This window comes from Janthinobacterium pasteuri (genome assembly GCF_051380775.1).
Classification (GTDB): domain Bacteria; phylum Pseudomonadota; class Gammaproteobacteria; order Burkholderiales; family Burkholderiaceae_D; genus Janthinobacterium.
The window spans coordinates 385,204-442,874 of record NZ_JBNYXS010000001.1 but is presented as its reverse complement, the minus strand read 5'-3'; the positions used below and the strand labels follow the sequence as shown (position 1 = coordinate 442,874).

Below are 57,671 nucleotides of genomic sequence, written 5' to 3'. Positions count from 1 at the left end.
GCAGCGGCGCAGAATTCGATGGCGAAATCACGGTCCGACACGGCGTCGAGCGAGTTGTGGCACACGTCGTCGAAGCCCAGCGTCCTGGCCACGCGCAGGCGGTCGATGGGGAAGGTGGTGCCGGCCAGGGCTGCGGCGCCCAGCGGCAGGCGGTTGACGCGCTTGCGGCAGTCGGCCATGCGCTCGGCATCGCGGCCGAACATTTCCACATAGGCCAGCATGTGATGGCCGAAGGTGATCGGCTGTGCCACCTGCATGTGGGTAAAGCCCGGCATGATGGTGTCGGCATGCTGCTCGGCCAGATCCGTCAGCGCGCTGCGGAACGTCGCCAGCAGGGCGGTGATGTCGTCGATGGCGGAACGCACGTACAGGCGGATGTCGGTGGCCACCTGGTCGTTGCGCGAACGGCCGGTGTGCAGGCGCTTGCCCGCATCGCCTACCAGTTCGGTCAGGCGCTTTTCAATATTCAGGTGGACATCTTCCAGGTCCAGCAGCCATTCGAACTGGCCGGCGGCGATTTCCTGCGAGATTTGCGCCATGCCGCGCTGGATTTCCGCGTAGTCGGCCGGGCTGATGATGGCTTGCGCATGCAGCATTTCCGCATGGGCCAGCGAACCTTCGATGTCGAACAGCGCCAGGCGCTTGTCAAAAAATACAGAAGCTGTGTAGCGCTTGACGAGGTCCGAGACCGGTTCGGAAAACCGGGCCGACCAGGCTTCGCCCTTTTTGGAGAATTGATCAGTCATGAAAGAAGTCCTTTAGTGTAGGGCGATTATAAACAAGGTTGGCAGGCGGTAGGGCTTTTAGGGCCTTGCAGGGCGCTGAAATGGCCAGGAATGGGGCTGGCAAGCGTCAAATGCCACGGCGCGGGCAGGTTGTGCGTTCCATCCGCGCTTTTTGTATTCTGTCCCGCGAATCGTGCGTTTGGTCGCAATCCGCTGGCGGTTCAGGGGCGGTCCGCCTACAGTTCAATCATCGCAGCACACAACCAGCCACTCAAAGGACATCATCATGAACATCGCTAAAAACATGGAAGCCATCTTCGTCGCCATCATCGCCATCGCCGCCGCCACCAGCCTGGCCACTGCCGCTGTGCCGAAGTTCCGCGCCGCGCCAGCACCCATCGTTGCCAGCACCGAGCAAGCCACCATGCACACCGTGTATGTCAGCGCCAAGCGTTTGAGCGCCGAAGAAAAAGCCGCACTGTAAGCGCGGCCATGCAATGCCAGCAGAACCCGTGGTACCAGTAGCATCCAGCAATACACCATCACAGGCAGTCGGGAGGGGCGGTACCCCCTATCCTCGCCAGCCCTGATGACAGCAGTGCGCAAATCGCCGATGATCGTATTTTTCAACGACAGGCGGGCAGCGAGATGTCACACTTGAATATCAGCAGCAACAAGGCGGAACTCGACGTTCCTGCCATCCACCATTTTCTCAGCACGCAATCGACATGGGCCATCGGCATCCCGCTGGCCACCGTGCAGCGCGCCATCGACCATTCTCTGTGCTTTGGCGGTACGCTTGACGGCCGCCAGGTGGCGTTCGCCCGCGTGGTCAGCGACTACGCCACGTTTGCCTATCTGGTCGACGTGTATGTGCTGGAAGAGTACCGCAGCCGCGGCTACAGCAGGCGCCTGATGGAGGCCGTGGTGGCCCACCCTGACCTGCAGGGCTTGCGCCGTTTCATGCTGGCCACGAGCACGGCGCATGGCCTGTATACGGACTACGGTTTTACGCCGCCCCTCAGGCCGGAGGCGCTGATGGAGCGGTATGTGCCGGACATCTACCAGCGCTGACTGGCTTACTGCCAGTGCATCAGGCAGGGGGGAATCAATAGCAGCAGCGCGAGCACCAGATAGATCAGCTGCAGCGGGATCATCCACTTGGCCCAGGTAATCCACGGCACGCGCGCCAGCGCCAGCACGCCGACGGTGATGCCGGAGGTGGGGATCATCGGCGTGGTGAATTCGCCGAACTGGAAAGCCAGAATGGCTGTCTGGCGCGTCACGCCCACGAGGTCGGCCAGCGGCGCCATGATGGGCATGGTGAGAGCCGCCTGGCCGCTGCCGGAATGGATGAAGAAGTTGATCACCGACTGCATGAAGAACATCTTTTGCGCGGCAAAGACGGGGCTTGACGACGCCACCAGGGGCGTGAGCGCATGCAGCATGGTGTCGATGATCTGCGCATCGCGCGCCAGGATCATGGTGCCGCGCGCCAGCGCGATGACGAGTGCCACGCTCACCATGTCGCGCGCTCCCTGCACGAAGGACGCCACCAGGCTGTCCATGTCGAGTCGGCCGACCAGGCCGACGACGATGGCCATGACCAGGAACAGGGCGGCGATTTCATCGATGAACCAGTCATACTTGACGACGCCGACGACCATCGTCAGCAAGGTCGCCATGAAAATCCACAGCACCGCGCGGTGCGTGCGCGTCATGCCGGCAAAGCTGTCCAGGTCCATCGAGTGTTCGCTGCGCTTTTCGATGTCGAGCAGATAGGTCGGGCTTTTTTCCGGATGGCGCTTGATGCGCGCCGCGTACCACATCAGGAAGACGATGCTGACTGCCGTGGCGATGGTCCACACGATCAGGCGGTAGCCGATGCCGGAAAAGATCGGCACGCCGGCGATGCCCTGCGCGATACCGACGTTGAACGGGTTCAGGAAGGCGGCGGAAAAACCTACCTGCGAGCCGATGAAGGGAATCGACACGCCCGTGATGGTGTCATAGCCCAGGGCCAGCGCCAGTGGCACGAAGATCAGGATGAAGGGAATCGCTTCCTCGTTCATGCCGAAAGTGGCGCCACCCAGGGAAAACATGGTGAAAAAGACGGGGATGATGGCGGCGCGCACGAAGCGCGAACTGGTGTGTGCCTTGGCGATGGCCTTGATCAGCGAATCGAAGGCTTCCGTCTTTTGCAGCACGGCGAAGGCGCCGCCGACGATCAGCACGAAGCCGATGATCAGGCTGGCGTCGACGAAGCCCTTGATGGGCGCCATCATCAGCGCTGCCAGTCCCTGCGGCTTGTTGTCCACGTAGTGAAACGTGCCCGGGATGATCAGCTGCTTGCCGTTCACCAGCTGCGTGTCGAATTTCCCGCCCGGCACCAGCCATGTCGCCAGGGCGATCATGGCCAGGATGGCGCACAGCAGGACGAAGGTGTTGGGGAGCTTGAATTTTCTCATGGCGCTTTGTAGTGTCACTTATTGGCTCAACAGGCTGCCGCCGCGGAAGGCGACGGTGCCGGCGACCTTGCCGACGTTCATGCCGCGCAAGACGTGGCGGTGGGCGCTGCGCGCAAAGAAGACACCGGCGACGGTGCAGCACAAGGTCGTCGTCTCGCCGCTGACGGGATCGATCAGGTCGGCTATCGCGTCACCGGCGGCCAGTACCTCGCCCATTTCACGCAGGTAGACCAGTACGCCGTGATGCGGCGCGAGGATGGGTTCCACGCCGGCCAGCGGCGTGGGAACGCATTGCGGGGCGGGCAGCTTGTCGCCGGCGCCGGCTATCTCCAGTACGCCCTCGATGGCGAGAAAACGCAGCAGGGCGGTGGCATCGCGTTCTGCCAGGGCGTAGCTCACTTCCACTTCGCCGCGCAATTCGACGGTGGTCGACAGGCAGGCGGCGGGGATTGGATAGCGTCCCTGGAAGTGCGCGTCCAGATCCCACCACAGGCGGCTGCAGGCTTCGTCGAACGGCTCTTCCCCGGCTGCCAGTTCCAGCAGCACGGCGCGCGCGCCCAGCAGTGCGGACAGGGGCGCGATCTGCGCCGCCAGCGGCGTGCCTGTATAGATGTGCAGGGCTGCTTCGTTATCGCAATGCAGGTCGAGCACGATGTCGGCATCGATGGCCATGCCCAGCAGGGTTTTTTTCAGCACTTCCGCATCCGTGCCAGGCCGCCAGGCGGCGACGGCATCGCGCGCATGCTGGCGTATCAGCGCCACGTTGGCCTTCGCATCCTGTCCCAGCTGGCCATCGAGCGTGGTTTTCAATTCATCTGCCACGTGGCGGTAGGCGCGGTTGAAGTTGATGCCGGTGGTCAGGTCGAAGCGACCGAACGGCGCGCCATGGATGGCTTGCGCCAGGCCGATGGGATTGGCTGCCGGCACCAGGATCACTTCGCCGTGGATCTTGCCGGCCGCCTCCAGCGCCAGTAGTTCGCGGCGCAAAAATTGCGATACCAGCATGCCCGGCACTTCGTCCGCATGCAACGCCGCCTGGATATACACCTTCTTGCCGCTGCGGCTGTCGGCAGCCGCCGTGCCAAAGTGAAAGCTGCTCAACTGGCAGGATACGCTGGCGTGCGCGGTGGAGATGGGATGCTGTTGTACTTGCATGGCGAATTCGCCCCAAAACGGGGCGCGGTTGATGGATTTCGGTCGATTATGTAGCATTATTTTCACGAAGTAAATCAATGAAAATCCTTTTACAAATATTTGTTGAGTTTTCTTTTTGATATGAGTAGAGTAAGTTCCAGCGACCCGTTTTCGCCTTTTTATCCGTCATCCGCCATACACAAGAACACAGGCCGCCAGTGATATGAAATCATCCGCCAGTCCTGCCCGTAACAGCTCCCGCACGCCAGTGGCCGCTGCCCTGTCGTCGCCCGATGCTGCCTTTGCGCAAGCGCCGCTGGGACAGGCGCTGATGCACGTGCTGGCCAGCGGCTCGGCCTCGCAGCGGCAGATCGCCGATTACCTGCTGCGTAACCAGATGCGCGTGACGGCGCTGGGCATCGAGGAGCTGGCCGACAGCTGCCAGGTATCGACGGCAACCATCAGCCGCTTCGCGCGCGACATCGGCCAGAAGAATTATTCGGCCATGCGCAGTGCCATGGCCGAAACCCTGCAATCGCTGTTGCAGCCAGTCGATAAATTGCGTCGCACGATAGAACGGCGTGCGCGCGCCACATCACCCGTCACGGAAAGCCTGGAATATGCGGCCGCGAACATCGCCGCCACATCCGATGCCCTCTCGCCGCCTGCCATGCAGGCCGTGGTGCGGCGCCTGACGCGCGCCAAGGTAGTGTATGTGATGGGATTCGGCCTGTCGGCCAACCTGGCAGGCATGCTGGTGCAGCATCTGCAGCCGTTTTGCCCGCATGTGGTGGAAGTGGTGGGCATCGGTGGTTCGGAAGTGGCGGCTGGGCATCTGGTTAACCTGACGGCGCAAGATGTGCTGGTGGTGCTCTCGTTCCCCCGTTACACGCTCGACTGCATCGGACTTGCCAGCTTCGCGCGCGATCGCGGCGCCTGCGTCGTGGCGCTCACCGACTCGCCCGCATCCCCCCTGGCCGAACTGGCCGATCATGCGTTGTATGCGCAAAGCACGCATCCTGTCCTGCCCAGCAGCGCCAGCACGGCACTGGCCATGATCGAGGCGCTGGCCGTGGCGCTGATGGTGTCGAACAAGAAGAACGTTGAAAAAGCGGCCCGTCTGAGCGAAGTCATTTCCGCCTATCTGTACGGCGGCGAGCATGGCGTGCCAGGGCCCAGGAAAGCAGTATCCAGGCAGCGCAAGGCAGTGAAAAAATCATTATAAAAATCAGATATATACCATCGGGGAGAGTTGCAATGTACATGAAAAGACAAGATGGCGGTTCCATATTGCCGCGCGAGTCGGTGCTGGCGCAAGGCGTGCGCCTGGCGCTGGGCGCACTGAGCGTGTCGGCGGCGCTGGGCATGCTGGCCAGCGGCGCGCAGGCGCAGGATCAGGGGCAGGACGGGGAGCCGGCACCGAAAAAAATGCAGCGCGTGGAGATCACGGGGTCGGCCATCAAGCGGCTGGAATCGGAGACGGCGCTGCCGGTGCAGGTCATCACGCGCGCCGATATCGAGAAAGCGGGCGTGACGACGGCGGCCGAACTGATGGCGCGTGTATCCGCCAACGTCGGGGGCCTGACCGATGGCGCCAGCATCAACGTGGGCGGTGACCAGCGCGGTTTCAACAGCGCCAACCTGCGCGGCGTGGGCACCTCATCGACCCTGGTGCTGCTGAATGGCCGGCGTATGGCGAACTTTGCCTCGCCGGGCGACGATGCTGGCGTGGACCTGAATAACATTCCCGCCGCCGCCCTGCAGCGCGTGGAAGTACTGCTCGATGGTGCTTCGGCCCTGTACGGCACGGACGCCATCGGCGGCGTCATCAATTTTATTACGCGCAAGGATTACCAGGGCGTGGAGCTGAACGTGTATGGCAGCCGCACCGATGAAGGGGGCGCGGGCAAGCGCACCGCCAGCATCACGGCCGGCACCGGTGACCTGGCCACGGATGGCTACAATATCTTTGCCGTGGTCGACCTGCAAAAGACCGACCGCCTCAGCTCCTCGCAGCGCAAGTTCATCCCGAACCTGCAGATTCCGCATCGGTTGGGGCATCTGCTGTCGAACTTTACCAGCCCGGCGAATATCCGCCTGTCCAGCGCCCAGCGCGCGCACTTGCAGGACAATGGCTTCCAGCTCAATGGCCAGCCGATCACCAACCGGCAGATCAATCTCTCGATCCCGAACTGCGCGCCGCCGGCGAATCTGTATCTGCCGGCGGGCACGGGCGGCGTCGACGCCTGTACCTACGATTATATGGGCGACACGGAGCTCTATCCGAAGACGGACAAGCAGAACCTGCTTACGCGCGGCGTGCTGAAGCTGAACAACGACCACCAGCTGTATGCGGAGGTGGCGCTGAGCCGCTCGCGCAGCTATTACGTGGGTTCGTCGGCGCGCGTGATCGGCTATCTCGATTACAGCAAGGTGCCGCAGCTGGCCAATGCCGGCTTCGATACGGCGCTCGACGAGGATGGCGAACCGGTGGGACGCGAGCTGGAACTGCGCATGCGCCTGAACGAGGCGGGCATGCGCACCAGCCAGCTGACCAGCGAAAGCCAGCGCTTCGTGGTCGGCGCCACCGGCACGCTCGCCGGCTGGGATTACGACGTGGGCCTGAACCACAGCGTCAATGTGGTCAAGGACAAGGATACCCATGGCTATGTCCTGTACGACAAGCTGTTGGAAGGTATCGCCGATGGCCGCATTAATCCCTTCGGGCCATCGGGTGCGGAAGGCAAGGCGCTGCTCGACAGCATCCAGGTGAACGACGAGGTGCGCCATGCGCGCGGCACCATGGATGGGCTGGACTTCAAGGCTTCGCGCGCACTGATGGCCCTGGGCGGCGGCGACATGGCGCTGGCCGTGGGCGGCGAAGTGCGGCGCGAACGCACCGAGTTCCGTCCATCGGCATTGCTGATGAGTGACAACATCAACAACGATGCGGCACCGGAGGGCGGCAAGGGCACCAGCGACAGCCGCAATGTGCAAGCCATCTACGGCGAACTGCTGCTGCCGTTTACCAAGCAATGGCAGGCGCAGTTGTCTGGCCGTTATGACCATTACGAGCAGGTGGGCGGCGCCCTCAGCCCCAAGGTGGGCCTGACTTACATGCCCAGCAAGCAGGTGCTGATGCGCGCCTCGGCGGGCAAGGGTTTCCGCGCACCGTCGATGTCGGACCTGCACCGTCCTACCGTCTACAGCAGCACGGCGACCTTGCCCGATCCCGTGCTGTGCGCCACCGTGGAGAACAATTATGCCGATTGCGCGCAAAACTGGGATACGCGCCGCTACAGCAACGACAAGCTGAAACCGGAGCGCAGCCGCCAGTTCTCGGCCGGCCTGGTGCTGGAACCGAGCCAGCACTGGACCTTCAGCTTTGATTACTGGAATATCAAGCGCACGGATCTGATCAGCGAAATCGGCGACGACATCATCCTGGGCAACCTGGCCAAATACGGTGACCTCGTGCATCGCAACGATGACAATGAAATCGACTACATTGAGCTGCGCAAGGAAAACCGTGGCGCGCAAAAAGCCTCGGGCATCGATATCACGGCCGACCTGCATGGCGTGAAAACGGCGTGGGGGCGTTTCGGTGGACACCTGAGCGGCACGTATGTGCTCGACTCGAAAATCCAGACCAGTCCTGGAGACGATTTCATCAGCAACCTGAATACCTTCGTCACGGACGGCGTGGTGCAGCGCTGGCGCCATACGATCACGCTGGACTGGGATAATGGACCGTATTCGGCCAGCCTGTCGAACACGTATTCGAGCGGCTACCGGGACCAGAACTCGGCCATCAACACGGACGATGGCAGCGTGGTCAAACCGAATCGGGTGAAGGCGTACACGCTGTGGGACATGTCGGGCGCGTATGCGGTCAGCAAGCAGTTCAAGCTGCGCGCGGGCATACAGAATCTGTTCAATACCAGCCCGCCGTACTCGAACCAGGCGTACTTTTTCCTGTCCGGCTATGACCCTACTTATTCGGATCCGCGTGGCCGGCGCTTCTATGCCAGCGCTAATTACAGCTTCAAGTAAGCAGTTTTACATAGAAGCGTGGAGATACCGCAACAACGCTGTCATAAGCAGCAAGTAGTATCGTAGTTCGATGGAGCTGGCTTGCAAGCAGCAGTTTGGCAGCAAGGGCGCGCGCCAGGCGCGTGCCCCTTTCCGTGTATTCGAGAGGTACCATGAAATCATCTTCAAGCCTGTATCACACTTTCCGCGCCGCGCTGCTGTTTGCGCTGGCATTGTGCAGCTTCCATGCCGCAGCGGCGCCCGGCGGCAGTGCCATCGGCAGCGCCCCGCAGGGCACCCTCGTCATCATCGGCGGCGGCTTGCGCGCCGACAATGCCGAAGTCTGGCAGCGCATCGTCAAGTTGTCGGGCGGGCAGGGCGCGCGTATCGCCGTGCTGGCCTCGGCCGCGATGAATCCGGAAAAATCCGGTGAAAGCATCATCAAGAAACTCAATCAATATGGCGCCGATGCTTTTTTCGTGCCACTGGCCGTCAAGTTGGCCAATCGTGACTACCGCAAGGCAGCCGAAGATCCGGCCATCGTCACGCAGATCAAATCGGCCACCGGCATCTATTTTGCCGGCGGCGACCAGGGGCGCATCACGCAAGCCTTGCTGCGCCCGGACGGCAGCCGCACGGCCGCGCTGGAAGCCATCTGGTCGGTCTACCGCAACGGCGGCGTGATCGCCGGTTCCAGCGCCGGTGCGGCCATCATGAGCACCACCATGTTTTATGACGCCAAACCCGTGCTCGACATGCTCAAGATGGGCGTGACGGATGGCCGCGAGATCGCGCCTGGACTGGGCTTCATCGGCAGCGATGTTTTTGTGGACCAGCATCTGCTGGTACGCGGGCGCTTTGCGCGCATGATTCCCGTGATGCTGAAAAAAGGCTATCACCTGGGACTGGGCATCGATGAAAACAGCGCCATGGTGGTCGACGCCATGCGCGACGTGGAAGTCATCGGCTACAGTGGCGCCTTGCTGATCGACCTGTCGGGCGCCATCAGCGACCGTGGCGTGAAAAATTTTAATATCAGCAACGCGGCCATCAGCTATCTGGACCGGGGCGACAAATTCAACCTCGTTACGCGCGTGTTTACGCCCTCGCCGGACAAGGCCGACAACAAGCTCGATCCGAACCAGCCCGACATGCGCGAGCCCGTGTTTACCAACGATATTCTCGGCAATAACGCCGTGCTGGACCTGATGGGCAACCTGATCGACAATGCGCAGCAGGAAGCCATCGGTATCGCTTTCGGCAACCCGCGCGATCCTTATCCGGACCTGGGCTTCGAGTTCCGCTTCAGTAAAACGGTCAACAGCGTCGGCTACAGCTCGACCGAGGCGGAAGCGTATTCGGTGCTGAAACTGCGCCTCGACATCCGCCCCATCCAGCTGCGCCAGCCGCTGTACCGCTACAAGTAAGCGCCGCGCCGCCAGCGCGGCCACGCCGCAATCGTCAATGCCCGGAGCAGCCATTCGACGGGGCCATACGCGTGGTTGCGCAGCCACCAGCGGCTCAGTGGCAGCTGCAGGCTGAAGATGATGGCAGCCAGCGCCAGGGCGCCCAGCGGCGAGACGCTGCCCATCAGCCGCGCGCCATACGCGAGGAATAGCCAGGCGCAGATGGCTGACTGCAGCAGGTAGTTCGACAGTGCCATGCGACCCGTATCAGCCAGCAGGGAAAACAGCGTGTCGTCGCGCAGGCGCTCGAACAGGGCCAGGGCCAGCGCAAGATAGGCGCCCGCCAGCAGCGGCGCACTCGCCAGTCCCACGGCCAGCCCCGCCACCTGCCATGCCTGGTTGTCACCATACACGGAGGTCCACGCATAGAAGGCGGCGCCGGGCAGGCCCACCAGCGCGCCGGCCCGCAGCAGGCGGCGGCGCAGCGGCAGGTATGCGCTGGCGTGCAGCAGCATCTCGCGCTTGCCGGCGGCCAGGCCGCACAGGAACATGGCCAGTGCGCACGGCGCTTGCACCAGCAGCAGGACGATCCAGATGTCACTCAGTTCGCGCAAATGCTGACTGACGACGGTGGCCGGGGTGGCGCGGTAGGCGGCCAGCGCGGTCGCCGCCTTCTGCGCCATGGCCACCGCCTGCTGGGCGGCGTCGCCCGCCGGCTGCAGGCTTTGCAGCCAGGCCATCGATCCCCAGAACCCCACGCAGACGGTGACGAGAATCAAGGCCAGGGACAGTGCCTGCCGTTCGCCGCAGCGATGCAGCGCCAGCAGCACGATGCCCAGCACGGCATAAGTGGTGAGTATGTCGCCATGAAACAGGAACACGGCATGCAGGGCGCCGATCAGCCACAGGCCCGCTTGCCGGCGCAGCATGCGCGGCACGAACGGCGCACCGGCGCGCGCGGCCGCCTGCATCTGCAAGGTGAAGCTGTAGCCGAACAGGAAGGAAAACAGCAGATAGAATTTGGTCTCGAACAGCAGGGCGACGAGGAAATGCGTGGCGCGGTCCACGTTGGCGTGAAAGGCCGGATCGGTCAAGCCAAGGCCAAACCAGGGTGTGGCGAAGGCGCCGATATTGACCACCAGGATGCCGAACAGGGCGCAGCCGCGCAGGGCGTCGACATCGGCGATGCGCGCCGGTGTTGCCGTCATGGCGCCGCTCATGACCGGGCAGGGCGCAGGAAACGCGCCAGCAGCAGGTGCAAGCTGGCGCGCTGTGCCAGCGGCGCGTAATGGGGATCGACGGCGACCCGGTTGAAGATGCCGTCGATCAGCGCAGCGAGCCAGCTGGCCGTTTGCGCGGCGTCGAGCGCGGCGTCGACCTGGCCCCGTGCGGCCGCCTCTTCCAGCAGGGCTTGTATGGCGCCGCGCAGGCTGGCGTCATTGTGCGCCACCCTGGCCGCGATATCCGTGTCGCGCATCGCCTCGGCCGCTATTTCCAGCGCCAATCCCGCAAAATCACCGTCTGCCGCCAGTGCCAGTACCAGGTCCATGAAATCGAGCAGGGCGCCGTACGCATCGGCGCTGCCTTGCACGCCGGTGAAATAGGCGGCCGTCTCCTTGCCTTCCTGGTCGACGATGGCGGCGATGATGGCTTGCTTGGTGGGGAAGTAATGAAACAGGTTGCCGGGGCTCATGCCCGCCTGCGCGCAGATGGCAGCGGTGCTGGTCTGGTGGAAGCCTTTTCGGGCGAAGCAGTGGCGCGCCGCCGCGAGAATGGCGTCACGGCGGGCTGCGTGTTTGTCGGGATCGATGGTGCGCATACTTTCCTTATTGCTTGATCGACTAGTCAGTCTAATATATGGAAAAATGCTTTCAAGGTCAAGCGTGCAGGCTGAAAACGCGTGCTTTGCATGCCCGCTTCCTGTCGCTACAATGTGCCGCAGCGGTTTTTCCCGCGCCTGCCGGCGAACCCGCTGATTGTTTGGAAAACCGTTCCCTTCACCTGTTTTTCTACCGTTTTAGGAATGACATGCAGCAAACTCCGATTCGCTCCTTCCTCTGCGCTCTGGCGCTGGCCTCCTGCTCGCTCCCTCTCGCGGCGGCGACCAGTGCCGCCCAGCCGGCCACCATGCGCCTCGATTACCAGCACAGCGGCAATGCGCTGGGCGAACATTATGCGGTGGAACGCGTGCTGGTCGAGCCCTTGCCATGGCCGGGCAATCCGGCACGCCCCATCGACGACAGCAACCGCGGCAACAACCTGCTGGAAGTGGTCGATATCAAGTCGGGCAAGGTGCTGTATTCGCGCGGCTTTTCCACCATTTTTGGCGAGTGGGCCAGCACCGATGAAGCGAAAACCACCACGCGCGCCTTCCAGGAATCCGTGCGTTTCCCTCAGCCCGAGCAGCCCGTGCGCGTGCGCATCCTGAAGCGCGACGAGCGTGGCCTGTTTTCCATTGTATGGAGCACCGATGTCGACCCGGCCGCGCAGGATGTGATCCGCAAGCAGCCACCGGCGCCCGTCAAGCCGATCCCGATCCGCGTCAGCGGTCCCTCGTCCGACAAGGTCGACCTGCTGATCATGGGCGATGGCTACACGGTCGCCGAAATGGGCAAGTTCGAAGCGACGGCGCGCAAATTGGCCGAGCACCTGTTTACGGTCTCGCCATTTCGCGAACGGGCCAATGATTTCAATGTGTGGGCCATGGCCGCGCCGACGCAGGAGTCGGGCGTGTCGCGTCCGTCGACGGGAGTGCATCATGCTTCGCCGTTGGGTACGCGCTACGATATCTTCGGCAGCGAGCGCTATGTGCTGACGACGGATAACCGCGCCCTGCGCGACCTGGCCCAATATGCGCCGTATGAATTCATTGAAATCCTCGTCAACAACGACACCTATGGCGGCGGTGGCATCTTTGGCCAGTTCAGCACGGCCGCAGCAAACAACGACTGGGCAAATTATCTGTTCGTGCATGAATTCGGCCACCATTTCGCCGGCCTGGCCGACGAATACTACACCTCGCCCGTGGCCTATCAGTCGAATGGCGAGCGGCAGGAACCGTGGGAGCCGAATGCCACGGCGCTGCGCGATCCGGCCAGGCTGAAATGGAAGAACCATGTCAAGGCCGGTACGCCGCTGCCCACGCCGTGGCCGAAGGAAGCGTACGACAGCCATGCGCGCGAGTACCAGAAGCAGCGCGCCGCCCTGCGCGCGGCCAACCGCCCGGAAAGCGAGATGAGCGACTTGTTCAAGGCCGACCTGGCGTACACGCAGCAATTGTTCTCGAAGGCGCCGCAGCGCCATGCCGTTGGCGCCTTCGAAGGCGCGAACTATGAGTCCTCCGGCTACTACCGTCCCGAGATGCAGTGCATCATGTTCGACCGCAGCGAGACGTTCTGCTCCGTATGCCAGGATGGCATCAGCACCATCATCGACCTGTATTCGCGTCCTGCCTCGGTGCCGCGCAAATAAGGCCATTCAGCTTAACCCCGCAAAGCATGGTGGGCCATGTTGCAACGCAATAGCATGGCCCCCATTCTGTCTACTCTCCACCACCCACCGTCCGCCACCTCCCAGCGTTGATTGTTTTTCAGATAACTCCAATCTTCGCTGGAAAGTCCATTTTCTTCCTGTCAGCCCGACAGTATTATTAAATACACATCCCCGCACGGTTGCTTGAAAAATATTTCATTTAGATAATATTGAGGTAAAATTTGATTTACATCAATGTTGCATTGCCGCAATCGCACTTATAGTTGACCTAGCTCAAAGCGTCATGAAATGCGGATCGGAATCATCACGAATCACGCTTCTAAATGCTGTAGAGTAATTTCGCCCCGTACCAGTTCCCCGAGAATGCACTGGTGCTGGCCTCGAATTTCAGTGACGGAAGCCCGATTCATGAAGATGCAGATCCCCGCGCCAGACGCGTGCAGTACCCTACACCCCCACACTCCCATTGCCTTGCCGTATGCGCGTGCCGGCGGCATTACCCTGGCCTCTTGCGCCGCCGCCGTGTGCGCCGGTGCCGTGCAATGCGTGAGCGCGGCCACGCCCTGGCCCGCCTTGCGTCCGAATAAGCCATGACGGCGTCCATGCCGCAGTTCCTGCCATTGCAGGGAAAACGCGGGCTGGTGGTCGGTATCGCCAACGCGCAAAGCATCGCCTGGGGCTGCGCCAGCGCCTTGCGCGCGGCCGGCGCCGAATTGGCTGTCACCTGGCTCAATGACAAGGCCCGTCCCCATGTGGAACCGTTGGCGCAGCAAGTACAGGCGGCCATCATGGCGCCCCTCGACGTGGCCGTGCCAGGCCAGCTCGAGGCGCTGTTTGCGCAGATCGAGCAGCAGTGGGGGCGGCTCGATTTCGTGGTCCATTCCATCGCCTACGCGCCCAAACAAGACTTGCATGGCCGCGTCACGGACAGTTCGGCTGACGGCTTCGCGCAGGCGATGGATATCTCCTGCCATTCCTTCATGCGCATGGCGAAGCTGGCCGAACCGCTGATGCCGGACGGCGGCAGCCTGACCACCATGAGTTATCTGGGCGCCGAGGAAGTCATCGCCGATTATGGCCTGATGGGTCCCGTGAAGGCGGCGCTGGAAGCATCGGTGCGCTACCTGGCCGCCGAACTGGGTCCGCTAGGCATCCGCGTCAATGCCATCTCGCCGGGACCGCTGGAAACGCGGGCCGCTTCCGGCATTGCCCATTTTGACCGCCTGATGGCCGACGCCATCGAACGTTCGCCCATGCGGCGCCTGGCCACCATCGAGGACGTGGGCGCGCTGTGTGCCTTTCTCGCCGGCGACGGCGCGCGCGCCATCACGGGCGGCACCTTGTATGTCGATGGCGGCTACAACATTCTGAATTGACTGGAAGAAGATGATCATGCCTGTTCCCGCTTTATCTGCGTGCGCCAGGATGGCCGCGCTGGCCACTGCACTGGCCACCACGCTGGCCCTGGCCGGCTGCGCCTCGATGGCACCGCCGTACGCGCCACCGCCGCTACCGGTGGCGGCGCAGTATCCGGAAACCGATCCTGCCGGCGCGCACGCTGCGGACATCGCCTGGCAAGCCTACTTTGCCGACGCGCGCCTGCAGGCGCTGATTGCGCAGGCGCTGGCCAGCAACCGCGATATCCGCATCGCCGCCCTGCGCGTGGACGAGGCGCGCGCCGCGTATGGCATACAGCGCGCCGAGCAGTTCCCCACCATCGCACTGGGCGCCTCCGGCAGCCGTGCACGCGTGCCCGGCGACCTGAGCGTGACGGGGCGCCCCATGACGAGCGCGCAGTACCAAACGGGTTTGAACGTGAGCGCCTGGGAGCTCGATTTCTGGGGCCGCGTGCGCAGCCTGAAGGACAGCGCGCTGCAAACCTTGCTGGCCAGCGACGAGGCGCGCCGCGCCGTCGGCGTGGCCCTGGTGGCGCAGGTGGCCAATGGCTACCTGGGCTTGCGCGAACTCGATGAACGGGTTGCGCTGGCGCGCGCCACGGTTGACAGCCGCGCCGAGTCGCTGCGCATCTTCACGCGTCGCTTCGAGGTCGGTTCGATTTCCAAGCTGGACCTGACGCAGGTGGAAACGCTGCTTAGCCAGGCCTTGTCGCTGTCGGCGCAGCTGGAGCAGGCGCGCGCCGTGCAGGCGCATGCGCTGGCCCAGCTGGTGGGCGGCCCCGTCGACCTGACGCCGGTGGCTGCTGAGGCGCACCGCTTCGACGACGCCAGCGTGCTGCAGCCGCTGCATGCGGGCCTGCCCTCGGCTTTACTCACGCAACGTCCCGACCTGGTGGCGGCCGAGCATCAGCTGCGCGCCGCGCACGCCAATATCGGCGCCGCGCGCGCCGCTTTCTTCCCGACCATTTCGTTGACGGCCGCCTACGGCACGGCCAGCGCGGAATTGAGCGGCCTGTTCGACTCGGGTAGCGGCGCCTGGAATTTCGCGCCGCGCCTGGTGCTGCCGATCTTTGACGCGGGCCGCATCCGCGCCAACATGGACCTGGCCGAGGTGCGCCGCGACGTGGCCGTGGCCAATTATGAAAAGAGCGTGCAGGGCGCGTTTCGCGAAGTGGCCGACGCGTTGTCGAACCGGCGCTGGCTGGCGCTGCAGGTCGACATCGGCAAGACCACGCTGGCCGCGCAGAGCGAACGCGCGCGCCTGGCCAAGCTGCGCTATGACAATGGCGCCGCGCCCTACCTGGAAGTGCTCGATGCGCAGCGCGACCTGCTGACGGTCGAGCAGCAACTGGTGCAGACGCGCCGCGCGCTGCTCTCCAGCCAGGTCAGCCTGTATGCCGCCCTGGGCGGCGGCGTAATTGCCACCACCTCCGCTGCCGCCGCCACGTTCTCCAATTAATTGCGATTGCCGACACCATGACTCCACAACTGAAGAAAAAAATCATTCCCGCCGCGCTGGTCGTGGCCGTTCTCGTGCTGGGCTATGTGGCCTGGCAAAAAATGCGTCCCACCGGCCCAGGCGAAGGTTTTGTCAGCGGCAATGGCCGCATCGAAGCGACCGAAATCGACGTTGCCACCAAGCTGGCCGGCCGCGTCAAGGAGATCCTCGTGCGCGAGGGTGACTTCGTCAAGGCGGGCCAGCCGCTGGCCAGCATGCAGGTGGATTCCCTGGCGGCGCAGCGCGACGAGGCGCGCGCGCGCCAGCAGCAGGCCTCCGACGCGGTGGTCGGTGCGCAGGCGCAGGTGGCCGTGCGCGAGAGCGACAAGGCGGCTGCGCTGGCCCTGGTGGCGCAGCGTGAAAGCGAACTCGATGCGGCCCGGCGCCGCCTGGCCCGCTCGGAAACCCTGTCGAAGGAGGGCGCTTCCTCGGTGCAGGAACTCGACGATGACCGCGCCCGCGTGCGCAGCGTGGCCGCAGCCCTGAATGCATCCAAGGCGCAGGTCACGGCGGCGCAGGCGGCCATCGATGCGGCCAGGGCACAGGTGGTCGGTTCGCGTTCGGCCGTGACGGCCGCCGAAGCGACCACCGCGCGCATCGACGCCGACCTGGCCGATGGCCAGCTGGCGGCGCCGCGCGACGGCCGCGTGCAATACCTGGTGGCGCAGCAGGGCGAAGTACTGGCCGGTGGCGGCAAGGTGCTCAACCTGGTCGACCTGTCGGATGTCTACATGACCTTCTTCCTGCCCGAGACGGCGGCCGGCAAGGTGGCGATGGGCAGCGAAGTGCGCATCATCCTCGACGCAGCGCCCGATTACGTGATTCCGGCAACGATTTCGTTTGTCGCTGCCAGTGCGCAGTTCACGCCGAAGACGGTGGAAACGGCCAGCGAGCGCCAGAAGCTGATGTTCCGAGTGAAAGCGCAGATCAGCCGCGAGCTGCTGCAAAAACACCTGGCGCTGGTCAAGGTGGGCTTGCCCGGCGTTGCCTGGGTGCGTCTCGATACAAAGCAGGCATGGCCGGCTGAACTGACGGCCAAGGTTCCGCAGTGACCATGGACGTGACCCCATTTGTCGTCAGCATCAAGGGCGTCAGCCAGCATTACGGCAAGACGGTGGCGCTCGACGGCATCGACCTCGATGTGCCGGCCGGCCGCATGGTGGGCTTGATCGGTCCCGATGGCGTGGGCAAATCGAGCCTGCTGTCGCTGGTGGCCGGCGCGCGTGCCGTGCAGCAGGGCAGTGTGATGGCGCTGGGCGGCGACATGCGCGATGTACGCCATCGCGACGATGTCTGCCCACGTATCGCCTACATGCCGCAAGGCCTGGGCAAGAATTTGTACCCGACCCTGTCGGTCGAGGAAAACCTGCAGTTTTTCGCGCGTTTGTTCGGCCACGATGCCGCTGAACGTCGGCGCCGCATCGACCAGCTCACCCGCAGCACGGGCCTGCATCCGTTCCTGGCGCGCCCGGCGGGCAAGCTGTCGGGCGGCATGAAGCAGAAACTGGGCCTGTGCTGCGCCCTGATCCACGACCCCGACCTGCTCATTCTGGATGAACCGACCACCGGCGTCGATCCGCTGGCGCGCGCCCAGTTCTGGGACCTGATCGCCGGCATCCGCGTGCAGCGCCCGCAAATGAGCGTCATGGTCGCCACGGCCTACATGGACGAGGCGCAGCGCTTCGATTGGCTGGTCGCCATGGATGACGGCAAGGTGCGGGGTACGGGCACGCCGGCCGAACTGCTGGCGCGCACGCAAAGCGACAACCTGGAGGCTGCCTTTATCAAGCTGCTGCCCGAAGCCAAGCGCGCGGGCCACCAGCCCGTGGTCATCACGCCGCTCGATGCCGCCAGCGCGCAGGATGTCGCCATCGAGGCGCAAGACCTGACCATGCGCTTCGGCGATTTTACGGCCGTCGACCATGTGAATTTCCGCATCGGCCGGGGCGAGATCTTCGGTTTTCTCGGCTCAAACGGCTGCGGCAAGTCGACCACCATGAAGATGCTGACTGGCCTGCTGCCGGCAACGGAAGGCAAGGCCTGGCTGTTCGGCAAGGAAGTCGATTCCAGCGATATCGACACGCGCCGGAGAGTCGGCTACATGTCGCAGGCATTTTCCCTGTACAGCGAGCTGACGGTGCGCCAGAACCTGGTGCTGCATGCGCGCCTGTTCCATGTGCCGGAAGCGGAAATCGCTGCCCGCATCGATGAAATGGCGCAGCGCTTCGACTTGCGCGCAGTGATGGACGACTTGCCCGACAGCCTGCCACTGGGCATACGCCAGCGTTTGTCGCTGGCCGTGGCCATGGTGCACAAGCCGGAGATGCTGATCCTCGACGAGCCCACATCCGGCGTCGATCCGATCGCGCGCGACAATTTCTGGCGCCTGATGATCGAGCTGGCGCGGCGCGACCGCGTCACCATTTTCATCTCCACCCACTTCATGAACGAGGCCGAGCGCTGCGACCGCATCTCGCTGATGCATGCGGGTAAAGTGCTGGTCAGCGATGCGCCGGCCGAACTGGTGCGCAAGAAGGGCGCGCCATCGCTGGAAGCGGCTTTCATCGCCTACCTGGAAGAGGCGGGCGGCGGCACGGCAGCGGCGGAAGCGCAGGAAAGCGAGGCGCCGGGGCAAAAGGCGGCAGTGCAGGCACCGCAGCAGGAGCACAGGCGCAGCCGCTTCAGCCTGGGGCGCATGCTCAGCTACATGTGGCGCGAAACCCTGGAATTGCGGCGTGACCCCGTGCGCCTGACGCTGGCGCTGGGGGGCTCCGTGCTGCTGCTGTTCGTCATCGGCTTCGGCATCAGCCTGGATGTCGAAGACCTCAGTTATGCGGTGCTCGACCACGACCAGACCACCCTGAGCCAGAATTACACAAACAACCTGGCCGGCTCGCGCTACTTTGTCGAGCACCCGCCGCTGCGCGACTATGCCGATATCGACAAGCGCATGCGCAGCGGCGAATTGTCGCTGGCCATCGAGATTCCCCCTGGCTTTGCGCGCGACGTGCAGCGCGGCGCGCCTGCGCAGGTGGGAGCGTGGATCGACGGCGCCATGCCGATGCGCGCCGAAACCGTGCAGGGCTACGTGCAGGGCATGCATCAATTGTGGCTGGCCGACCAGGCCTTGCACCGCTATGGCATCAAGATGAACAACCCCGTCGCCATCCAGACGCGCTACCGCTACAACCCGGACGTGAAAAGCTTGCCGGCCATGGTGCCGGCCGTGATTCCCCTGCTGTTGCTGATGTTGCCAGCCATGCTGGCTGCGCTGTCCGTGGTGCGCGAAAAGGAACTGGGCTCCATCATCAATCTGTACGTGACGCCCGTCACGCGCCTGGAATTCCTGCTCGGCAAGCAGGTGCCGTACGTCGTGCTGGCCATGTTCAACTTCTTCCTTATGGCGTTGTTGGCTGTCACGGCCTTCGGCGTGCCGATCAAGGGCAGCCTGCCGACCCTGATCGGCGCCACCTTCATCTTTAACATCTGCGCCACCGGCATCGGCCTGTTCGCCTCGACGTTTACGCGCAGCCAGATCGCGGCCCTGTTCGTGACGATGATCGGCACCATGATCCCGGCCATCCAGTTTTCCGGCCTGCTCAATCCCGTCTCGTCGATGGAAGGCGTGGGCAAGGCCATCGGCCTGATGTATCCGGCCACGCACATGCTCAATATCAGCCGCGGCGTGTTCAACAAGGCGTTGGGCTTGGGCGACCTGCACGCCTCGTTCTGGCCCCTGATCGTGGCGATCCCCGTGATCCTCGGCGTGACGGTGGCGCTGCTGAAGAAACAGGAGTCGTAAACGTATGCGCCATCTTGAAAATATCTACCGCCTGGGCGTGAAAGAAATCTGGAGCCTGATCCGCGATCCCATGATGCTGATCCTGATCTTGTATACCTTTACGCTGGCGATCTACGTGGCCGCCACGGCCAAGCCGGAAACCCTGCACATGGCCTCGATCGCCATCGTCGACGAGGATGGCTCGCCGCTGTCCGGGCGCATCGCCTCGGCCTTTTTCCCGCCGCAGTTCACGCCGCCGGCCATGATCAACCAGAGCCAGGTCGATGCGGGCCTGGACGCGGGTCAGTACACCTTCGTGCTGACGATACCGCCCAAACTGCAGGCGGACGTGCTGGGTGGGCGCCAGGCGGAGCTGCAGCTGAACGTGGATGCCACGCGCATGAGCCAGGCTTTCAGCGGCAGCGGCTACATCCAGCAGATCGTCGCCGGCGAAGTGGCCGAATTCGCCAGGCGCTATCGCGGCGCGACGGTCTCGCCGGTGGAGCTGGTGATGCGCGCGCGCTTCAATCCTTCGCTGAGCCAGGCCTGGTTTGGCTCGCTGATGGAGCTCATCAACCAGGTGACGATGCTGTCGATCATTTTGACGGGCGCGGCCCTGATCCGCGAGCGCGAACACGGCACCATCGAACACTTGCTGGTGATGCCAGTGACGCCGGCCGAAATCATGCTGGGCAAGGTCTGGTCGATGGGCCTCGTGGTGCTGCTGGCCGCCGCCCTGTCGCTGAACCTGGTGGTGCGCGGCATGCTGCATGTGCCGATCGAAGGCTCGATCGCGCTGTTCCTGTGCGGCGCGGCCCTGCACTTGTTTGCCACCACCTCGATGGGCATTTTCCTCGCCACCGTGGCGCGCAGCATGCCGCAGTTCGGCATGCTCCTGATCCTCGTGCTGCTGCCGCTGCAGATGCTATCGGGCGGCAGCACGCCGCGCGAAAGCATGCCCGAGCTGGTGCAGAACATCATGCTGATCGCGCCGACCACGCATTTTGTCGAATTGAGCCAGGCGATCCTGTATCGGGGCGCCGGCATCGACGTGGTATGGAAACCCTTCCTGGCCCTGCTGGCAATCGGCACGGCCCTGTTTACCTTCGCTCTGGCGCGCTTTCGCAAGACCATCAGCCAGATGGCGTAGGCCCTGCGCCGGAATGTTCCGGCGCCTGTTCGCATGAAAAGGATAGTCATGAAGATCGAATCTGTTCCATTTTTCTCCACCGGCGGCTTGCCGGCCCTGGGCATGCTGGGCGACTATGCGCGCGACTCGTGGCAGCGCATCGTGCTGTACGCGGATGTGATGCGCCGGCGCGGCAACCAGTACCAGGAGCATCTGGCCGAGGACGTGCCGAACGTGCTGGACTTCCCCGCCGAACTGGTGATGTCCGGCCTGGAGCTGGCGCGTCCCGTCAACTACGGCCTGGCGCGCATATTGACGCCCGATGCGCCGGAGCCAGATCAAGCCAAGCGCCCGTTCGTCGTCGTCGACCCGCGTGCCGGCCACGGTCCCGGCATCGGCGGCTTCAAGGCCGAGAGCGAAATCGGCGTAGCCCTGCGCGCCGGCCATCCGTGCTACTTCATCGGTTTCCTGCCCGATCCCGTGCCGGGACAGACGGTGGAAGACGTGATGCACGCCGAGGCGGCCTTCCTGGAGAAAGTCATCGCCCTGCATCCGCTCAGCGAGGGCAAGCCCGTCGTCATCGGCAATTGCCAGGCGGGCTGGCAAGTCCTCATGACGGCGGCCATGCGCCCGGAACTGTTCGGCCCCATCATCGTGGCCGGCGCACCCGTGTCGTACTGGGCCGGCTGGCACGGCCGCAACCCGATGCGCTACGCGGGTGGGCTGATGGGCGGCAGCTGGGCCACGGCGCTGGCGGGCGACCTGGGCAACGGCCGTTTCGACGGCGCCAGCCTGGTGCAGAATTTCGAGAAGCTCAATCCGGCCAATACCCTGTGGAGCAAGCAGTACAACTTGTACGCAAACATCGATACGGAAGCGCCCCGTTACCTGGAATTTGAAAAATACTGGGGCGGCCACGTGTTCCTCAATGACGTCGAGATGCAGTACATCGTCGACAATCTGTTCATCGGCAACCGCCTGGCCACGGCGGAGTTGATCACCTCCGACGGCGTGCGCCTGGACTTGCGCAATATCCGTTCGCCCATCGTCGTGTTCTGCTCGAACGGCGACAACATCACGCCGCCACCGCAGGCGCTGGGCTGGATCACGGACCTGTACCGCGACGATAACGATGTGCTGCTGCACGACCAGACCATCGTGTACGCCGTGCATGACAGCGTCGGCCACCTGGGTATTTTCGTCTCGGCCAAGGTGGGGCACAAGGAACACCAGAAATTCGCCAGCAATATCGATCTGATCAACCTGCTGCCGGCCGGCATCTATCAAGCAAGGATCGTCGACAAGACGCCCGATACGCCGAACGCCGACCTGGCGAGCGGCGACTATGTGCTGCAGGTCGAGCACCGCGGCATCGAGGATGTGCGCGCCATCGTGCAGCCAAGCGTGGAAAACGACCGCAAGTTCGCCGCTGCCGCGCGCGTGTCCGAAGTGAACCTGGCGCTGTACCGCACCTTCGCGCAGCCGTGGGTGCGCGCCATGGTCACGCCGCAGTCGGCGCGCTTCCTGCAGCTCTCGCATCCGCTGCGCGTATCGTACGAGCGCTGGACGGACCACAATCCGCTGGCCAGGCTGGTGGCCAAAGAGGCGGAAAAAGTACGTGCCCATCGCCAGCCGGTGGCACCCGACAATCCGCTGCTGGCCATGCAGGAGGCCATCTCCGGCGCCATCACGGCCGGCTTGAACAGCTGGCGCGACTGGCGCGACACGGTGCAGGAAACGACCTTCGACCTGGTGTACGGTTCTCCCCTGGTGCAGGCGCTGACGGGACAAGCCATCGGCGACGTCACGCCGCCGCGCCCGCACCCTGGCATCTCGCCCGAGCACTGCGAATACGTGCGCTGCGAAACGCGCAGGATGGACGAGGACATGCAGCGCGGGGCTCTGGTGGAAGCGGCCGTGCGCGCGCTGTTCTACATCTACCGCTTCCGCATGATCGCCGACGAGCGCCGCGTCAACCTGGCCCTCAAATTGGTCAAGCCGCAGTACACGCAAGGCTTCAGCATGGAAGAATTCCGCGGCATCGTGCGCCAGCAGGCGCGTTTGATGCTGCATGATTTCGATGCCGCTATCGCCGCCTTGCCAACTTTGCTGTCGCGCGCAGAACCGGATGCCATCGGCGCGCTGGGCGAATGGCTGCAGCAAGTGCTGCAAGTGCCCGAAGCGCCCACGCCGGACGAGGAAGCGAGCCTGCAGCAGATGCTGGAGCTGTTCGACCGTGCGATCAAGGCACACGCGAAGGCGCTGCCGCCGGCCGTGCATGCATCTCAAACTGCGTCCCAGGCTGGACCCAAAGCCAAACCAGCCAAACACAACACCCCTGCCTAGAAGACCACGATGACTACTACCCAAGACGATGATTTGCATATCGTGCGTAACCGCACCTTCGACCAGATCGCCATCGGCGACACCGCCAGCATCACGCGCACCCTGAGCATGGACGATATCGCCCTGTTTGCGGTGATGTCGGGCGATGACAATCCGCAGCACCTGGATGCCGAATTTGCCGCCTCCAGCCGCTACCAGGGCGTCATCGCTCACGGCATGTGGGGCGCCGCCCTCATCTCCGCCGTACTGGGCACGCGCTTGCCCGGCGCCGGCACCGTCTACACGGGCCAGACCCTGCGTTTCCTGCAGCCCGTGCGGGTGGGCGATACGCTGGCCATCAGCGTCACCGTCACGGCGCTCGAGCCGCGCAACCGCCAAGTGAGCCTGGCCTGCCGTTGCGTCAACCAGCATGGCGCCGTGGTGCTCGACGGCGAAGCGCAGGTGATCGCGCCCGCCGAACAGATCGAACGCAAGCGCGCCACGCTGCCCGAAGTTCGCCTGCATAACGGCGACGGCACGCGGCGCCTGCTGGAGCATGCGCGCACGCTGGGGCCGATCAGGGTGGCCGTGATCCACCCCTGCGATGAACTGAGCCTGTCGGGCGCACTGGACGCACATGCGGCCGGCCTGATCACGCCCGTGCTGGTGGCGCCGCGAGCGCGCCTGGAAGCGGTGGCGCTGGAGGCTGGCCTGAGCCTGGCCGGCATCGCCATCGAGGATGTCGAGCATAGCCATGCTGCCGCCGCGCGCGGTGCCGAACTGGCGGGCAAGGGCGAAGTCGAGGCGCTGATGAAGGGCAGCCTGCACACGGATGAATTGATGTCGGCCGTGCTGGCCGCCAGCGCCGGCCTGCGCACCAAGCGCCGCATCAGCCACTGCTTCCTGATGCAGACGCCTGCCTATCCGCGCCCCTTCATCATCACGGACGCCGCCATCAATATCGCGCCGAACCTGGCCATGAAGGCCGACATCGTGCGCAACGCCATCGACCTGGCGCACGTGATCGGCGTGGCCAGGCCGCGCGTGGCCATCCTGGCTGCCGTGGAAACGGTGAACGCGGACATGCCGGCCACGCTGGACGCGGCCGCCCTGTGCAAGATGGCCGACCGCGGGCAGATCACGGGCGCCATCCTCGACGGCCCGCTGGCCTTCGACAACGCCGTCTCAATCGCCGCCGCCACCGTCAAGGGCATCGTCTCGGAAGTGGCGGGCCGCGCCGACATCCTGCTGGTGCCCGACCTGGAAAGCGGCAACATGCTGGCCAAGCAGCTTGAATACATGGGCGACGCGGACAGCGCCGGCATCGTGCTGGGCGCGAAGGTTCCCGTTATTCTCACCAGCCGCGCCGACTCGCGCGCCAGCCGCATCGCCTCATGCGCGATCGCCGTGATGCTGGCCAACCATTACCGGAGCACGCCGCCATGAACGCGCAAATTACCCATGCCAATGGCAGCCTGATTCTGGTGCTCAATTGCGGCTCTTCGAGCATCAAGTTCGCCCTGTTCGAGCAAGCCGGTGGCGTACTGCCGCAGCAGGCGCAATGGGGCGGAAAGGTCGAAGGCATCGGCCGTGAAAACGCCACTTACCGCGCCGGCGGCCTGCCGGCCGTCGCCTTGCAGCTCGATGCGGAGCAGCCCCATCACGCAGCTCTCGAAACCATCCGCGCGCAAGTCGTGGCGCAGCTGGCCGGGCGCCCGCTGCGCGCCGTGGCGCATCGCGTGGTGCATGGCGGCAGCAAGTATTTCGCCCCCGTGCGCATCGATTTCAAGGTACTGGCGGATCTGAAAAGTTTTGTACCGCTGGCGCCCCTGCACCAGCCGTTCGCCCTGGAGGCGATAGAGGTGCTGCTCGAATCGCGGCCCGATATCGCCCAGGTGGCTTGCTTCGACACGGCCTTCCACCACACGGTGCCGCAAGTCGAGCAGATGCTGGCCCTGCCTTACGATGCTTGGGCGCGGGGCTTGCGCCGCTATGGTTTCCACGGCCTGTCGTATGAATACCAGTCGCTGGTGCTGGAGCAGCGCTATGGCCCCGTCGCGCGCGGCAAGGTCATCGTTGCCCATCTGGGCAGTGGCGCCAGCCTGTGCGCCATGGAGAATTTACACAGCGTGGCCACCACCATGGGCTTTTCCGCGCTCGATGGGCTGATGATGGGCACGCGCTGCGGCTCGCTCGATCCGGGCGCCGTGATCTACCTGATGGAAATCGAAAAACTGTCGCTGGAAAAAGTGGCGCATGTGCTGTATCACGAGTCGGGCTTGCTGGGCGTGTCCGGCGTGTCGGCCGACCCACCGGTCTTGCTGGCGCAGCAGGACCGGCAGGATGCCACGGGCGAACGCATCCGCGCTGCGCTGGCTTTGTATATCCGCCGCATCGTGCGCGAGATCGGCGCCCTGACGGCCGTGCTGGGTGGGCTGGACATGCTGGTATTTACGGCCGGTATCGGCGAGCATAGCGCCGAACTGCGCCAGCGCATCTGCGCCGAGCTGGGTTTCATCGGCCCCATGCTTGACGCGGAGGCCAATGCGCGCAACGCCAGTCGTATTTCCACCAATGCCAGTCGCATCGTGGTGGGCGTGGAGCCGGCCAATGAAGAGTGGGTGGCGGCACGCCACGCGGCTCTGGCCGTGGGCGCATGAAGTCCTGAAGCGTCCGGCCGCGCGCGATGGGAAATTTGCCGAATTGCACATATTTTCCGTTGAGTGCGCTAACGCACTGTGTGGTTTGCCAGTTATCTTTACTATGAAGTCATGCCATTGCGCTACATCAAGAAACAGCGCGATGCCTGGCAAATTTTGAACATTTTGCCCGCCTTTAGTAAGAATAAAATTAAACCATATTGAAAGGTCTCATCATGAACAAATTACTCGCCGCACTGATCGCCACCCTGTTCGCTACCGCCGCCTTTGCGCAAACGTCGGCAGTTACCCCGGCCGTTGCCAGCGCCCAGGCGTCTGCGCAGCATGACGTCAACAAGGCTGCCAACAAGGAAGCCAAAGTCGATGCCAAGGCTGATGCCAATGTCGCCAAGGCTGAAATGAAGGCCGACGAAAAGAAAGCCGACGCCCAGCACAAGGCGAACAAAACCAAGGCCAAAGCCCACGACAAAGTGGTTGATGCCGATGCGGAAGACAAGCTGAAGGCGCAAGCCAAGGCTGACAAGGCTGCCGCCAAAGCCGATGCGAAAGCCACCAAGACCGCCGTGAAAGCGAACGCCAAGGTCGCCAAAGAAAAAGTGGAAGCTAACGCCGATAAAGCCATCGCCGCCACCAAGACCGAAGAAGCCAAGGCCAAGGCCGACGCTGAAGTCAAGGCAGCCGCCGCCAAGTAATTCCCCGTTTGCGGGCCACGGCCCGCAAGTACCAAAGACAGCTTCGGCTGTCTTTTTTTTCGTCTGCCGCTTTTCTTTTGCACCGCTTGCCAGTCTTGATCTGGCGCAAATGCTCCTCTTTTCGCCGTGCCATAGTGGATTGGCAAACAGACGAAGGGAGGCATCATGAGCAGCGTTAAAACGAAAAAATCACCGGCTACCGGTTCGGCTGAAGCCATGCCTGCCATGTCTTCCATGCAGGCGATGCCGGTCGAGGGCGACGTACGGGCCGACGCCGGTGCGGCAGGCAGCGACGATGCCATGCCAGGCGGCGGCATGCTGCAGGCATCGCAGGGCATAGCTGGCACCAGTTGCATGCACGTGGGCGATGGCGGCGGCATGGGTGGCGATCGCGATGGCGATGGCGGCGGGGGCGGCATGGGCGGCGACGCTGGTGGCCAGGGCGGGGGCACGCCGCAGACGCGCACCTGCGCCACGATGGACGTGCATCGCCGCCTGCTGACCGAAGATCATTCCTATGCCAGTGTGCGCGCCAATATAGAAAACCTGGCTGGAATGTACGAGGACGACAGCGGCATTGCCGGCCGTTCCGGCGTGACGCAGATACCGGTGGTGGTACACGTGGTGTGGAATACGGCCGCGCAGAATATTTCGGATGCGCAGATCGCCAGCCAGATCGATGTGTTGAACCGGGATTTCCGGCGCGTCAATCCGGATGTCAACAGCACGCCGGCACCATTCCTGCCGCTGACGGCCGATGCGCGCGTGGAGTTTGCGCTGGCCACGACCGATCCGCATGGCGCTGCCACCAGCGGCATCGAGCGGCGCCAGACGACGGTGGCCTCGTTTGGCGCCGACGATGCCGTCAAATCGCAGGCGACGGGTGGCATGGATGCCTGGCCGGCCGACAGTTACCTGAATATCTGGGCGTGCCAGCTGGGTGGCGGCTTGCTGGGCTACGCGCAGTTTCCCGGCGGCCCGGCCGCCACCGACGGCGTGGTGATCCTGCAATCGGCCTTCGGCACGACCGGCACGGCCGCGCCACCGTTCCACCTGGGACGCACGGCCACGCATGAAATTGGCCACTGGCTTAACCTGAACCATATATGGGGCGATGACGGCACCGGGTGCTCGGGCACGGACAATGTGGCTGACACGCCGAATCAGGGCGGGCCGAACACGGGCCAGCCTTCGTTCCCCCATGTTTCCTGTAGCAACGGGCCGAATGGCGACCTGTTCATGAACTACATGGATTATGTCGACGATCCCGCCATGTTCATGTTCACCGCTGGCCAGGTGGCGCGCATGCAGGCTTGTCTCGATGGTCCGCGCGCCAGCATCGGCACCGGGAAGGGCGGCACGGGCGCCACGCCGCGCCAGAGTTCCTCGCCCGTCGTGGCCTGGGGCGCGAATCGCCTCGACGTCTTCGTGCTGGGCACGGACCGCGCGCTGTACCACAAGGCCTGGAATGGCACGGCCTGGGCGCCGTCCGTCACCGGATACGAGGGGCAGGGTGGCATCTGTACCAGTGCGCCGCAGGTGGTCTCGTGGGCACCGGACCGGCTTGACGTATTTGTGACGGGTACCGACAGCGGCTTGTTTCACAAATGGTGGAATGGCACGGCCTGGGGGCCGTCGCTGACCGGCTATGAAGCGATGGGAGGCTTGTGCGTGGGTGACCCGCGCGCCGTGGCCTGGGGGCCGAACCGCCTCGACGTGTTTGTCGTCGGCACGGACCGCGGCCTGTATCACAAGTGGTGGAACGGGGCCGCCTGGGGGCCATCACTGACGGGTTACGAAGCCATGGGCGGCATCTGCCTGGGCCAGCCGGAAGCGGTGGCGTGGGGACCGAACCGCCTGGACGTCTTCGTCATTGGTTCCGACCGTGCGCTGTACCACAAATGGTGGAACGGCACGGCCTGGGGACCGTCGCTGACGGGCTATGAGCGCCTGGGCGGCATTTGCACCTCGTCGCCGAAGGCAGTCGCGTGGGGGCCGAACCGGCTCGATGTGTTTGTCACGGGCACCGATGGCGCGCTGTACCATAAATGGTGGGATGGCGCGAAATGGGGGCCGTCCATCGATGGCTTCGAACGCCTGGGCGGCATTTGCGTGGGCGAGGTGGAAGCCGTGTCGTGGGTGCCCAACCGGCTCGACCTGTTTGTCATTGGCACCGATAGCGCCCTGTACCACAAGGCGTGGAACGGTTCTGCCTGGTCGCCATCCTTGACGGGCTTTGAAAACCTGGGCGGCGTGTGCACTTCGCGGCCGCGCGCCACGGCCTGGGCGCCGAACCGCCTCGACGTGTTTGTCTCGGGCACGAATGGCGCCCTGTTCCACAAGGTGTGGAACGGTACGGCCTGGTCGCCCTCCGTGAGCGGCTATGAAAGCCTGGGCGGCGTGGTATCGTGTTTCTGACGTCAATGTGATCAACGGGAGGCGGCATGCACGGCATGACGATGGCATTGCCCAGCGGTAGCTGGACGCATTCCTTCGAAGAGGATGCAGACGGTATCGAGGTGTACCGGCCCACGGCCACATTCGCCTTTCCGCCCAGCCGCAAGGGGCGCAAGGTGCTGGAGTTTGGCGCCGGTACCGGGAGCATGGGAGGAGGGGAGGCGAGCATGACCGGCCTGTCGCCTGGCCCCGATGACCGTCCCCGTGCCGGGCCGCTTATCCGGCTGCTTCCCTTGGGCATGGGGCGCTATGCACTGGCTGGCGCGCCGGGGCCGCAAGAGGTGATCGACATCGTCGAAGCGACACCCGACGTGCTGCGCCTGTCGCGGCGTTAAGGCTTGCCGCGCAGTTTGCAGGCGAGCGCCGTGCGGTTGCCCACGCCCAGTTTCTGGTAAATCGCATGCAGCTGGTTGCGGACGGTGGCTGGCGACTTGCCCAGTTCCCTGGCGATGTTTTTATAGGCCAAGCCTTCGGCCGCCATGGCCGCTACCAGGCGCTCTGCCGGGGTCAAGCGCTGCATGGCAGCCTGCCTGAAACGTTGATTGTCATTCCTGTTCTCCTGTCCGTGGGCGGCATGCCGGTGGCATGCCTGCAGGGATAACGGGACCGCGGGACGTATTTGTAAAACTATTTCTCATGCTGCCGGTACGCGCTCCAGGCGAAAAAAAAGACAGGCGAACCTGTCTTTTCGTACGGCCGGGTGCCTATCAGCCGATGGCCGCCATGGACACCGGTTTCAGCTTGGCAGCCAGCGCCTTGCCCTTCTTCGCGCGCTTGCCGAAATGCTCGGCCAGGGCCGTGGCGCCGAGCGACGCATCCTGCGGCTTCGAGGCCCGGCCGATGCCCGAGACCACCACGCCGCGCTGGGTGATCGGCTGCACGGCCAGCAGCTTGTCCTTGGCATCGAGGTCGATCAGCTTGACGCCGGTACCGCCCTTGGACAGGGTTTTCATTTCATCGAGGCCGAATACCAGCAGGCGCGCGCCTTCCGTCAAACAGGCCAGGGCACTGGCCGCCTCGGGGATGACCTTCGGCGCCAGGGGCACGTCGCCGTCGTCCAGGGTGATGAAGGCCTTGCCGCCTTTCAGGCGGCTGCTCATGTCACCCGCCTTGGCGATGAAGCCGTAGCCGGCGCTCGATGCCAGCAGCAAGTTGGTGGCGCCATTGCCCGCAAAGTAATGCAGGATGCGCACGGCGTTGCCGGGCGTGCCGCCGCTCAGGTCGCACAAGGTCGTGATCGGCACACCGTCGCCGCGTGCGTTCGGTAGCGCCGAGACGGGAACCGAGTAAATCTTGCCGTTGTTGCCAAAGCCCAGCAGGGTGTCGACCGTGCGGCATTCGAAGGCGCCATGCAGCGTGTCGCCCGCCTTGAAGGTGAACTGCGCCGCATCGTGGCCGATGCCGGTGCGCGCACGCACCCAGCCTTTTTCCGAAATGATGACGGTGACCGGCTCATCGACGACCTTCTGTTCCGCCACGGCTTTTTGCGCTTCTTCTATCACGGTGCGTCGCGCGTCGCCGAACTGCTTGGCGTCCGCTTCGATCTCGCGGATGATGGCGCGCTTCATCGACCCCGGGTTGTCGAGCAGGTCTTGCAGTGACTTTTCTTCCTTGCGCAGCTCGGCCAGTTCCTGCTGGATCTTGATCGTTTCCAGGCGCGCCAGCTGGCGCAAACGGATTTCCAGGATGTCGTCGGCCTGGCGTTCGGACAGCTTGAACGCCTCGATCAGGGCGGTTTTCGGCTCATCCGAATTGCGGATGATCTGGATCACCTTGTCGATATTGAGAAGGATCGCTTCGCGTCCTTCCAGGATATGGATGCGATCCTTGACCTTGCCCAGTTTGTAGCCGGTGCGGCGCGTGACGGTCTCGAAGCGGAAGTCGATCCACTCGCGCAGGATGTCGCCCAGGCCTTTCTGGCGCGGGCGGCCATCGCCGCCTATCATGACCAGGTTGATCGAGGTCGATGATTCCAGCGAGGTGTGCGCCAGCAGCATCAGCATGAATTCCGTCTGGTCCTGGTTCTTCGATTTCGGCTCGAACACCAGGCGCACGGGGGCGGCGCGGCCCGATTCATCGCGGATGGTGTCGAGCGAATTGAGGATCAGCGCTTTCAGGGCCACCTGGTCCGGCGACAGCGCCTTCTTGCCCAGCTTGATCTTCGGATTGGTCAGTTCTTCGATTTCTTCCAGCACCTTTTGCGACGAGGTACCGGGCGGCAGTTCCGTCACGACGGCTTGCCACTGGCCGCGCGCCAGTTCTTCGATCTTCCAGCGCGCGCGCACCTTCATGCTGCCACGGCCGCTCGCGTACATGTCCTGGATCTGCGAGGGCGGCGTGATGATCTGGCCGCCGCCGGGGAAGTCCGGGCCGGGAATGATGGCCATCAGCTCGGCGTGCGTCATCTTCGGATCGCGGATCATGGCCACGGCCGCTTTCGCCACTTCCGCCAGGTTGTGCGAGGGGATTTCCGTCGCCAGGCCGACGGCGATGCCGGAGGCACCATTCAGCAGCACCATCGGCAGGCGCGCCGGTAGCAGCTTCGGTTCTTCCGTCGAGCCGTCGTAGTTGGGCTGGAAGTCCACCGTGCCCATGCCGATTTCATCCATCAGCAGCTTGGCGATCGGCGTCAAACGCGCTTCCGTGTAGCGCATCGCCGCAGCGCCATCGCCATCGCGCGAGCCGAAGTTGCCCTGGCCATCGATCAGCGGGTAGCGCAGCGAGAAATCCTGCGCCATGCGCACCAGCGCGTCGTACACGGACTGGTCGCCGTGCGGATGCAGCTTGCCCAGCACGTCGCCCACCACGGCCGCCGATTTGCGCGGCTTGGCCGTGGAATTGAGTCCCAGCTCATTCATCGCATACAGGATGCGGCGCTGCACGGGTTTCTGGCCATCGCACACGTCGGGCAGGGCGCGGCCCTTGACGACCGAGATGGCGTAATCGAGATAGGCGCGCTCGGCAAAGGTAGACAGGGTCAGCGCTTCGCCGTCGAATACCGGTTCATCCGGCTCGATCGGCTCAGGCTGGGCATCGTCAAATAAATTGGTTTGTGTGGACATGGCGCTTGTTTCGGTGTTAAGTGGTTGCGGTTGAATTCGTGGGGCTGATTATGACAGCCTGGATTTGGAAAGGGACTTGCCGTACGTCAGATACATGTAACGCAAGGTCAGATACAGCACGGCCACGGCCAGTTCGACGCTGTTATGCATCATTGGCATGGCGCGGATGGAAGGAGCCTGACCTGCCAGCAAAAAAATGCCGATGGATGGGGCCAGCACCAGCGGCCAGATCGTCTTCCAGCGGAAATCGGTGGGGGAAAACAGCAAGCCGGCGCACGACCAGACAAACAGCATGGCGCCGACGAGGGTGGCCGGCAACTGCTGCACATACAGTAGCGACAGCAAGCCCGCGCAACCGATCAGCCATGCCGCGCGCAGGCGGGGCAAGAGCGCCTCTGGCCAGCCGCAATCGCCATACAGGCCGGTGGCGCTGCGCAGGGCCAGCGCCGCCAGGCAAAACATCAATGGCATGGCATCGCCGATGGCCAGCGCCGTGGAACCTTTACCGCTCATGAACATGGCGGCGAACAGCGATACGCCCAGGCACAGGAGCAGCAGCATGCCATGCAGCAGCTGGCGGTTCATCGCATACGCGAGCAAGGCCGACATGCACAAACCGGCCGAGGTAACGAGACGCATGGTGTCGCTGCGCTCGGGCAGGAAGAGCAGCAGCGCCAGCAGCAGATAGGGCACGATCCATCCCAGTTGCCGCAAGCCGGGCCGCGCCCATAGCACGGGCAGGCGTTCCTGCAGCGCTTCCTGCAGCGTGTCGAGCCGCGCGAACAGCGGCGCCGGCCAGCGCAAGGCATGCATGGCCAGCAGGGCAAAGGCGAGCGCCTGGAAGCCCAGCAGGCTGGCATAGGCAGCCGTGTCGCCGAGCTTGAAACCCGCCGTATCGAGCACGCCTGCGAGCATGAAATGCAGCACGAAACCGAGGCCGCCCGAGGTTAGCGCCGTCTGCTTGAAGTAGCGCTTGGAAAAGACTGCCTGTTCCCACTGCTCGAACAGGTCGGCATCGAGTTTGTAGGCCAGCATCTCGGCGTGCTGCCAGCGTATCGCGTGCAGCAGCTCGCGTAGCTGCAGCGTGAATTTTTGGTCGAACAGCTGGCGCACGTAGGCCGATGGCGGCTGTTGCGACATGATGCAGTCCAGGCCGGGGTAGCTGTCGCGGTTGTCGCTGAAATGGGCGAACGAGCGGTCCGCCCGGTAGCGCTGCACGGCGCCGCGCACCAGATCCGCATGGCTGCGTGCCAGATAGGAAAAATCGTGGTCCCAGCCCAGCTGCTGGAACAGGGCCTGGCGCAGCGCCAGGTCATAGCCGGCGCTGGCGCAATAGCGCAGCGCGCACAGATCGAACTCCTCGCGCACGTCGAGGTTCAGCATGGCGTCGTCCTGCAGCATGCCGGCCAGCACCTCGCTGGCATCGGCGTGGCGCGTCTGCGCCAGGCAGCCTTGCCACAGGTTGGCCGCTTCCTGCGTCGGGTCGATGGCGACCACGCCCCATTGTTCCGGTGGCGGCGCCGGTCTTTGCGGTGCTTCGTCGATCACGCCCCACAATTCTGCGGACGTCCTCTGCGCCGTGTCGTCGACGATGCCCCATAGGTCGGCCGGTTCCATCTGCGGCGCTTCTGGCACTTCCGCCGCTTCCGCTGCCACCTCGGCCGATTGCGGTTCCTGCAACTCCGCGGCAAACAGGTGCGCATGGCGCAGCGCGTATTCATACGCGTCGCGCAGCTCCTGGAAGGCAGCCGGATCATCCTCTGGCCGCGTCACCTTCAGGCGCTTCGCATACGCGCGCTTGATGGCGCGCTCGTCGCCGGTCGGCTCCGTGCCCAGGATATCCCACAGGCTGCGCTGTCCGTTGTGCATGCCGCCGTCCATTTACAGGAAGCTCTCGCTCTCGACCTGGCGCAACACCTCATCGAGCGCCTGGCGCGCCTTGCGGATGGTGTTCGGGTCCTGCGTTTCCAGCGCGGCCTGGAAGTGGGCCGTGTGCGCTGCCAGGTACTGGCGCACGTCGCCCAGCGACTGTTCGTACAGGCGGTCGGCGCGCGTGACCAGGGTGCGGTTTTCCATCTGCTCGCGCGGGTGGATCTTCAGGTCGGCCAATTCTGCAAAGCGCTGCTCGATCTGCTCCGGCGTCATTACGCCCGCGTTGTCGCTGATGATCATCTTGTGGCGTTCCTGCGTGGCCAGCACCGTCACTTCCGCTTCCAGCACGCCGCTGACGTCGTAGGTGAAGCGCACGTCGATGCCGATCTCGCCCGCTTTTTTCGCGGGAATCGGGAAGCTGATCTTGCCGAGGAAGACGTTGTCAGCCACCAGGCGCGACTCGCCCTGGAAGATTGCCACGTTGATTTCCTTCTGGTTGTCGTAAATGGTGGTGATGTTTTCCGTGCGCGAGACGGGCACCACGGAGTTGCGCTCGATGATGGGCAGGTAATGTCCTCCTTCATACTGGTTCGCGCCGACCTGGCGCGAAATCGAAATGCCCAGCGAATACGGTGCCACGTCCGTCATGACCACTTCGTCGAGGGCTGCGTCGCGCATCTTGAGGCCCGCCTGCACGGCGGCGCCCAGCGCCACGGCTTCGTCCGGGTCCAGGTGGATGGCGGGGAAGCGGCCGAACATGCGTGATACCAGCTTGCGTACCAGTGGCATGCGCGTGGCGCCGCCGGCCAGCACCACTTCATTCAATTCCGCGGCGCGGATGGTGGCGTCGCGCAGCGCCCGTTCCACGGGCAGACGCAGGCGTGCCAGCAGCGGTTCGCACAACTGTGCCAGTCTGTCTTCGCTGATCTCCCAGCTGTATTCCTTGTCCTGGTAGCGCGTGGCCATGCGCACGGATGGCTGCTCCGACAGCAGGCGCTTGACGCGTTCGGCTTCATCGCGCAGCAGTTGCTGCTGGCGCGGATCGAACAGGCGGCTGCCAGCCGCATCGCGCAAGCCGCTGCCTTCCAAAAAGGCGTCGACCAGCACGGTGACGAAGTCTTCGCCGCCCAAAAAATTGTCGCCGGCCGAGGCGCGCACTTCCATGACGCCTTCGAACAGTTCCAGGATCGACACGTCGAAAGTGCCGCCGCCCAGGTCGAAGACGAGGAATTTGCTTTCCTGTTCCTTGTCGCGGATGCCGTAGGCCAGCGCGGCGGCCGTCGGCTCGTTCAGCAGCCGCTCCACGCGCAAGCCCGCCAGCTGGCCGGCGATGCGCGTGGCCTTGCGCTGCGCATCGCTGAAATACGCGGGTACGGTGATGATGGCTTCCTCGACCTTGTGGCCCAGGAAGGCTTCGGCATCTTCCTTCAGCGCGCGCAGCACCATCGACGACAACTCTTCCGGACGGAATTGCTGCGTGCCGAGAGTGATCTTCTTTTCACTGCCCATGTAGCGTTTGAAGACGGCCGCCGTCAGCTGCGGGTGCGTCTGCAGGCGCTCGCGCGCGGCGCGGCCCACCAGCACGCTGCCGTCGTCGTCGATGCTCACGCACGACGGCGTCAGGTGTTCACCCAGCGCATTCGGGATGATGCAAGCCTTGCCGTCGCGCCAGATGGCGACCAGGCTGTTGGTGGTGCCCAGGTCGATGCCGATGATCATCAGATATCCGCCTCCGCCTCATTGCCGTGTTCCTCGATCCAGGCGCGGCGTCCTGCCGCTTCGCCCTTGCCCATCAACATGTTGAAGCGTGCAGCGGAAGTCATGTGGTCGATTTCGCCCAGGGTCACGGGCAGCAGGCGGCGCGTGTCCGGGTTCATCGTCGTTTCCCACAGTTGCTCGGCGTTCATCTCGCCCAGACCCTTGAAGCGGGAGATCGACCAGGCGCCCTGTTTCACGCCCTCCTTGCGCAGCTTGTCCTCGATGGCGACCAGTTCGCCGTCATCGAGCGCATAGATTTTCTGCATCGGCTTCTTGCCGCGCGCCGGCGCATCGACCCGGTACAGGGGCGGGCGGGCGATGCAGATGTGTCCCTTGTTGATCAGGGCCGGGAAGTGCTTGAAGAACAGGGTCAGCAGCAGTACCTGGATGTGCGAGCCGTCCACGTCCGCATCCGACAGGATGCAGATCTTGCCGTAGCGCAGGCCGGACAGGTCGGGCGAGTCGCCCACGCTGTGCGGGTCGACGCCGATGGCCACCGCGATGTCGTGGATCTCGTTATTGGCGAACAGGCGGTCGCGGTCTGTCTCCCACGAGTTCAGGACCTTGCCGCGCAGGGGCAAAATCGCCTGGAATTCCTTGTCGCGGCCCATCTTGGCCGAACCGCCCGCCGAGTCACCCTCGACGAGGAACAGTTCATTGCGCGTGATGTCCGACGATTCGCAGTCCGTCAGCTTGCCCGGCAGGACGGCGACGCCCGAGGATTTTTTCTTTTCCACTTTTTGCAGTGAACGCTGGCGAGACTGCGCCTGCTTGATCACGAGATCGGCCAGCTTCTTGCCGTAGTCGACGTGCTGGTTCAGCCACAGTTCCAGCGGCGGCTTGGTGAAGGTCGAGACCAGGCGCACGGCGTCGCGCGAATTCAGGCGCTCCTTGATCTGGCCCTGGAATTGCGGGTCCAGCACCTTGGCCGACAGCACGAAGGAAGCGCGCGCGAAGACGTCTTCCGGCAGCAGTTTCACGCCTTTCGGCAGCAGCGAGTGCATTTCGACGAAGTTTTTCACGGCGCCGAACAGGCCATCGCGCAAGCCCGATTCGTGCGTGCCGCCATTCGAGGTGGGAATCAGGTTGACATACGATTCGCGCACGATGGCGCCTTCTTCCGTCCACGCCACCACCCAGGCAGCCCCTTCGCCTTCGGCAAAGCCTTCCGAGTCCGGGCCCGCGTATTGCGCGCCTTCGAACAGGGGAATCAGGGTTTCGCCATTCGATACCTGCGCCAGCGATTCGGTCAGGTAGCCGCGCAAGCCTTCAGCGTATTGCCAGGTCTGCGTATCGCCCGTCTTGGCGTTGGTCAGCGTGACGGTCACGCCGGGCAGCAGCACGGCTTTCGAGCGCAGCAGGCGCTGCAGCTCGGTTTGCGAGATATTCGGCGAATCAAAATACTTCGCATCGGGCCAGGCGGTGACGCGCGTGCCCGACTTCTTGCCGTCGCGCGGGGCGGGACGGGAATTCAATGGCTCGATCACGTCGCCATTCGCAAACACCATGTGGTGCAAGCCGTTGCCGTCGCTTTCCTTGCGCCAGACGGTGATTTCCAGGCGCGTCGACAGCGCATTGGTGACGGACACGCCGACACCGTGCAAGCCGCCCGAGAACGCGTAGGCACCGCCCGAACCCTTGTCGAACTTGCCACCCGCGTGCAGCCTTGTAAACACGATTTCCACCGTCGGCACGCCTTCTTCCGGGTGCAGGCCGACGGGAATGCCGCGGCCGTTGTCTTCGACGGTGATGCTGCCATCCGTGTTTTGCGTGACGGCGATATGCGTGCAATGACCGCCCAGCGCCTCGTCGGAGGCATTGTCGATCACTTCCTGAATGATGTGCAGCGGATTTTCAGTGCGGGTGTACATCCCCGGGCGCTGCTTGACGGGTTCCAGTCCTTTCAGGACACGGATGGATGATTCGCTGTAGTCGGATGCTGGTTTTTTAGTGGCCATACGTGTTCAAGCTAAGTAAAGACAGTGGTTGGAACGCCAGGCCATGGCACTGCAGGGCGCAGTGACAACGGCGGCGATAGCTGTATGAATATACAGTATATTCCGTCCAGCGTCACTGGGAGAGGGCAGTGCGGCAGGCATGACGTCCTTGTGCGGACGCTCGCGCATTCTATCTTGTCCAGCGAGCAATAGCGCTACTCCAGGGCAACAACAGTGCGCTGCGCGCGTGGTTTTGCGCCAATTGTGGACGATTTTATGCGGTAAAGCCCCTGTTTTTACATCTTGTTTACAGCTGCCTCCCCAGTCTTTACGAATTTTTTAGACCCTTTTGGCTAATCTGCTCACTATCAAAACAAACCTGAATGAGGGTGGGAATGGATATCGTGTATCTCGGCTTGATTGCCGTTTTTTTCGTCTTGGCGGCCGGCTTTGCCGTCGCCTGCGATAAATTAGGGAGCGTCAAATGAACGCGTTTTATGTGCTGGGCGCCGTGGTCTCGGCTGGCCTGCTCGTGTACCTGCTGGTGGCGCTGCTGAAGGCGGAGGAACTGTGATGACGACGCAATCGATATTGTTGCTGGTGGCCTTCCTGGTCGTCCTGCTGGCCGCCGGCTATCCGCTGGGCCTGTACATGGCCAAGGTGGCCGGCGATGGCCCCGTACGCGGCCTGGGCTGGCTGCAAAAGCTGGAAAACCTGCTGTACCGCTGGTCCGGCCTGCCTGCCGACAAGGCCATGGGCTGGAAAAGCTACGCCATCGCCCTGATCGTTTTCAATACCGTGGGCGCCGTCTTCGTGTACGGCCTGCAGCGCCTGCAGGGCTTCTTGCCCCTCAATCCACAGGGCCTGGGCGCCGTCAGCCCCGATTCCTCGTTCAATACCACCGTCAGCTTCGTCGCCAATACCAACTGGCAGGGCTACGGCGGCGAGCAGACCATGAGCTACCTGACCCAGATGCTGGGCATGGCATGCCAGAACTTCTTTTCGGCGGCCACCGGCATCGCCGTGATCTTCGCGCTGGTGCGCGGTTTCGCCTCGCGCTCGGGCAAATCGATCGGCAATTTCTGGGTCGACCTGGTGCGCTCCACGCTGTACATCCTGTTGCCGCTGTCGCTGGCCCTGTCGGTCGTCTTCATGGGCGAAGGCATGATCCAGAATTTTTCCGCCTACAAGGAAGTGACCCTGCTCGACCACGTGGCGTATGAAACGCCAAAAGTGACTGCCGATGGCCAGCCCGTGGTGGATGCTGCCGGCAAACCCGTGATGGAAGCGCAAGTGGCAACCACGCAGACGATCGCCATGGGCCCAGTCGCTTCGCAGGAATCGATCAAGCTGCTGGGCACGAATGGCGGCGGCTTCTTCAATGCCAATTCCTCGCATCCATATGAAAATCCGACCGTGCTGTCGAACTTCCTGCAGATGCTGGCCATCTTTATCATTCCCGCCGGCCTGTGCTTCACGTTCGGCAGCATGGTGGGCGACCTGCGCCAGGGCTGGGCCGTGCTGGCCGCGATGACCCTGATCTTTGTCGTCATGACGGTCGGCGTGATGAGCGCCGAGCAGCAAGCCAATCCCGCTTTGCAAGCCTTGGGCGTGGATCAGCAGGCCAGCAGCCTGCAATCGGGCGGCAATATGGAAGGCAAGGAAACGCGCTTCGGCATCAGCTCCTCGACTCTGTTCGCGGCGGTGACGACGGGGGCATCCTGCGGCGCAGTCAATTCCATGCACGACTCCTACATGCCCCTGGGCGGCATGGTCCCGCTGCTGCTGATGCAATTCGGCGAAGTGATTTTCGGCGGCGTGGGCACGGGCCTGTACGGCATGCTGATGTTTGCCATCCTGGCTGTCTTCATCGCCGGCCTGATGATAGGCCGCACGCCTGAATACCTGGGCAAGAAAATCCAGGCCTATGAAATGAAGATGGTGTCGCTGGCGATCCTGGTCACGCCAGCCCTGGTATTGACGGGCACGGCGATCGCCGTGATGGTCGAACCGGGCAAGATCGGCGTGGCCAATCCGGGCGCACACGGCTTCTCGGAGATACTGTACGCCTTCACGTCGGCGGCCAACAACAACGGCAGCGCGTTTGCCGGCCTGTCCGCCAACACGCCGTTCTACAACGTGATGCTGGCGATCGCCATGTGGTTCGGCCGTTTCGGCGTGATCGTGCCCGTGCTGGCAGTGGCTGGTTCGCTGGCGGCCAAGCAGCGCCTGTCGGCCAATGCCGGCACCATGCCCACGCATGGCCCCATGTTCATCGGCTTGCTGATCGGCGTGGTGGTGCTGGTTGGCGTGCTCAATTACGTTCCCGCGCTGGCCCTGGGCCCGATCGTCGAACACCTGCAACTTTTCACAAAATAAGAGGCTACCATGTCACGCACAAGCCTGACCTTGTTCGATTCCGCATTGATTGGCCCTGCCATCGTCGATGCGTTCAAAAAACTCGACCCCCGCACGCAGTGGCGCAGCCCCGTGATGTTCGTCGTCTATGTCGGCAGCATCATCACGACCCTGCTGGCCATCCAGGCGCTGAACGGCCAGGGTGAAGCGCCGTTCGGCTTCATCATCGCCGTCGCCGTGTGGCTGTGGTTTACCGTGCTGTTTGCAAACTTCGCCGAAGCGCTGGCCGAAGGCCGCAGCAAGGCCCAGGCGGCTTCCCTGCGCGCCCTGAAGCAGACGGTGATGGCAAAGAAAATGCAAACGCCGAAGTACGGCACTTCCTGGCTGCCTACGCCGGCCACCGACCTGCGCAAGGGCATGACGGTGCTGGTCGAGGCGGGTGACGTCATTCCCGCCGACGGCGAAGTGACGGCCGGCGTGGCTTCCGTCGACGAAAGCGCCATCACGGGCGAATCGGCGCCCGTGATCCGCGAATCGGGCGGCGATTTTTCCGCCGTGACGGGCGGCACCCGCGTGCTGTCGGACTGGCTGCTGGTGCGCGTTTCCGTCAACCCGGGCGAAGCTTTCATCGACCGCATGATCGCCATGGTCGAAGGCGCCAAGCGCCAGAAGACGCCGAATGAAATCGCCCTTACGATTTTGCTCGTCGCCCTGTCGATTGTCTTCCTGATCGTCACCGTGACCTTGCTGCCGTACTCGCTGTTTTCCGTGGCGGCGGCCGGTAGCGGCACGCCCGTCAGCATCACCGTACTGATCGCTTTGCTGGTATGCCTGATCCCGACGACCATCGGCGGCCTGCTGTCGGCCATCGGCGTGGCCGGCATGAGCCGCATGATGCAAGCCAATGTGATCGCCACCTCTGGCCGCGCCGTGGAAGCGGCGGGCGACGTGGACGTGCTGTTGCTCGACAAAACGGGCACCATCACCCTGGGCAACCGTCAGGCCTCGACCTTTGTGCCGGCGCCTGGCGTGACGGAGCAGCAGCTGGCCGACGCAGCGCAACTGGCTTCGCTGGCCGATGAAACGCCGGAAGGTCGCAGCATCGTCGTGCTGGCCAAGCACAAGTTCAATATCCGCGAACGCGAGATGGCCAGCCTGCACGCCACCTTCGTGCCCTTTACGGCGCAAACGCGCATGAGCGGCGTGGATATTCCGGGCGAACAGCAAGTGCGCCAGCTGCGCAAAGGTGCGGCCGATTCCATGAAAAAGTATGTGGAAGCGCTGGGCCAGCCGTATCCGGTCGAGGTGTCGCGCGCCGTCGACGATATTGCGCGCCGCGGCAGCACGCCGCTGGTGGTGGTTGACGACGGCCGCGTCATGGGTGTCGTGGAACTGAAGGATATCGTCAAGGGCGGCATCAAGGAGCGTTTTGCGGAATTGCGCCGCATGGGCATCAAGACCGTCATGATCACGGGCGACAACAAGCTGACGGCGGCGGCCATTGCCGCCGAGGCTGGCGTGGATGACTTCCTGGCCGAAGCGACGCCGGAAGACAAGCTCAAGCTGATTCGCAGCTACCAGTCCGAAGGCCGCCTGGTGGCGATGACGGGCGACGGCACCAATGATGCCCCCGCGCTGGCGCAGGCCGATGTGGCCGTAGCCATGAACTCGGGCACGCAGGCGGCGAAAGAGGCTGGCAATATGGTCGACCTGGATTCGAACCCGACCAAGCTGCTGGAAATCGTTGAAATCGGCAAGCAGATGCTGATGACGCGCGGTTCGCTGACGACGTTCTCGATTTCGAACGACATCGCCAAGTACTTCGCCATCATCCCGGCCGCCTTCGTGGGCACCTATCCGCAACTGAAGGCGCTCGACATCATGCACCTGGCCAGCCCCGCGTCGGCCATCATGTCGGCCGTGATCTTCAATGCCTTGATCATCGTCGTGCTGATCCCGCTGGCCCTGAAGGGCGTGCAATACCGGGCCATCGGCGCGGCCAGCCTGTTGCGCCGCAATCTGCTGATCTACGGCCTGGGCGGCATCATCCTGCCTTTCATCGGGATCAAGCTGATCGACATGCTGCTGTCCGCACTCAATTTAGTCTAAAGGAACCATCATGAGCACTATCGTACGTCCCGCCCTGGTCCTGTTTGCCGCGCTGACCGTGATCTGCGGTGTCGTGTATCCGTTTGCCACGGCCGGCATCGGGCAACTGGCCTTCAACGATGAAGTCAACGGCAGCATCGTCGAGCGTGGTGGCAAGCCAGTCGGCTCGATGCTGATCGGCCAGTCCTTCACCTCGCCCAAGTATTTCTGGGGCCGGCCTTCGGCCACCGCGCCGATGGCCAACAACGGTGCCGGTTCCGGCGGCTCGAACCAGGGGCCGACCAACCCGGCCCTGGTGGACGCCGTCAAGGCGCGCATCGCCGCTCTGAAGGAAGCTGATCCCGGCAATACGCGCGCCATTCCCGTTGACCTGGTGACGGCGTCGAGCAGCGGCCTGGATCCGGAAATCAGCCTGGCGGCAGCCTTGTACCAGGCGCCGCGCGTGGCCCGCGTACGCGCAGTGCCGCTGGCGCAGGTGGAAAATGCCATCGCCAAGGTACAGAAAACCGCGTATATCGGCTTTTTCGGCGAACCACGGGTGAATGTGCTGGAGCTGAATCTGGCGCTCGATGCAGCCGCGAAGTAAGATGATATCGGGGTCAGACCCGTCGGGTCTGACCCCAGCCCTTGTTCTTGGGCTAATCGACAATTAAAAGATACCCATGCTCCCCAACGACAGCCAACGCCCCGACCCTGATGCCCTGCTGGCGCAAGTGCAGGCGCAGGAAAAGAAAGCCGCGCGCGGCCGGCTGCGCATTTATTTTGGCGCTTCGGCCGGCGTCGGCAAGACCTATGCGATGCTGGCCGCCGCCCGCAAACTGCTGGCCGATGGCCAGGACTTGCTGGTAGGCGTGGTGGAGACGCATGGGCGCCAGGATACGGCGGCCCAGCTTGACGGTTTGCCGCTGCTTCCCCTGAAGGCTATCGAATACCGGGGCAAGACCCTGTTCGAGTTCGACCTGGACGAGGCGCTGCGGCGCGCACCGCCGCTGATATTGATGGATGAACTGGCCCATTCGAACGTGGCCGGTTCGCGCCATCCGAAGCGCTGGCAGGATGTCGAGGAATTGCTGGCGGCTGGCATTGACGTGCTGTCGACCGTGAATGTGCAGCACCTGGAAAGCCTGAACGACGTAGTGGGCGGCATCACTGGCGTGCGCGTGGCCGAAACCCTGCCCGACACGGTGTTCGACCGCGCCGATGAAGTGGTGCTGGTCGATATTCCGGCCGATGAACTGTTGCGCCGCCTGAAGCAGGGCAAGGTATACCAGCCGCAGCAGGCCGAGCGGGCATCCCAGCACTTTTTCCGCAAGGGTAACCTGATCGCCCTGCGCGAACTGGCCTTGCGCCGCACGGCGGACCGGGTGCAGGACGACGTACAGGCTTACCGCGTCGAGAAATCCATCAATCCCGTGTGGAAGACGGGCGCCGCGCTGCTCGCCTGCGTGGGACCGTACGCGGGTGGCGAACATGTGATCCGCAGCACGGCGCGCCTGGCCAGTCAGCTGAATGCCGAATGGCACGCGTTGTACGTGGAAACGCCGCGCCTGCAGCGCCTGCCGGCGCGCGAGCGCGAGCGCATCCTGAAAACGCTGAAACTGGCGCAGGACCTGGGTGCGCGCACGGCCATTGTGCCGTCCGCCGACATCGCCGGCGCCGTGGTCGAGTATGCGCGCAACGCGAATATCTCGAAAGTCATCGTGGGCCGTCGCCGCGCTGGCGCATGGGCTGGCGCATTGGCGCGCCTGTGGCATGCGTCGCCCGCCGTGCGCATGGCCAGCCTGGCACCCGATATCGACCTGATCGAGGTCGGCTTGCCACCTGCCGATATGGCGCCCCGGCGCGTGGCTGGCGAAGACACGGAGGCGCCGCGTCGGCCATCGCGCCATTGGCGTTACCTGTTGGCCGCTGGCGCCAGCCTGGGCACGGCCCTCGCCTCGGTCCCCCTGCAACCCTATCTGGACCTGGCCAATATCGCCATGTTGTCGCTGCTGACGGTGGTGCTGGTGGCCGTGCGCCTGGGGCGCGGGCCGGCGGCGCTGGCCAGCCTGGTGGGCGTGGCCTGCTTCGATTTCATCTTCGTGCCGCCGCGCTTCTCGTTTGCCGTGGGTGATTTCCAGTACGTGATCACCTTTGGCGTGATGCTGGCCGTGGGTCTGATCACGGGCCACCTGACGGCCGGCCTGCGCTTCCAGGCGCGCGTTGCCTCGCACCGTGAAGCGCGTGCCCGCGCCTTGTACGAGTTTTCGCGTGAATTGTCCGGCGTGCTGCAGACGGAGCAGATTTTCGATATCACCAAAAGCGCCATCGAGCGGGCTTTCCGCGCGCGCGCCACCTTGCTTCTGCCTGACGACGAGGACAGCCTGCAGACCCCGAACGGCGGCGAGCCGCTGGACATGGGCATCGCGCAGTGGGCCTTCGACCATGCGCAGGCGGCGGGGACGGGAACAGATACCTTGCCGGCTTCGCCCATTTTCTACCTGCCGCTGATCGCGCCGATGCGCACGCGGGGCGTGCTGGCGCTGTTGCCACTCGATGGTACGGACCGCGGGCGCTGGCTGCTGGTGCCGGAACAGCGCCAGCACCTCGATACCTTTGCCGCCCTGGCGGCCATTGCCCTCGAGCGCGTGCATTACATCGACGTGGCCCAGGGTGCGCTGCTGCAGATGGAGTCCGAACGGCTGCGCAATTCGCTGCTGGCGGCCCTGTCGCATGACTTGCGCACGCCATTGACGTCGCTGGTGGGGCTGGCCGAATCGCTGACCCTGTCCAGGCCTGCCTTGTCGCCCGCGCAGCTGGACATGGCGCGCTCGCTGCAGTCCGAAACCGTGCGCATGAGCGCCCTGGTGGCGAACTTGCTGGATATGGCGCGCATTGAAAGCGGGCAGGTGCGCCTGAACCTGCAATGGCAGGCGCTGGAAGAAGTGGTCGGCAGCGCGCTGCGCGCCAGCGGCCCGCAATTGCAGCAGCATGCCGTGCAGACGCAGCTGGCGCCGGATTTGCCGCTGGTGCGCTACGACGCCGTGCTGATCGAGCGGGTGCTGTGCAACCTGCTGGAAAACGCGGCCAAGTACACGCCGCCCGGCAGCACCATCACGGTAGCGGCCGGGGTACACGGCCAGTTCCTGCAGGTGAGGGTGTTTGACGATGGCCCGGGGCTGCCGCCCGGCCGCGAAGAAGCCATCTTTGAAAAATTCACGCGCGGCGAGCGCGAATCGAACAAGCCGGGTGTCGGATTGGGGCTGGCCATTTGCCGCGCCATCGTCGAAGCCCACGGCGGCACCATCCACGCTCAGCCGCACACGCCGGGACAGGGCGCTGCCATCGTGTTCAGCCTGCCGCTGGGCACGCCCCCTGCGCCGCCAGAGATCGAACTCGATGACGCCAACGACTATGAAACAGGAAAACCATCATGAACGAACCTTCCGCCACCGCCTTGCTGGTCGAGGATGAGCCGCAAATCCGCCGCTTCGTGCGCGCCGCGCTGGAAGACGAAGGCTGGCAGATTTTCGAGTCCGCCACCATGCAGCGCGGCCTGATCGATGCCGGCACGCGCCGGCCCGACCTGATCGTGCTGGACCTGGGCCTGCCTGACGGAGATGGCATCGACTTCATCGCTGACATCCGCAAATGGTCGGCCGTGCCCATCATCGTGCTGTCGGCGCGGGTCGACGAAGAGGACAAGATACGCGCGCTGGACGCGGGCGCCGACGATTACCTGACCAAGCCGTTCGGCGTTGGCGAGCTGCTGGCCCGCGTGCGCGCCACCTTGCGCCGCCAGCGCCAGCCCGCCGCCAGCGACGATGGCGTGGTGCAGTTCGGCGACGTGCGCGTCGACCTGAAGGACCGCCTGGTGACGCGCAACAAGCAACTGGTGCACATGACGCCGACGGAATTCCGCTTGCTCTCGGTGCTCGTGAAGAACGCGGGCAGGGTGGTCACCAATCCGCAGCTGCTGCGCGAAGTGTGGGGGCCGTCGAACAGTGAAAACGGCCACTACCTGCGCATCTACATGGGCCATCTGCGCCAGAAGCTGGAAGCTGATCCGGCCCAGCCGCAGTATCTGCTGACGGAAACGGCTGTCGGCTACCGCTTGCTGCTGCCCCTCTAAACGGCTGTTATCCCCTGTTGGAAAACGGGCGCTGCGAGCGCCGGGGGACGCTTTACCTCATTTTTTTGCAGCGGCGGGCCAGCTGCGCCATGTTGGCAAAGGCCCATACCACCAATGAAGAAGAAAAAACCATGAATAAAATGATACTTGCACTTGCCGTCGCCACCGCCTTTACAGGCAGCCTGGCCCACGCGGAAGAGGCCAAGCCCGACAATGAAGTCAGCTTCAACGTGGCAGGCGTGTCCGACTACCGTTATCGCGGCATTTCGCAGACGCGCTTGAAACCCGCGCTGCAGGGCGGCGTCGACTACGTCAACAATCCTACCGGCCTGTATGCGGGCGCCTGGGCTTCCACCATCAAGTGGACCAAGGATGCGGGCGGCAGCGGCGACGTGGAAGTGGACCTGTATGCGGGCAAGCGCGGCCAGTTGACGGCCGATATCGGCTATGACGTGGGCGTGCTCGCGTATGTGTATGCGGACAACGGCTTGAAGAATATCGGCCTGGCCAACGCGGATACGCAGGAAGTCTACGGCCAGCTGTCGTACGGCCCCGCCTATATCAAGTATTCGCACGCCGTCTCCAACCTGTTCGGCATCGTCGATAGCAAGAACAGCGGCTACCTGGACATCGGCGCGAATATCGACCTGACGAACGGCTGGACCGGCAACCTGCACGCGGGCCACCAGAAGGTCAAAAACAATGATGCGGCTAGCTACACGGACTGGAAAGTGGGCGTCACGCGCGATTTCGGCATCGTGACTGGCGCGCTGGCCGTGATCGGCACGAATGCGGACAAGTCGGCCTATGCGTCGCCGGTGAATGGCAAATTCATGGGCAAGACAGCGCTGCAACTGACGCTCAGCAAAACGTTTTAATTGACGGAGATAAGAGGAGAGGCGGCGCATGCGCCGCCTTTTTTTGCATGCCGAGCTAGGCTGGCAGGTTAAAGACGGCGCAATACAGCTGTCCCAGGCTGACCACGCGGGAGGCGGGAATCTTTGCGGCCAGGGCATGGGCGGGGGCCGCTTGCGTGTCCGTTGCCAGCAGGACGCGCAGGTCCGGATTGACGCTGCGCGCGTGCGCGATGCGGCGCGCCAGGCCAGCCTGCGCGGCGCCGTCCACCACACCGTCCAGCGGCACCACCAGCACGCGCGCGGCGATCAGGGCCGAACGGCTGCCCATGGAGTCGCGGCCTTCGCTGTCGATGACGATGTCGTGGTAGCAGTTCACCAGGTGTTCCAGCTCCGGCTGCAGGCCCTTGGCGCTGATGGCGCGCGCCATCAGGCGTGGCCGCGTCATGCTGCCGTGCTTGGCCCCGTCGTGCATATTCCGGGCCTGCTCCATGGCTCCCTGGCGTGGATCGGCATCGAGCAGCAATACCTTGCGTCCGGCCAGCGCGCGCGAGGCGGCCAGCCGCCCGGCCAGGATGGATTTCTCCATCCCCCCGCGTTCATCCGTGATGGCGATGATCATCTTGGCGCACGGCTGGCATGATGTTGGAAGCGGAGACCAGTTGCAGCAAACAGCCTTCACGCGGCGCGTCCCTGTCGCTGGCTGTCCATACGGGCAGTTCCATCAGGGGCTCGAGTGCTTCGGCCAGCTTGTGCTTGCCGGCGGAAGACATCGGCGTCATCGGCAGGCGCAGCTCGTCGCGCACCTTGCCCTGCATGGCCAGCGCCGCCTTCACGGGGCCAGGATTGGGTTCGGCAAACAGCAGTCGGATGACGGGCAGCATGGTCTTGAACAGGGCGCCGGCGGCGCCGTGGCGGCCCTGCTTGACCAGGTGGTACAACTGCGCATACAGGTCGGGGCGTATCTGGGCGGCGGCCGACATGGCACCGTGGCCGCCCATGGACAGGCTGGCCAGCAGCAGCGCATCGTCGCCGCACAGCACATCCAGGTGCGTGTCGAGCAGCAGTTCGCCCAGTTGCTGCAGCTTGCCGCCCGCTTCCTTGATGGCGACGAAGTGCGAGTCGCGCGCCAGCAGCGCCGCCGTCTGCGGTTCGATATTGACGCCCGTGCGTGCCGGCACGTTGTATAGCACGATGGACTGGTCGGTGGCTGCGGCGATGGCCTCGAAGTGGCGCACGATGCCGTCCTGCGAAGGGCGTACATATGATGGTGCCGAGACCAGCAGACCGGCCAGCGGATGGTCGTTGTAGCGCTGCACGGCGGAGACGACGCTGCGCGTATCGCTGCCACCGATACCCATCACGACGGGGAAGCGGGGGCCGATGGCTTCGAGCACGCTATCGAGCAGCATGGTGTGTTCCGCAGCGCTCAGCATGGCCGCTTCGCCCGTGGTGCCGCATACGACCAGGCCATCGATGCCGCTGGCGGCCAGCTCGCAGGCGAGCTGCTGGGCGGCGTCGAAGTCGATTTCGCCATCGCCATCACGGAATGGCGTGACCATCGGCACCCAGATGCCCTGGAAGTGCGCGGTGATGCGCGCTGAAGACATCGCCTGCTCGCAGGAATACTGGTTCATGACGATTTCCCCTGGCTGATGCGGCCAAATTCCGCCGCCGGCAGCAGGCGCATGACGGCATCCATGGTCAGGCGCAGGGCCGGCTCCGTCACGCACAGCCATACCTTCATGCGCTCGGCGTGGTCGACCGCCTCGACGCGCATGAACGACAGCATGCCGCCGCAGGTCCTGACGACCAGCTGGCGCAGCTCGGCCAGGCAGGACTTGTCGACCGTGATATGCATGAGGAAAGTGGGCAGGCGGGGATGGCGGTGGGGCAGTGCTTGATGCGCTTGATGCGTTTGCAGGCGTGAATGGGGTTCCATGGTGGCTTTGCAGCGGTGGTTGAGGTACGTTCAAGATTAGCAGCGGGGGCGTAAAGATTCTCTAAAAAGCGAGGCCGCCCGCGTAAACGGGCTGTATGTGTTTGACCGCGGGCGTGTTGCGCGGATGCGCCGCGCATGTGCTTTTGTTACAAAATTGAATCGTGCTTTGGGAGGCAGGGGTTTATATTGAAAACGTCTCCGCTTTCAGTCAGCCTTGCCATGTCAGACGAAAAAGATCCCCAGCATCCCCCTTCCACCGATCCTGCAACGCCGGCGCGGTCTGACCGGGTCGGCCGTGCCGCCGATGATGAGCATCGTGCGCGCGATGCGGCACCGCGCTACCTGAAGGATAACGACACGCCGCTGGCGCTGGCCTGGCGGGTGATCTCGTCGCGCTACCGCTCCATGCGCGACAAGGCCAGCCGCGATTTCATGCGGCGCACCCTGCGCATCGGCATCTCGGCGCGCATTTTCCATCCCGAGCCGGGTGCCACTGGCCTGCGCAGCAAGAACCTGCAATACCTGGAAGAGTCGATCGCGCAGTGGGTCATGTCGCGCGACGTACTGGTGTTCATGATCCCGACCGTCAATACCAGTGGCCAGCTACACCCGAGCAACATCACCTTGCGCCACTATGCGCGCCACCTCGATGGCCTGGTGCTGCAGGGCGGCGCCGACGTCTCGCCACAGACCTATTCCGAGGCGGCCACGCGGCCCGAATGGAGTGGCGACCGCGCGCGCGACCTGTACGAACTGGAACTGCTGCACGAATTCGTCGACGCGGGCAAACCCGTGCTGGGCATATGCCGCGGTTGCCAACTCATCAACGTGGGCTTTGGCGGCACCCTGTACCAGGACATCGCCTCGGACGTGGAAGGCGCCACCTCGCACGTGAACGACCTGTATGACCGCCACCGCCACAGCATCGTCTTCCCGAAAGGCTCGTCGCTGGCAGGCATGTTCCCGAAGGCGGGCGAGGCGCTCGTCAACTCCATCCACCACCAGTCGGTCAAGGACCTTGGGCGCGACGTCACCGTGGAAGCGTATTCGCAAGGGGACAATATCGTCGAAGCCATCCGCTACCAGCGGGCGCGCTTTGTCATGGGCTTGCAGTGGCATCCGGAATTTCATTCGGCGGGCGGCGTCGAACTGCTCGATTGCACGCCCATCCTCGATAACTTTTTGCGCGCGGCGCGGGAGACGCGGTTTTGAGCGCGCACTTTACGCGCCGGCGCACCTTGCTGGCCGGCCTGCTGGCGCTGCCCCTGGCTGGCTTGCGCGCCGCGCCGCACCCGCGTGATAGCGTGCTGCCGTTTGCGCTGACGTCCGCCGCGCGCGCCCGCACGCTCAAGGCACGAGTGGCGCCGGCCATTGCCGAACAGGTGGTCAAGGCGGCGCGCAAGGATGCGGCGCGGCCCGTGCACCTGATGGCCGAAGTGCGTACGGGCGGCTTGCTGAAGGGCGAGGGCGGGCGCGAGACCAGCCAGCAGGCGCAGGAAGACTGGCGCCAGGCGCGCTTGCAGGCGCTGGCCTGGAGATTATCGGGCGAGATGGCGCATTTTGAGGCAGCGCGCCAGCTGTTGCTGACCTGGAGCGGCGCTTATCAGCCATCGTTCAGCCCTGTCGACGAGACGGAGCTGGCCAGCCTGCTGACGGGTTTTGACCTGATACAGGAGCGCCTGAACGGCGTGGAGCGCGAGCAGGTGCGGGTATTTTGCCGCACCCTGGCGCAAGGGTATCTGAGTGATCCCATCAAGGTGGGCGGTCCGTCCACGGCGCGCAACAACTGGCATAGCCACCGCATCAAGATCGGCACGGCCGCCGCGTATGTCACGGGCGACGCCTTGCTGATCGCGCGCGCGAAAGAGCGCTTCCTGGCGCACGTGCCGCGCAATATCGGCGCCGGTGGCGTGCCCTTCGATTTCGAGCAGCGCGATGCCTTGCACTACACCACCTACAGCCTGGAGCCGCTGCTGACGACAGCCCTGATGGCGCAGGCGCATGGCGATGACTGGTATGACGCGCCGGAAGCGCGGCGCCTGGCCGAGGCGCTGGCCTGGCTGGCGCCGTATGCACAGGGCAGAAAGATGCACGAGGAATTCGCAAAGAGCGCCGTGCCCTTCGACCGCAAGCGCGTGGCCGCCGGTGAAAAGGGCTTTACGGGGAATTGGGAGCCGAAGGGCGCCGCCAATGTGTACCTGCTGGCGGCGCGCTTCGATCCCGCTTACCTGCCGCTGGCGCTGGAGTTGCGCCCGCCAGCCTGGGCGCTGGCGCTGTACGGCAGTGAATTGAAACTTGCTGCTTAAAACTTCGTGCGCACGGTGAACATCACATTGCGCGGTTCGCCGTAGAAGCCCGTCTGGAACAGACCGAGGCCCGTGCAGTACTTCTTTTCCAGCAGGTTGTTCACGTTGACGCTGGCCGTGACGTTCTTGCTGATCTCGTAGCGCGCCATCAGGTTGACCAGCGCATAGCCGCCCTGCTTGATGCGTGAATAGTCCTCGATGGCGGGGTTCCAGATATTGCCGTCGTAGCTGCTTTGCCAGTTGATGCCGCCACCGACGGTCAGCTTGTCCAGGCTGGCCGGCAGGCGCCACGTGCCCTGTACGCGCACCAGGTGGGCAGGCTGCGTCGTTTGCAGCATGGTGGAAAAGACATCCTTGCCATCCGCGTCGCGCACGTGGGTGTAGGTGTAGCCGGCGCTCAGCTTCACATCCTTCATCACTTCGCCCGTCACTTCCATTTCCACGCCGCGGCTGGTGACGCCGTCGATGGCTGTATACGCTTCTTCGCCGTTGACTTCGCCCACAGAACTGGCCACGTTGCTTTGACGGATATGGAACAGGGACGCGCTGGCATTGACCTTGCCATCGAGGTATTCGGCTTTCACGCCCGCCTCGATACCCTTGCCGCGCACGGGCGACAGAAAGTTGCGGTTCACGTCGCGGTTGCTCTGCGGCGCGAAGATGCTGGTATAGCTGCCGAACACGGAGTACGTCTTGTCGAGGTCATACACGACGCCCGCATACGGCGTGATGACGTTGGTTTCCTCGATGCGCGAGGTGATGCGCGCGGTCTTGGGATCGAAGAAGTTGCGGTCCTGCTCCTGCTTGTAGTTGCTCACGCGCGCGCCGACGATGACGGACAGCGCGTCAAAGGGATGCAGGCGCACGGCGCCATACAGGCCGCTCTGGCGCGTGTTGTCGTTGTCGTTGCCCAGGCGCTTGAAGGCCGGTTCCGCATACTGGCCGCGCCAGTCGAAATAGCTGCCATCGAGGGTTGGATAGACCGATTCGTAGACGGGGCCGTCCTGCTTGGCCGTCGAGGTGGAGTAGCCGAGCATCGCTTCATGCCGGCGGCCGAAGGCCGTGAATGGGCCGCTGGCGTCCACGTTGACGGTGGTCTGGCGGCGGTCGCCCTTGTATTTGCCCATGAAGAAAAACGTGCCTGTGCCCGTATCGGGGCTGGGATTGCCGCCGCTGGCCGAACCGAGCACGCTGTCATGCTTGCTGCGCAACTGGTTGGCGCTCAATTTCATTTTCCACTCGTTGGCGAAGCTGTGTTCGAGCGACGTGAACAGCGTGGTGTTCTGCATGTCGCGGCGGCTCCAGTCCGTGGCCGGATTCCACGCGTTGGGGAAATCCGTGCGGGTGCCGTCGGAAAGCAGCACAGGGAAGCCCGTCCAGGTCGAGCCGCGTGGTTTGTAATCCTGGTGCGTGAAGCCGGCCGTCAGCAGGGTGACTTGCGTCAGGTCCGCCTCGATGATGCCGTAGGCGACCGATTTTTGCTGCGTGTAGCGGTCCAGGTAGGAGTGTTTGTCCTGGTAGGCGCCCACCAGGCGGCCGCGCACCGAGCGGCTGTCATTCAGGGGGCCGGAAACATCGACTTCGCCGCGGTAGTTGTTCCACGATCCCGCGCCCAGGGTCGCTGAACCCTCGAATTCGGCGGTGGGGCGCTTGCGCACCATGTTGACGGTGGCCGACGGGTCGCCCGAGCCGCTCATCAGCCCCGTCGCGCCCTTCAGCACTTCGATGCGGTCATAGATGGCCATGTCGCTGTTGGTCGTGCCCCAGTCGTAGACGCCGTCATAGATGGCCGACACGCCGTCGTACTGGAAATTGGTGACGGAAAAGCCGCGCGCCTGGAAGCTCCAGCGGTCGCTGTCGTAGTTTTGCACGCTCACGCCATTGACGTTTTTCATGACGTCGGAAACGGCGTTGCTGTTCTGGTCATCCATCTGCTGGCGCGTGACGATGGTCAGCGACTGTGGCGTTTCGCGTTGCGTCAGGGCCAGTCCCGTGGCGCCGCTGGCAGGGCCGCCCGTATAGCTGTCCGTGCCGCTGGTGGCCGCGTTGCGCTCGGCCGCCGCCACCACGGTAAGGCCGCTCATGACGGCCACGTCACGGCTGTCCGCCGTGGGTGCGCTGGCGCTGGCGGGGATGTTTTGCAGCAGGTAGCCGCCATTCGATTGCGGCACGGCTTGCAGGCCGCTGCCGGCCAGCAGCACGCGGAAACCGTCTTGTACGCCATAGCTGCCTTGTAGGCCGGCGCTGCGCAAGCCTTGCGTGGCGTCGCTGGAGAACGACAATAAAATGGCGCTGTCGCTGCCGAAGCGCGTCAGCACGTCACCGAGCGCGCCGGCCGGGATGCCATAGACGCGTACTTGCTGGCTTTGTGCCAGGGCTGGCGCCGGCAAGGCCAGGGCCATGCCGATCTGCGACAGGGCGCATGCCAGGACGGTGCGGGTAAGGAGGGAACGCGAAGCGTGATGCATGAAATAAAACCTTTCGTGGATGCGCAAGATGGAGACTACCTGTCTACCAAGTCACGCGAGCACGGCGAAACAGCTCACTTTGCAGAAAATATTTTTCAGCGCGCCGCCAGTTCGATCCTGACGACTTGATGGCCCCAGAAGCGCGTGACAGTATTGCGCCGCAGTTGCAGGCTGGCGCTGACGGCGTCGAGGATGGCATAGACATCGGCCAGCGGGTAGGAGCCGGACACGCGCAGGCTGGCGACGGCGGGCGTACAGCCCAATGGCTGTGCGCTGTAGCGCGACAGCTCGGCGAGGAAATCGGCCAGGCGCATGTCGCGCGCCACCAGCATGCCATCGAGCCATGCGCCGCCATACGGTGCCAGCGCCTGGCGGTGGCAGCTCGTGCCGTCGAAATGGGCGCCTTCGCCGGGACGCAGCACCAGGCGCTGTGCGCCATCGCCGGCCAGGACGGCGACGGCGCCTTCGAGCACGCCGGCGCTGGCGTACTGCTGGTGCAGGCGCACGGTGAAACGCGTGCCCAGCGCCTGCAGGCTGCCGTGCTGCGTGTCGACGAAGAAGGGGCGTTGTACCGCATCCTTGCCGGTGGCGATGAAGATTTCCCCCTCCAGCAGTTGAATACGGCGCTGTGCGCCGTCGTAAGCGATATTGACGGCGCTGCTGGTGTTGAGCGTGAGCTGGGTGCCGTCAGCGAGGGTCACGACGCGGCGCTGGTTGACAGCCGTGCGGTAGTCGGCCATCCAGCCGCGCCATGGGCTGCGGCGTTCTAACGCATACAGCGAGGCGCCGCAGGCCAGCAGCAGGGCCAGGGTCTTGACGGCATGGCGGCGCGGCGCGTTGGCTTGCACGCAGGCGCGCAGCAGGCTTGCGTGTGCCGCGGGCGGCAGGTGCTCGTGCTGCGTTTGCAGCTGCTGCCATGCCTGCGTGGCGCTGCCGGCGCGCTGCAGATGGCGCTTCACCGTGGCCAGCGAGATGCCGAGCTGGAGCGCGATATCTTCCTGCGGCAGTTCGTCGAGTTGGCGTAGTAAAAAAGCCCGTTTGACGGGAGGCGGCAAGCCATCGAGCATGCGGTCGAGTTCAAACACGGTGGCTAGCAGCAGTGCCCGATCTTCCGGCGACGGTGTGTGCAGGGGCGGCAGCTGCACCAGCACGTCCAGGTAAGCCTGTTCCAGTTTCTGGCGGCGGTAATGGTTGAACAGCACGCGCTGCGCGACAGTGGCGAGCAAGGCACGCGGTTCGCGCGCGGCGACGGCTTCCTCGCGGTCGAGCAGGCGCATGAAGGTATCCTGCGCCACATCGGCCGCGCAAGCCGTGCTACCCAGCTTCTTGCGCAGCCAGCCCTGCAGCCAACTGTGGTGGTCGGCATACAGTGTCGCGATGTCCTGGCGTTGTAGCGGCTCTGCCAGCGGCATCGCGTTCCCTTTGCATGGCCGGCCCGGATGGGCTGGTGTTTTTAAACAATAATAAGAATCATTCTCACTTATTGTAACAAGCGGGGGAGGAGGATGTAAATGACGGGGAGATGGGGTGTGGTTTTTTGGGTTGCGTTGTTGGGGTAAAAATCACGATGACTGGCAAAACCGTCGCGAGCGGAAGGGAGAGGTGGCTAAGAAGCGCAACCGTACGAAGGTACGGTGAGCATCGCAGGCCGCCTATACCGACGCGCAGCAGGTTTGACCAGGCATCCTCAGTAATTCATGGTTTCACCACGGAAGCAGCGGATGGCCGAATCGACCATGCCCTCGGCGCTGCCTTGCACATTGCGCTGCTTGCGCAGGTATTGCGCATCGCTCCACTGCTTGGCCACGTCCGACAGGTGTTTCAGGGCCGGAGCGCTGCCCAGCGCCTCGGCGTGCGGTTCCATCTTGCGCAGGGTGGTCATGATGTCTTCGCGCAGCGACATCGTCTCGTAGGTTTTCGGATGCGTGATGGCGCCGTCGAGGCCGAAGCGGCAAGCCTGGAAGCGGTTGTAGTTATACACGAGGTAATCGTCTTCCACCGGCGGCGCTTCGCGGCGTTCGAGCAGGTAGCGGCATAGCGCCTGCAGGTAGGCGGCCAGCGCGGCGGCCCGCTCCACTGTCAGCGGCGTGTCGCATACGCGCAGTTCGATGGTGCCGAACTCCGGCTTGGGGCGGATATCCCAGTAAAAATCCTTCATGCTCTTGATGATTCCCGTGTTCTCCATCTTGGCGAAATATTCGTTGGAGAACTGGTCCCAGCTCAGCGTAAAAGGCGCGCGCCCGCTCATGGGAAACGCGAACACGGAGTTCAGGCGGGCCGAATCGAACAGGGTGTCGCGTCCCTGCACGTAGGGGGAGGAAGCCGACAGCGCGATGAAGTGGGGGATGTAGCGGTTCAGCGAATGCAGCAGGAACATGGCGTCATCGCCCGAGGCGCAGCCGATGTGCACATGCTGGCCGAAGATGGTGAACTGCTTGGCCAGGTAGCCGTACAATTCCGAAATCTCCTGGAAGCGGGGCTTGGAAAAGATCTTTTGCGACGACCATTGCTGGAACGGGTGCGTGCCGCCGCCCGCGATGCCGATATTGAGCTTGTCGCCGGCCGTGATCAAGGTATCGCGGATTTCCTGCAACTGCTCCAGCAGGGGGCCGTGATGCGTGTGCACGCTCGAGTTGATCTCGATCATGCTCTCGGTGATTTCCGGCGTGACGTTGCCGGGGAACGGTTTTTTGTTCAGCAGATGCAGCAGATCGGGGCTGGCGGCCGTCAAGTCATAGTCCGACAGGTTCACCAGTTGCAGTTCGAGTTCGACGCCGAAGGTCAGCGCGGCCGATTGGCCAAAGGGTTCCAGTGGCATTTAGCGCTCCTTGATTTCGTGGGTTTCTTTTGCCAGCATCAGCACGCGCTGCACCAGCACGGGGCCGACCAGTTCCAGGCCCAGGGTGACAGCGGCCAGGGCGTTCAATTCGTCGCCGAAGTTCACGCCGTGCTGGCGCGCGTGTTCCAGCAGCAGGATGATGAAGACGGAGACGGGCGTCAGCGCCACGCCCGTCAGCACGCCCTTGCGCCAGGAAATGCCGCTCACATGCGAGAACGCGGCCACACCGACGACTTTGGTCAGCAGGCGCCCGCCGACGACGGCCAGTGCCAGGCCCGCGCCGGCCGTCACGCTGGCCCATTCCAGGGTCGAGGCGGCATACACGAACAGCAGCACCGTCAACAGCTCGCCCAGCGCGCCGAAATTGCGCTGCGCCTGGCTGAAGGCGACGCGGCGGTGGCGCGCCACCAGGCCGAACGTCAGGGTGGCCAGCAATGGCGACAGGCTGGTGGTGTAGGTGAGGGCGACGAGCAGCATCACCGACAGCGCGAACGCGACGGTGGCATCTTGCGCCATATTGCCCAGGCGGCGCAGCATGGCCGGCACGACGATGCCAAAGACGGTGCCCGCGGCCACCGAGGCGGCCAGCACGGCGGCGCTGCTGCTGCTCGCTTCGATCAGGTCGGTGGAGCTCTGGAACATCCAGAAGCCGACGATGATGTTGAACGTGAAGACGGCCAGCACGCAATTGAGGGCGGTGAGGTGGACGATGCGTTCCGTGACCTGGCCCGAGCTGCGTTCTTCGTTGATGACGCGCATGATGGTGGCTGGCGAGGTGGACATGGCCAGGGATGCCAGCAACAGTGCCGTCATCGAGGTGCTGCCGAATTCGATGCCGATGAAGTACACGACGGCAAAG

General features: G+C 63.9%; 44 protein-coding genes and 1 pseudogene (2 of these 45 only partly in view). 27 read left to right on the top strand and 18 right to left on the bottom strand.

Annotated elements, in window-relative coordinates:
- Positions 1-746, bottom strand: the 5' portion of a protein-coding gene (gene argH, locus ACQ4WN_RS01985; protein ID WP_436550024.1) for an argininosuccinate lyase. It extends 652 nt beyond the left edge of the window; only the first 746 of its 1,398 coding nucleotides appear in the window; its start codon is at positions 744-746; the stop codon falls past the left edge of the window.
- A 265-nt stretch (positions 747-1,011) separates the two neighbouring features.
- Between argH and ACQ4WN_RS01980 the strand changes: the two genes are divergently transcribed.
- Together ACQ4WN_RS01980 and ACQ4WN_RS01975 are read left to right on the top strand one after the other, a co-directional pair.
- Complete coding sequence (locus ACQ4WN_RS01980) at positions 1,012-1,209, top strand: hypothetical protein (RefSeq protein WP_436550023.1); 198 nt, start codon at positions 1,012-1,014, stop codon at positions 1,207-1,209.
- A gap of 164 nt (positions 1,210-1,373) precedes the next feature.
- Positions 1,374-1,799: a GNAT family N-acetyltransferase gene (locus ACQ4WN_RS01975; protein ID WP_436550022.1), complete on the top strand. Its 426-nt coding sequence runs from the start codon at positions 1,374-1,376 to the stop codon at positions 1,797-1,799.
- 5 nt (positions 1,800-1,804) lie between these two features.
- On the opposite strand, the gene ACQ4WN_RS01970 is transcribed toward ACQ4WN_RS01975, so the two are convergent.
- Positions 1,805-3,193, bottom strand: coding sequence for a YfcC family protein (locus tag ACQ4WN_RS01970; protein WP_436550021.1), 1,389 nt, complete (start codon positions 3,191-3,193; stop codon positions 1,805-1,807).
- An 18-nt stretch (positions 3,194-3,211) separates the two neighbouring features.
- The gene (locus tag ACQ4WN_RS01965) at positions 3,212-4,348 is read right to left on the bottom strand and encodes a succinylglutamate desuccinylase/aspartoacylase family protein (RefSeq protein ID WP_436550020.1); all 1,137 of its coding nucleotides are present in this window, start codon (positions 4,346-4,348) and stop codon (positions 3,212-3,214) included.
- 202 nt (positions 4,349-4,550) lie between these two features.
- On the opposite strand from ACQ4WN_RS01965, the gene ACQ4WN_RS01960 reads away from it, so the two are divergent.
- From ACQ4WN_RS01960 to ACQ4WN_RS01950, 3 genes are all read left to right on the top strand, one after another.
- On the top strand, positions 4,551-5,552 hold the full coding sequence (locus tag ACQ4WN_RS01960) for a MurR/RpiR family transcriptional regulator (protein WP_436550019.1): 1,002 nt from the start codon (positions 4,551-4,553) through the stop codon (positions 5,550-5,552).
- Positions 5,553-5,584: 32 nt separating this feature from the next.
- Complete coding sequence (locus tag ACQ4WN_RS01955) at positions 5,585-8,380, top strand: TonB-dependent receptor (RefSeq protein ID WP_436550018.1); 2,796 nt, start codon at positions 5,585-5,587, stop codon at positions 8,378-8,380.
- A 152-nt stretch (positions 8,381-8,532) separates the two neighbouring features.
- Entirely contained in the window at positions 8,533-9,786 is a 1,254-nt protein-coding gene (locus ACQ4WN_RS01950; protein WP_436550017.1) for a cyanophycinase, read from the top strand.
- Here the strand turns inward: ACQ4WN_RS01950 and ACQ4WN_RS01945 are convergent.
- A complete protein-coding gene (locus ACQ4WN_RS01945; RefSeq protein ID WP_436550016.1) occupies positions 9,777-10,973 on the bottom strand; it encodes a DUF418 domain-containing protein in 1,197 nt (398 codons plus the stop codon). The genes ACQ4WN_RS01950 and ACQ4WN_RS01945 overlap by 10 nt on opposite strands.
- Before the next feature lie 8 nt (positions 10,974-10,981).
- A complete protein-coding gene (locus ACQ4WN_RS01940; RefSeq protein ID WP_436550015.1) occupies positions 10,982-11,584 on the bottom strand; it encodes a TetR/AcrR family transcriptional regulator in 603 nt (200 codons plus the stop codon).
- A 209-nt stretch (positions 11,585-11,793) separates the two neighbouring features.
- Between ACQ4WN_RS01940 and ACQ4WN_RS01935 the strand changes: the two genes are divergently transcribed.
- The 13 genes from ACQ4WN_RS01935 (at position 11,794) to ACQ4WN_RS01875 (ending at position 29,531) form a co-directional block, all read left to right on the top strand.
- Positions 11,794-13,236: an IgA Peptidase M64 gene (locus tag ACQ4WN_RS01935; RefSeq protein WP_436550014.1), complete on the top strand. Its 1,443-nt coding sequence runs from the start codon at positions 11,794-11,796 to the stop codon at positions 13,234-13,236.
- Positions 13,237-13,665: 429 nt separating this feature from the next.
- Entirely contained in the window at positions 13,666-13,851 is a 186-nt protein-coding gene (locus tag ACQ4WN_RS01930; protein ID WP_436550013.1) for a hypothetical protein, read from the top strand.
- Positions 13,848-14,633, top strand: a complete 786-nt coding sequence (gene fabI / locus ACQ4WN_RS01925; protein ID WP_436550012.1) for an enoyl-ACP reductase FabI — start codon at positions 13,848-13,850, stop codon at positions 14,631-14,633. Before ACQ4WN_RS01930 ends, fabI begins: the two co-directional genes overlap by 4 nt.
- A gap of 10 nt (positions 14,634-14,643) precedes the next feature.
- Positions 14,644-16,113: an efflux transporter outer membrane subunit gene (locus tag ACQ4WN_RS01920; RefSeq protein ID WP_436550011.1), complete on the top strand. Its 1,470-nt coding sequence runs from the start codon at positions 14,644-14,646 to the stop codon at positions 16,111-16,113.
- Between the two features lie 17 nt (positions 16,114-16,130).
- The gene (locus tag ACQ4WN_RS01915; RefSeq protein WP_436550010.1) at positions 16,131-17,204 is read left to right on the top strand and encodes an HlyD family secretion protein; all 1,074 of its coding nucleotides are present in this window, start codon (positions 16,131-16,133) and stop codon (positions 17,202-17,204) included.
- 2 nt (positions 17,205-17,206) lie between these two features.
- Positions 17,207-19,954, top strand: a complete 2,748-nt coding sequence (gene rbbA / locus ACQ4WN_RS01910; protein WP_436550009.1) for a ribosome-associated ATPase/putative transporter RbbA — start codon at positions 17,207-17,209, stop codon at positions 19,952-19,954.
- A gap of 4 nt (positions 19,955-19,958) precedes the next feature.
- A complete protein-coding gene (locus ACQ4WN_RS01905; protein ID WP_436479046.1) occupies positions 19,959-21,083 on the top strand; it encodes an ABC transporter permease in 1,125 nt (374 codons plus the stop codon).
- A gap of 48 nt (positions 21,084-21,131) precedes the next feature.
- Positions 21,132-23,408, top strand: coding sequence for a DUF3141 domain-containing protein (locus ACQ4WN_RS01900; RefSeq protein WP_436550008.1), 2,277 nt, complete (start codon positions 21,132-21,134; stop codon positions 23,406-23,408).
- Positions 23,409-23,417: 9 nt separating this feature from the next.
- A complete protein-coding gene (locus ACQ4WN_RS01895; RefSeq protein WP_436550007.1) occupies positions 23,418-24,833 on the top strand; it encodes a bifunctional enoyl-CoA hydratase/phosphate acetyltransferase in 1,416 nt (471 codons plus the stop codon).
- Entirely contained in the window at positions 24,830-26,047 is a 1,218-nt protein-coding gene (locus tag ACQ4WN_RS01890; RefSeq protein WP_436550006.1) for an acetate/propionate family kinase, read from the top strand. The genes ACQ4WN_RS01895 and ACQ4WN_RS01890 overlap by 4 nt, the downstream gene beginning before the upstream one ends.
- A gap of 215 nt (positions 26,048-26,262) precedes the next feature.
- A complete protein-coding gene (locus ACQ4WN_RS01885; protein WP_436550005.1) occupies positions 26,263-26,739 on the top strand; it encodes a hypothetical protein in 477 nt (158 codons plus the stop codon).
- A 165-nt stretch (positions 26,740-26,904) separates the two neighbouring features.
- A complete protein-coding gene (locus ACQ4WN_RS01880; RefSeq protein ID WP_436550004.1) occupies positions 26,905-29,157 on the top strand; it encodes a DUF8189 domain-containing protein in 2,253 nt (750 codons plus the stop codon).
- A gap of 26 nt (positions 29,158-29,183) precedes the next feature.
- Positions 29,184-29,531 (top strand): hypothetical protein, encoded by a 348-nt coding sequence (locus ACQ4WN_RS01875; RefSeq protein ID WP_436550003.1) that lies wholly within the window; start codon positions 29,184-29,186, stop codon positions 29,529-29,531.
- Here the strand turns inward: ACQ4WN_RS01875 and ACQ4WN_RS01870 are convergent.
- The 5 genes from ACQ4WN_RS01870 to ACQ4WN_RS01850 all read right to left on the bottom strand — a co-directional run bounded on the left by ACQ4WN_RS01870 (position 29,528) and on the right by ACQ4WN_RS01850 (position 37,846).
- Complete coding sequence (locus ACQ4WN_RS01870) at positions 29,528-29,716, bottom strand: helix-turn-helix domain-containing protein (protein ID WP_436550002.1); 189 nt, start codon at positions 29,714-29,716, stop codon at positions 29,528-29,530. The genes ACQ4WN_RS01875 and ACQ4WN_RS01870 overlap by 4 nt on opposite strands.
- Positions 29,717-29,903: 187 nt before the next feature.
- Positions 29,904-32,258 (bottom strand): DNA topoisomerase IV subunit A, encoded by a 2,355-nt coding sequence (gene parC / locus ACQ4WN_RS01865; protein ID WP_436550001.1) that lies wholly within the window; start codon positions 32,256-32,258, stop codon positions 29,904-29,906.
- Positions 32,259-32,306: 48 nt separating this feature from the next.
- On the bottom strand, positions 32,307-34,127 hold the full coding sequence (locus tag ACQ4WN_RS01860; protein ID WP_436550000.1) for a hypothetical protein: 1,821 nt from the start codon (positions 34,125-34,127) through the stop codon (positions 32,307-32,309).
- 12 nt (positions 34,128-34,139) lie between these two features.
- A complete protein-coding gene (locus ACQ4WN_RS01855; protein WP_436549999.1) occupies positions 34,140-35,849 on the bottom strand; it encodes a molecular chaperone HscC in 1,710 nt (569 codons plus the stop codon).
- Positions 35,849-37,846, bottom strand: coding sequence for a DNA topoisomerase IV subunit B (locus ACQ4WN_RS01850; protein ID WP_436549998.1), 1,998 nt, complete (start codon positions 37,844-37,846; stop codon positions 35,849-35,851). Before ACQ4WN_RS01850 ends, ACQ4WN_RS01855 begins: the two co-directional genes overlap by 1 nt.
- Before the next feature lie 463 nt (positions 37,847-38,309).
- Between ACQ4WN_RS01850 and kdpF the strand changes: the two genes are divergently transcribed.
- The 7 genes from kdpF to ACQ4WN_RS01815 all read left to right on the top strand — a co-directional run bounded on the left by kdpF (position 38,310) and on the right by ACQ4WN_RS01815 (position 47,281).
- On the top strand, positions 38,310-38,399 hold the full coding sequence (gene kdpF / locus ACQ4WN_RS01845; protein ID WP_034746483.1) for a K(+)-transporting ATPase subunit F: 90 nt from the start codon (positions 38,310-38,312) through the stop codon (positions 38,397-38,399).
- Positions 38,399-40,204 carry a potassium-transporting ATPase subunit KdpA gene (kdpA, locus tag ACQ4WN_RS01840; protein WP_436549997.1) on the top strand — a complete coding sequence of 602 codons (1,806 nt, stop codon included), beginning with the start codon at positions 38,399-38,401 and terminating at the stop codon, positions 40,202-40,204. Before kdpF ends, kdpA begins: the two co-directional genes overlap by 1 nt.
- Before the next feature lie 9 nt (positions 40,205-40,213).
- Positions 40,214-42,292, top strand: a complete 2,079-nt coding sequence (gene kdpB, locus ACQ4WN_RS01835; protein WP_436549996.1) for a potassium-transporting ATPase subunit KdpB — start codon at positions 40,214-40,216, stop codon at positions 42,290-42,292.
- Between the two features lie 10 nt (positions 42,293-42,302).
- Complete coding sequence (kdpC, locus tag ACQ4WN_RS01830) at positions 42,303-42,878, top strand: potassium-transporting ATPase subunit KdpC (protein WP_436521027.1); 576 nt, start codon at positions 42,303-42,305, stop codon at positions 42,876-42,878.
- A gap of 76 nt (positions 42,879-42,954) precedes the next feature.
- Entirely contained in the window at positions 42,955-45,708 is a 2,754-nt protein-coding gene (locus ACQ4WN_RS01825; RefSeq protein ID WP_436549995.1) for a DUF4118 domain-containing protein, read from the top strand.
- Complete coding sequence (kdpE, locus tag ACQ4WN_RS01820) at positions 45,705-46,403, top strand: two-component system response regulator KdpE (protein ID WP_071075474.1); 699 nt, start codon at positions 45,705-45,707, stop codon at positions 46,401-46,403. Before ACQ4WN_RS01825 ends, kdpE begins: the two co-directional genes overlap by 4 nt.
- Positions 46,404-46,534: 131 nt before the next feature.
- Entirely contained in the window at positions 46,535-47,281 is a 747-nt protein-coding gene (locus ACQ4WN_RS01815; protein ID WP_436549994.1) for a TorF family putative porin, read from the top strand.
- A gap of 55 nt (positions 47,282-47,336) precedes the next feature.
- Here the strand turns inward: ACQ4WN_RS01815 and ACQ4WN_RS01810 are convergent, their stop codons facing one another.
- Genes ACQ4WN_RS01810 through ACQ4WN_RS01800 form a run of 3 tightly spaced genes read right to left on the bottom strand, consistent with a single transcriptional unit; the run spans position 47,337 to position 49,199 of the window.
- The gene (locus ACQ4WN_RS01810) at positions 47,337-47,879 is read right to left on the bottom strand and encodes a division plane positioning ATPase MipZ (RefSeq protein ID WP_436549993.1); all 543 of its coding nucleotides are present in this window, start codon (positions 47,877-47,879) and stop codon (positions 47,337-47,339) included.
- The gene (gene dapA / locus ACQ4WN_RS01805; protein WP_436549992.1) at positions 47,857-48,894 is read right to left on the bottom strand and encodes a 4-hydroxy-tetrahydrodipicolinate synthase; all 1,038 of its coding nucleotides are present in this window, start codon (positions 48,892-48,894) and stop codon (positions 47,857-47,859) included. The genes ACQ4WN_RS01810 and dapA overlap by 23 nt, the downstream gene beginning before the upstream one ends.
- Positions 48,891-49,199: a hypothetical protein gene (locus ACQ4WN_RS01800; RefSeq protein ID WP_436549991.1), complete on the bottom strand. Its 309-nt coding sequence runs from the start codon at positions 49,197-49,199 to the stop codon at positions 48,891-48,893. Before ACQ4WN_RS01800 ends, dapA begins: the two co-directional genes overlap by 4 nt.
- 219 nt (positions 49,200-49,418) lie before the next feature.
- Between ACQ4WN_RS01800 and ACQ4WN_RS01795 the strand changes: the two genes are divergently transcribed.
- Positions 49,419-50,411 (top strand): gamma-glutamyl-gamma-aminobutyrate hydrolase family protein, encoded by a 993-nt coding sequence (locus ACQ4WN_RS01795; protein ID WP_436549990.1) that lies wholly within the window; start codon positions 49,419-49,421, stop codon positions 50,409-50,411.
- Complete coding sequence (locus ACQ4WN_RS01790; protein ID WP_436549989.1) at positions 50,408-51,505, top strand: alginate lyase family protein; 1,098 nt, start codon at positions 50,408-50,410, stop codon at positions 51,503-51,505. Before ACQ4WN_RS01795 ends, ACQ4WN_RS01790 begins: the two co-directional genes overlap by 4 nt.
- Here the strand turns inward: ACQ4WN_RS01790 and ACQ4WN_RS01785 are convergent.
- The 5 genes and pseudogenes from ACQ4WN_RS01785 to ACQ4WN_RS01765 all read right to left on the bottom strand — a co-directional run.
- Positions 51,502-53,973, bottom strand: a complete 2,472-nt coding sequence (locus ACQ4WN_RS01785) for a TonB-dependent siderophore receptor (RefSeq protein ID WP_436549988.1) — start codon at positions 53,971-53,973, stop codon at positions 51,502-51,504. The genes ACQ4WN_RS01790 and ACQ4WN_RS01785 overlap by 4 nt on opposite strands.
- 95 nt (positions 53,974-54,068) lie before the next feature.
- Positions 54,069-54,713, bottom strand: a complete 645-nt coding sequence (locus ACQ4WN_RS01780; RefSeq protein ID WP_436550093.1) for a FecR family protein — start codon at positions 54,711-54,713, stop codon at positions 54,069-54,071.
- A 189-nt stretch (positions 54,714-54,902) separates the two neighbouring features.
- Positions 54,903-55,385: pseudogene (locus ACQ4WN_RS01775) on the bottom strand (sigma-70 family RNA polymerase sigma factor); the annotation flags it as partial.
- Positions 55,386-55,660: 275 nt separating this feature from the next.
- Positions 55,661-56,791 carry a YbdK family carboxylate-amine ligase gene (locus tag ACQ4WN_RS01770; RefSeq protein WP_436549987.1) on the bottom strand — a complete coding sequence of 377 codons (1,131 nt, stop codon included), beginning with the start codon at positions 56,789-56,791 and terminating at the stop codon, positions 55,661-55,663.
- Positions 56,792-57,671, bottom strand: the 3' portion of a protein-coding gene (locus tag ACQ4WN_RS01765; RefSeq protein ID WP_426072010.1) for a cation:proton antiporter. The gene runs 308 nt beyond the window's last position; the window shows 880 of its 1,188 coding nt (coding positions 309-1,188); its start codon lies off the right edge, out of view — the gene reads right to left on this strand; its stop codon occupies positions 56,792-56,794.

What these genes read in the sequence shown, in the direction of transcription:
- ACQ4WN_RS01930 (WP_436550013.1), top strand. Translation starts at nt 13,666, where the DNA reads ATGAAGATGCAGATCCCCGCGCCAGACGCGTGCAGTACCCTACACCCC.
- ACQ4WN_RS01935 (WP_436550014.1), top strand. Translation starts at nt 11,794, where the DNA reads ATGCAGCAAACTCCGATTCGCTCCTTCCTCTGCGCTCTGGCGCTGGCC.
- rbbA (WP_436550009.1), top strand. Translation starts at nt 17,207, where the DNA reads ATGGACGTGACCCCATTTGTCGTCAGCATCAAGGGCGTCAGCCAGCAT.
- ACQ4WN_RS01950 (WP_436550017.1), top strand. Translation starts at nt 8,533, where the DNA reads ATGAAATCATCTTCAAGCCTGTATCACACTTTCCGCGCCGCGCTGCTG.
- ACQ4WN_RS01900 (WP_436550008.1), top strand. Translation starts at nt 21,132, where the DNA reads ATGAAGATCGAATCTGTTCCATTTTTCTCCACCGGCGGCTTGCCGGCC.
- ACQ4WN_RS01905 (WP_436479046.1), top strand. Translation starts at nt 19,959, where the DNA reads ATGCGCCATCTTGAAAATATCTACCGCCTGGGCGTGAAAGAAATCTGG.
- ACQ4WN_RS01945 (WP_436550016.1), bottom strand. Translation starts at nt 10,973, where the DNA reads ATGACGGCAACACCGGCGCGCATCGCCGATGTCGACGCCCTGCGCGGC.
- ACQ4WN_RS01815 (WP_436549994.1), top strand. Translation starts at nt 46,535, where the DNA reads ATGAATAAAATGATACTTGCACTTGCCGTCGCCACCGCCTTTACAGGC.
- ACQ4WN_RS01860 (WP_436550000.1), bottom strand. Translation starts at nt 34,127, where the DNA reads ATGCACAACGGACAGCGCAGCCTGTGGGATATCCTGGGCACGGAGCCG.
- dapA (WP_436549992.1), bottom strand. Translation starts at nt 48,894, where the DNA reads ATGAACCAGTATTCCTGCGAGCAGGCGATGTCTTCAGCGCGCATCACC.
- ACQ4WN_RS01770 (WP_436549987.1), bottom strand. Translation starts at nt 56,791, where the DNA reads ATGCCACTGGAACCCTTTGGCCAATCGGCCGCGCTGACCTTCGGCGTC.
- parC (WP_436550001.1), bottom strand. Translation starts at nt 32,258, where the DNA reads ATGTCCACACAAACCAATTTATTTGACGATGCCCAGCCTGAGCCGATC.
- ACQ4WN_RS01970 (WP_436550021.1), bottom strand. Translation starts at nt 3,193, where the DNA reads ATGAGAAAATTCAAGCTCCCCAACACCTTCGTCCTGCTGTGCGCCATC.
- ACQ4WN_RS01940 (WP_436550015.1), bottom strand. Translation starts at nt 11,584, where the DNA reads ATGCGCACCATCGATCCCGACAAACACGCAGCCCGCCGTGACGCCATT.
- ACQ4WN_RS01810 (WP_436549993.1), bottom strand. Translation starts at nt 47,879, where the DNA reads ATGATCATCGCCATCACGGATGAACGCGGGGGGATGGAGAAATCCATC.
- kdpA (WP_436549997.1), top strand. Translation starts at nt 38,399, where the DNA reads ATGACGACGCAATCGATATTGTTGCTGGTGGCCTTCCTGGTCGTCCTG.
- kdpE (WP_071075474.1), top strand. Translation starts at nt 45,705, where the DNA reads ATGAACGAACCTTCCGCCACCGCCTTGCTGGTCGAGGATGAGCCGCAA.
- kdpC (WP_436521027.1), top strand. Translation starts at nt 42,303, where the DNA reads ATGAGCACTATCGTACGTCCCGCCCTGGTCCTGTTTGCCGCGCTGACC.
- kdpB (WP_436549996.1), top strand. Translation starts at nt 40,214, where the DNA reads ATGTCACGCACAAGCCTGACCTTGTTCGATTCCGCATTGATTGGCCCT.
- ACQ4WN_RS01785 (WP_436549988.1), bottom strand. Translation starts at nt 53,973, where the DNA reads ATGCATCACGCTTCGCGTTCCCTCCTTACCCGCACCGTCCTGGCATGC.
- ACQ4WN_RS01855 (WP_436549999.1), bottom strand. Translation starts at nt 35,849, where the DNA reads ATGATCATCGGCATCGACCTGGGCACCACCAACAGCCTGGTCGCCATC.
- kdpF (WP_034746483.1), top strand. Translation starts at nt 38,310, where the DNA reads ATGAACGCGTTTTATGTGCTGGGCGCCGTGGTCTCGGCTGGCCTGCTC.
- ACQ4WN_RS01980 (WP_436550023.1), top strand. Translation starts at nt 1,012, where the DNA reads ATGAACATCGCTAAAAACATGGAAGCCATCTTCGTCGCCATCATCGCC.
- ACQ4WN_RS01800 (WP_436549991.1), bottom strand. Translation starts at nt 49,199, where the DNA reads ATGGAACCCCATTCACGCCTGCAAACGCATCAAGCGCATCAAGCACTG.
- ACQ4WN_RS01870 (WP_436550002.1), bottom strand. Translation starts at nt 29,716, where the DNA reads ATGCAGCGCTTGACCCCGGCAGAGCGCCTGGTAGCGGCCATGGCGGCC.
- ACQ4WN_RS01955 (WP_436550018.1), top strand. Translation starts at nt 5,585, where the DNA reads ATGTACATGAAAAGACAAGATGGCGGTTCCATATTGCCGCGCGAGTCG.
- ACQ4WN_RS01850 (WP_436549998.1), bottom strand. Translation starts at nt 37,846, where the DNA reads ATGGCCACTAAAAAACCAGCATCCGACTACAGCGAATCATCCATCCGT.
- ACQ4WN_RS01890 (WP_436550006.1), top strand. Translation starts at nt 24,830, where the DNA reads ATGAACGCGCAAATTACCCATGCCAATGGCAGCCTGATTCTGGTGCTC.
- ACQ4WN_RS01960 (WP_436550019.1), top strand. Translation starts at nt 4,551, where the DNA reads ATGAAATCATCCGCCAGTCCTGCCCGTAACAGCTCCCGCACGCCAGTG.
- ACQ4WN_RS01875 (WP_436550003.1), top strand. Translation starts at nt 29,184, where the DNA reads ATGCACGGCATGACGATGGCATTGCCCAGCGGTAGCTGGACGCATTCC.
- ACQ4WN_RS01885 (WP_436550005.1), top strand. Translation starts at nt 26,263, where the DNA reads ATGAACAAATTACTCGCCGCACTGATCGCCACCCTGTTCGCTACCGCC.
- ACQ4WN_RS01880 (WP_436550004.1), top strand. Translation starts at nt 26,905, where the DNA reads ATGAGCAGCGTTAAAACGAAAAAATCACCGGCTACCGGTTCGGCTGAA.
- ACQ4WN_RS01975 (WP_436550022.1), top strand. Translation starts at nt 1,374, where the DNA reads ATGTCACACTTGAATATCAGCAGCAACAAGGCGGAACTCGACGTTCCT.
- ACQ4WN_RS01780 (WP_436550093.1), bottom strand. Translation starts at nt 54,713, where the DNA reads ATGGCCGACTACCGCACGGCTGTCAACCAGCGCCGCGTCGTGACCCTC.
- ACQ4WN_RS01795 (WP_436549990.1), top strand. Translation starts at nt 49,419, where the DNA reads ATGTCAGACGAAAAAGATCCCCAGCATCCCCCTTCCACCGATCCTGCA.
- ACQ4WN_RS01920 (WP_436550011.1), top strand. Translation starts at nt 14,644, where the DNA reads ATGATCATGCCTGTTCCCGCTTTATCTGCGTGCGCCAGGATGGCCGCG.
- fabI (WP_436550012.1), top strand. Translation starts at nt 13,848, where the DNA reads ATGACGGCGTCCATGCCGCAGTTCCTGCCATTGCAGGGAAAACGCGGG.
- ACQ4WN_RS01895 (WP_436550007.1), top strand. Translation starts at nt 23,418, where the DNA reads ATGACTACTACCCAAGACGATGATTTGCATATCGTGCGTAACCGCACC.
- ACQ4WN_RS01965 (WP_436550020.1), bottom strand. Translation starts at nt 4,348, where the DNA reads ATGCAAGTACAACAGCATCCCATCTCCACCGCGCACGCCAGCGTATCC.
- ACQ4WN_RS01825 (WP_436549995.1), top strand. Translation starts at nt 42,955, where the DNA reads ATGCTCCCCAACGACAGCCAACGCCCCGACCCTGATGCCCTGCTGGCG.
- ACQ4WN_RS01915 (WP_436550010.1), top strand. Translation starts at nt 16,131, where the DNA reads ATGACTCCACAACTGAAGAAAAAAATCATTCCCGCCGCGCTGGTCGTG.